The following is a 57,671-nucleotide window of genomic DNA, read 5'->3' as shown; positions in this document are numbered from 1 at the left end:
AATTGTCTTCCGATCCGGCTCCGTAAATACGAGGCCATTATCTCCGTCGACAACCAGCATATCTCCGGTCTCCACCGGCATGCCAAGACTCGCTTCCAAACCGGAAACGAGAGGAATGCCAAGAGCACGAGCCATAATTGCCGAATGTGATGTTTTGCCTCCGATAAGTGTCACAATGCCCAGCACGTGGCTTGGATTCAAATGCGCCAATTGAGAGGGAGACAGCTCTTTGGCCACGAGTATATAAGGCTGGGTATCCGATGGAAGCGTAATTTCCGGTGCACCCAGCAGATGCTTTAATAGACGGTTCCCCACGTCCTTGATGTCAATGGCCCGCTCCTTCATATACTCGTCTTCGAGCAGATCAAACATGGTGACAAAATGATCAATAGCCTCTTTGACGGCTACTTCTGCCGCTTTGTACTGCCGTTCAATAATGCCTCGAATTTCGTTCATGAATACCGGATCTTCCAGAATGGCCAGATGCGCATCAAAGATGCTGGACTCTTCAGGACCGACCACTTCCTTGAACTCGTTCTTGATATATTCAATCTCATCCTTGGATGTCCGTATGCCCTCGTACAGCCGTTCGAACTCTTGGGCGAGATCCACCGAATCCATCTTCTGATCCGGCAGATCCCATTCCCAACTGGGCAGGACAAATGCTTTGCCGATGGCTATGCCTGCAGCGCCGTTGATGCCTTGTATCTTCATTCTACCCCTCCAACGTTCCTGTCATAGAGCACCACGGACATAACGGATGCCTGACCTTTCTTAACTTGCTTAAATGGAGCAAAGCTCCATGATTTGACACGATCGGGATTCGTGATAACCATCGGTGTCGTCAGCGATGCCGCCTCGGCTCGCAATACAGCCAGGTCAAACTTGATTAACAACTGACCCGGCTCCACCGTATCCCCTTCCTGAACAAAGGCTTCAAAGTGGCCTTTCAATTGGGATGTGTCAATACCGATATGCAACAGAACCTCAAGTCCCTCCCGGGTTGATATGCCCAGTGCGTGCATCGTCGGATACATGTGCATAATCGTTCCATATACGGGTGAGACTAGCTCTCCTTTTTCCGGAACAAAGGCTACTCCATCACCCACAAGCTTGGCTGCAAATATCTGATCCGGCACCTCTTCAATTGGCAGCATTTTGCCCTGCACAGGAGCACAGAACAGAACTTGTTGCAGATCCCGTTCGAGCAGCTTCGCAATCTCTTCCCGGATTAATTCCGAATAGGTGCCGAATACCACTTGTACGTTACCGCCACCCAGCTTAATGAGCCCTGCCGACCCCATACTCTTCATTGCACCTGTATCGATTAACCGATCATTATGCACGGTGAGTCGAAGTCGTGTAATACAGGCCTCTACCTGTACAATGTTTTCTTTCCCGCCCAATGCTTCCAAAATGAGAGGAGCTTGATAAGGAATGTTACCTACCCAATCTTCCAGCATGGACCCTTCTTCGCGTCCTGGAGTTGGAATCTTGAACGTACGAATCGCCCACCTAAACAGGAAATAATAGACCAACCCATATAGTATGCCAATCGGTATGAGCTTCCAAGCATTTTCCGATAGATGGAAATTGAGTATGTAGTCAATAATGCCAGCCGAGTAGGAGAATCCATGACGTATATCAAGCCAATAACTGATCCACATCGCAAGTCCTGACATGACTGCATGCACGATGAACAGATAAGGTGCCGCAAACAAAAAGGCAAACTCAATCTGCTCCGATACCCCTGTCAGAAAACAAACAAGTGCGGAAGTGAGAAATGTTTTTTTGATTTTTGGCTTCAGGTCTTCCCTTGCCTCCTGAATAATCGCAAAGGCAATCGCTGGAATCGCAAACATCATGATCGGGAATAACCCGGCCATAAAATACCCTGCTGTCGGATCACCCGCAAAAAATCGCGGCAAATCCCCTTGCACAATATTGCCGTCTGCTGTTTCATACGTCCCCAGTTGGAACCAGAACACATTGTTAAGCAGATGATGCAGGCCGAATGCCACCAGCACCCTGTACAAGACCCCATATATAAACAGCCCAAAACCGCCGAGACTGTATTCCCAGGTGGCGATGGCGTTCAATGCATGTTGTAGAATGGGTGCGATCCATAACATAAAGAAAGAGAACAGTGCCGAGCACAGCCCTACGATGAGCAAAACAAACCTTGAACCACCGAAAAATTGTAAGATTTCGGGCAGTTTAATACTTTTGAAGCGATTATGCGTCACCCCGGCAAGTGCACCGAGAATAATTCCGATTAAGGAAGCAGGTTGAACGGTGCCATCCCCGAAATTGCGAGTCACCTGATCATATATCACAATACCAGCCAGAGCAGCGAGTCCCGCTTGTCCGGCCTGGTTGGAGAGTCCCAGCGCTACACCGACAGCGAACAAATACGGCAAAAAATAAAAAATACCGTGTCCGGCCACGGTAGACACTTCACCAACAACTTTCAATCCCCAGGCGTCCCAGGGCAAACTGCCAACACTCAGCAAAATTGCGGCGGCGGGCAGGACCATTGTAGGCAGCATTACCGCTCGTCCGAGCTGCTGCAAGGATCCGAGCCAATTCATGGCGACCTCTCCTTTCTATCCTAGATGGTAAGCTTTACGCAACGTTTTGTCAAAGCAAAACAGTAACCTGTTGGTAATTTATTCTATATTCCAAGTATGTAACAGAAAAATCCCGTCAACTCGAGGTTAACGGGATTTTTAGTGATTGAAATTTAACCGCGTCCAGCACCGCGCAAAACGATGGAATCCTCTACCTTGATACAACGATTCGTTACCGCTGTCATGCCGTTCTCAGCAGCAATCTGTACGGCTTCATCACTATGGATACCAAGCTGAAGCCACAATACATTCGCTTTGATCGCCGCAGCTTCACGAGCCACATCGGCACAATATTCATCACGGCGGAATACATTCACGATATCTACCGGCTCAGGGATATCTGCAAGAGTCGCATATACCGTCTCCCCGAGAATCTCACCTTGTACCTGCGGATTTACCGGGATGATGCGATAACCTCTGCTTTGCATGGCTTCCGCTACCATATAGGAAGTGCGATCTGATTTGTCCGATAAGCCGACGACTGCGATGTTGCCTGCCTTGCGCAAAAGTTGTCCAATTTCTTCACGAGTAGGATTGTTAAATTCCATGTTCAAGCACCATCCTTTTCTGCTTAACGTGTTATTTTACTCTTTTACCCATTGAACCGAGGCGCCAAGCGCCTGCAAATGATCGAAATATTGCGGATAAGACTTGGCTACATGGTGTGCATCCCGAATACGAAGCGGTTCTTTGGAACGCAGACCGACAACGGTCAGTGCCATAATTACGCGATGATCGTAGTGAGCGTTAATCTCAACGCCGCCTTCAACGCCTTCCGGACGACCATGTACGATAATCTCGGCCTGACGTTCTTCTACGTTGGCTCCTGCCTTCCGCAGTTCGTTCAAATAATCCGTAATTCGGTCACATTCCTTGTAACGTAAGTTCTCTACATTATAGAACCGTGAGGTGCCTTCCGCAAACACTGCTGCCGCTACCATGGCCAAAACCGCGTCTGTCGCGGCATCTCCATCGAATTCCACAGCTTTCAAAGTACCGTTACCTTGCACGTGAACCACATCGTTCTCATGCGTCAACGGCACTTCCATCATGCGCAGAACGTCAACAATAGCACGCTCACCTTGTTTGCTCTGTTCCATCAATCGCAAAATTTTAACATCTGATTGAGTGACCGCCGCAGCCGCGAGGACAGCTGCTGAACCCGGATAGTCTCCTTGAACCGTATATGTTTGCGGTTTATAGGCTTGGCCGCCAGGTACGCGGAAGGACATGTAATCATCACTCGCATGAATGACGATACCCGCTTGTTCCAGTACTTCCAGCGTCTGACCAATAACCACTTTGGATTTCAAGTCATTCAATACTTCAATTGTGCTGTCTTCGGCCAGAAGTGGAGTTACAAACAGCAACGCGCTCAAATACTGGGAGCTGACAGAACCGGATACACGGATATGTCCCCCCTTAGCCTGACCACCTTTGATCGTGATTGGCAAGCGTCCTTGTTCGTGCTGTACCTCAACACCGAGCTGACCAAGCGCATCGATCAGGTCATCATGTGGGCGTTTGCCAAGAGAATCCGGGTACGTATTTACAAACGTCACCTCAGGACAAAGTGCTGTTACCCCCATTAGGAAACGCAGCACTGCACCCGCATTTCCTACATTTAATTCACGCACATCATGTGGATGGCTGCCAAAGCCCTGGATAACAATTTTGCTGTCATCTTCTTCAAGCACTGCTCCAAGATCGCGAATACATCTGCGCATAGCGTCACTATCTTCACTGTGAGCCGGGTAATGGATCGTACTCGTGCCTTCTGCCAGAGCAGCAGCTAGCAAGTAGCGTGTGGTGTAGTTTTTGGAAGACAAAGCTCCAATTTCCCCTTTCAGGGATGGGGTCGGTTTAACGATAACGTCCATGGATGAAATTCTCCTTCATTGATTATAATGTGCTTCGTTAGATGATCCTGTTACGTATTTGGCTCAGGATACATGCGGTAATGCTGTACTGCCAAATTGACATTCCATACATCGCTTGGGTATCATTATAGGCGTTAAGTCCATACAGAAAAGAGGACCTGAATATGACACAAATTGCAGAAATTGAAACTTCTGAGCTACGCCGCCGTTTACTGGCGGGAGAGAAGCTGCAGATGATAGACGTCCGTGAGGACGATGAAGTCGCACAAGGCATGATCGAGGGAGCGAAACACATCCCGCTTGGACAGATTCCGGACAGACTGTCCGAAATTCAAAAGTCCGGTGAAATTGTTTTGATCTGCCGCAGTGGATACCGTAGCGAACGTGCCTGTGAGTACTTACAGCAGCTCGGATATGATGGCTGCACCAATATGGTTGGCGGCATGCTGCAATGGCAAGAGGAAAACTAAGTAACATCAGGATCGAGGTTATATGGTCAGGATAGCTAGCTGCAATCAGCAGTTCTCCATAACCACCATGCATCATGCACCCTGATTCTTACCATCAGTCAAACGGGCCAATCGGCCCGTTTTTCACATCGATCTCTCACGATCATACATCCCCATTCACCACTTTAAATCCTTCAACATATCTTCTTCCACATACGGAATGTATCCCTCTCCAGGCATCGACCCTACACTCATTTGTACGTTCTATCCCTACTCTCACTGACGAGAAAATGAAATAATTACAAGCTTAGACGCGGTAATGCGCTAAAATTAAACGAGTCACTTCAGAAGCGGATAACTCGGTTGTATCCACCGTGTAATGCGCAAACCGATATGCGTCCTTCCGTTCCTGCATAATGGTCTGAATGCGTTCCTCCGCATTGCCTGCCAAGAGCGGACGGTTATCACAGCCGCTGACGCGTTCTACTATCACTGCAGGATCAGCTGTCAGGGCAACCACCCAGCCGTTCTTCGACATGACATCACAGTTGTCCGAACGTAGTACCACACCGCCTCCGGTCGCAATCACCTGCGCCTTTTTCTCTAACACCGAGCACAACATGCGACTCTCGGCATCGCGGAAATACGCTTCTCCCTTGCCTGTGAACAACTCAGGAATCGTACAGCCTTCCTCTTTTTCCACCGCGGCGTCCACATCAATCAGTCGGTAACCTAACTCGCGCGCGAGCATGTCAGCGACGGTTGATTTGCCAGTTCCCATCATGCCGATGAGAATAATATTGTTAGACTTGCTCAAGGTGTACACTCCTTTAATTCAAGCAATTCGTGAGCACTTTTGTCCTATCATAACACAGCCCTGCGGACGGGGGAAGGCCATAGTATGACTGGCTTCCCTCCAAACATCCGCAAACACTTCCAGATCATATCGAAGCACGTCCATGTACTTCAAACGATTTTAAAGAACTCAAATCAGCCTATTTTGGAAATATAGGCGATTTTAAAATTCTAACGAATCTCGATGTAGGACCAGCTTAAGTATACGTAAAAAAAAGAGACCTGGAGCTCATCGGTATATGTACCGACTCTCCAAGTCCCCTTTCCAAGCTTCTGTTCCAGCCAAAGTCCTTGATTCAGGACAATTTAGCCTAATCTCACGGACTTGCGTTATACACTACTATTCCATCCAGTTGTGGTGGAAGCTGCCTTCTTTGTCTAGACGTTTGAACGTATGAGCACCGAAGTAGTCACGTTGTGCTTGCAGCAGGTTCGCAGGCAAACGCTCTGTACGGTAGCTATCGTAGTAGGACAAGGCACTGGAGAACCCAGGAACCGGAACGCCTTGAGTTACCGCAGCAGCTACCACTTCACGCCACGCACCTTGGTAGGATTCTACAATGTTTTGGAAGTATGGATCCAGAAGCAGGTTTTTCAGTGCTGCATCTTTGTCATACGCTTCTTTAATGTTTTGCAGGAACTGCGAACGGATGATGCAGCCACCACGGAAGATCATAGCGATGTTGCCGTATTTCAGATCCCAACCGTACTCATCGGAAGCTGCACGCATTTGGGCAAAACCTTGTGCGTAGGATACGATTTTACTTGCAAACAGTGCTTTGCGAACATTTTCGATGAACGCTTTTTTGTCGCCGGAGAATGCTTCAACCGCAGGTCCGTTCAAAATTTTACTCGCTGCCACACGCTCGTCTTTCATCGCAGACAGGAAGCGGGAGAATACGGATTCCGTAATCATGGACAATGGTACGCCGAGATCCAGCGCGCTTTGGCTTGTCCATTTTCCAGTTCCTTTTTGTCCAGCTGCATCCAGAATGACATCAACCATTGGTTTGCCCGTTTCTGGATCGTATTTGGAGAAGATGTCTGCTGTGATTTCGATCAAGTAGCTGTCCAGCTCTCCTTGATTCCATTCTGTAAAGATAGCGTGAAGCTCTTCAACGGACACATTCAACACGGATTTGAGCAGGTGGTAAGCTTCACCAATCAGCTGCATATCTCCGTATTCGATACCGTTATGCACCATTTTTACATAGTGTCCGGCACCATCTGGTCCGATATATGTACAACAAGGATCGTCACCGACTTTGGCCGAAATGGCTGTCAGGATCGGTTCAACCAGCTTGTACGCACTCTCTTGTCCACCTGGCATAATTGCAGGGCCTTTCAGAGCGCCTTCTTCCCCACCGGATACACCTGTACCGATGAAGCGAATGCCTTTGTCTTCCAGCTCTTTGCTGCGACGTTGTGTGTCAGGGAAGTATGCGTTACCGCCATCAATGATGATGTCGCCCTCATCCAAATGAGGAAGCAGTTGTTCAATGGTAGCGTCGGTTGCATAACCAGCTTGTACCATGATCAGGATTTTGCGCGGGGATTCCAGGGATGCCACAAACTCTTCAATAGAGAATGTGCCTGTCAGGTTTTTACCTTCGGCTTCTTTCAGAAGATCGTTGGTTTTCTCCGGGGAACGGTTAAATACCGATACCGTGAAACCTCTGCTTTCAATGTTAAGGGCCAAATTTTTGCCCATTACTGCAAGTCCAATGACACCGATCTGTTGTTTCGCCATCTGGTCCTCCATCCTTTGCTCCAATTAATTTTATTGAATGAATTCTCAACAATACCCCCATTTTAACGGTTTTACGCATAGAAGTGAACCCCGGACCATGGTCGCACAGCGAGAAAACACCCCAATTACCTGAGGTGTTCATCGTATTTTCATAAATACAGCGTTATATTTCAGCCTTCCAGCATCAACATGTACCCTGACAACTGCTTTAGGACTTTACGACAGGCATCTGCTTTTTCGATATTATCCGTCTGAATGGCGGCATGCAGACGCTCCAGTTCATCATCTACTTCCATGCGCAGCAGCATGAGTCGCTCCTCACCTTCGCGCGAGAGGAACATTTCTTCCATCTCTTCCGCCGTCGGCGCAGGTTCCTTTTGAAAAATAACACGCTGTTTGAACCCGGATACTTCAACGAGACGAATGACTTCACCGAACAAAATATTTTCCACGGTCATCTGCTGATCCTTAAAGCGTTTCACAACGGCATGCCCACGTGTATCCCCAATCAGCTTCTCTAACCATTCCGCAAGTTTTGCATCCTTAATAATATAATCTCCCGTCATTTTGTAATTCCCACTGCGCGTCTGTTGAAAACGGAGCTTTACCAGCTTGCGTCCGGTACGGACTGACAGAATAAAAAAGGATTCGTCCTCGCTCCAATATAGTGAATACCCCTCACGAATAAGGTCTTTGATCAAATTTTGGATATGCCGACGGTTGAACCGCAGCTCCAGATTGCAATATTCAACTTCATAACTCTTATTCACGGCACTCCCTCCATCTGTACCGGAGATGCTCCGGCCATCTTCTTCAATCGCTTCTACTCAATCGGCTTACCCTATTTTATACTTCATTTTATGTAAGGGTACTTGGTTATTTGACTATTTTTCACCGATTGATCCGGAGGATCGCAGCTTTCCGCAGATGCACAGGGGCAAGCCCCCGTTTTTTCATGATATAACGGACGCGAAATGGAGGTATGCAGAGGTCATGTGCGGACTGCGAGTTGATCGGAATGATCCGCTGGCTGCAGATCGGGACAAGTTCCTGGAAACAGTTCGTTCAAGGTTCAAAACACTGCTGCCGCTCTACAAGATGTCTATGTCTTAAGCAGACATGGAGTACCGTGAACAGTTAGCTCCCGAAGTTGACTACTACGGCGGTCAGAATAATCTTCACGTCGTTAGCTAAATAGATGGACTATGCTACATAAAAAGGGAGTTCCACAACCTGTACGGTTGTTGGAACTCCCTTTTCTTATTAGATCAACCTTACCAGGCTTCATCGCATCATTTAGCAGGAGCTGTACGATACGGTTTACGGGATAAGACATAATGCACAACGGCAAGTCCAGCCATAACGACAGCACTTCCGATAAATGGAGCCGGATGACTAATGTGATCCCACAGCAGTCCGGATACAATCGGTCCTACGACCATGCCTGATCCCTGAAGGGTCAGGAAGAAACCCCAGATCGCTCCGCGTTCTCCTTTGGGAATCAATGTGGCTACAAATGCATTCCAGGCCGGGAGAATCATCGCATAGCTGACACCAACCAGCATGACGATGCCGAACACAACAGGAATAGACGTAATGGAAGAAAAAGCAAACAGACTTGCTGCTGCCATTAAAAAACCGATGTTCAGGAACGGTGCCGTGCCAAACCGGTCTACCATTTTCCCTACAGGCAGCAGTGCAATGACCGTGATGCCACCACCGGCTATTAGCAACAAGCTATACAGGTTGGGCGAGATGTGCAGGTCTGTGCGAGTGTATAACGTAATCACGGGACTGAGCAGACCAATAACAAAGGACTGCATGAACAGTGCAGGATATACGAGCGGATTCACGTTAAGTGTACTGCGTACCCGTTGCAATGTGCCCTGGACACTGTTTTTGAGTCGGATGAAAGGCGTAAGAATATTCGGTTTAGCCGGATATTTCATGTCTGCCCGCTTAGTCTCACTTTCCGCATGCTCACCCTCAACAACGACACGTCCGGGTAGAATCAAAGCGACCAGAATGACCAGAATTGCAACACCCATCAACACCAGGAAAATGGTGCGATAATCGTGATGCGTCCGTTCCAATAGCCAGTTCATTCCGATCGGCCCAAGTCCAGTTCCTCCAAGTGCCGCCATCTCCAGCGCACCCATGGCTGTACCGTTCTTGTTCTGCGGCCCCGACATCGCGGTCACGCCCGTCATGGCGCAAGGCCAAAGGGGTGACGTACCAACTCCAAGAATGAGACAAGCCATGGCAAGGCCAAATGCACTTTTGAAAAAGATAATCATGATTACAGCTACTAATGTACAAATTAGGGCCGTCACCATTGTAGCGCGGAACCCGATCCGTTCTGCTGCCCAGCCAGAGGGAGCCCTGAACAGATTATCTCCCAAATATTGAAGGGCAAAGGCCACACCTATTACGCCAGCGGACAAGCCTAGAATATTGTCCATATACACGGGCAAAATAGCGACCAGCAGAGCACCCTTGATGATTTCAACTAGAAAAAGCGTTAGCCACATGGCTATAAAGAAAGGTGATCGCAGGATTTTGGCTGGTTTTGTATTGGTTTGCATTCTTTTTCCCCTTTCGATGCTTGCTTGCCCATCTCCTATCCTTACTGTAACCCTCGGGGATGTGTCCAAATCTCAGCAATTCGAAAAATTGTCAAGCAATACTGCTTGCATTCGGTTCTTAATTTGCTATACTCAAATTTGTTTGAGATTACAAAATGATAAGTTATCAGCAAAGCTGAACTAAATCCGTGATCGCAAGAAAAACATCCGCTACATGCGGTCTGTCTTCATAGAATTTACGTCGAAAGACGTTTTTCTTACAAATTATAATTAGGAAAGGTTGTGACAGCACTGATGGATCACCGCCGTACGCCGCTGTTTACCGCTTTAAAAAATCACGCGGCACTCAATCCGGTGCAATTTCATATTCCGGGACATAAAAAAGGATTGGGAACGGACACCGAATTTCGTGAATTTATCGGCGATAATGCCCTCTCCATAGATTTGATTAACATCGCACCGCTAGATGATTTGCATCAGCCCACCGGTGTCATTGAGGAAGCGCAGATTCTGGCAGCCGATGCCTTCGGAGCCGATTATACCTATTTTAGTGTACAAGGCACAAGCAGTGCCATCATGACCATGATTCTGTCCGTATGTGAACCGGGTGACAAGATTATTGTGCCCCGTAATGTGCATAAATCGGTCATGTCTGCCATCATTTTCTCAGGAGCGAAACCCGTGTTCGTCTCTCCAGCGCAGGATGCCAATCTAGGAATCGATCACGGTGTCACTACAGGCGCGATCCGACGTGCCCTTGAGCGTCATCCCGATGCCAAGGCATTGCTCGTCATTAACCCAACGTACTTCGGTGTATGTACCGATCTAAAAGAAATTGTTGAACTGGCGCATAGCTATCAGGTCCCAGTACTTGTGGATGAAGCGCATGGCGTACTCATTCATTTCCATGAAGATCTGCCGCTCTCAGCCATGGCCGCCGGGGCTGATATGGCTGCGACGAGTGTACACAAGCTGGGTGGTTCGATGACTCAGAGTTCTGTACTCAATCTGAACACGAAGAATGGTTATGTGAATCCGCAACGTGTACAAACTATTCTGAGTATGTTGACTTCAACGTCGACTTCCTACATCCTTCTGGCTTCGCTCGACACGTCGAGACGAAATCTGGCTCTAAATGGCCATCAGATGGCACAGAAGGCCATTGATTTGGCTGAGTTTGCAAGACGCTCCATTAATGATATGGACGGATTGTATTGCTTCGGCAGAGAGCTGCTGGGCACAGAGGCTACTTTTAATTACGACCCAACCAAAGTAACCATTCATGTTCGTCACCTTGGAATTACAGGTTACGAAACAGAGAACTGGCTACGTGAGCATTACAAAATCGAGGTAGAGCTCAGTGATATGTATAATATTCTGTGCCTCATCACGCCGGGAGATACGGATGACTCCGTAGAAATCTTGCTGAACGCCCTGCAAGATCTATCCCGTACGTATTATCAAGTGAATCCAGCCCACGAGCTGGTGGTTAAGGTTCCAGATGTACCACAGCTGATGCTGACTCCACGTGATGCGTTCTATGGTGATACCGAAGTCATTCCTTTCAAGGAATCCGCTGGCCGGATTATTTCGGAATTCATCTACGTATATCCACCAGGAATTCCGATTCTGCTGCCAGGTGAGGTTATCACTCAGGAGAACATCGACTACATCATTGATCATGTTGAAGTTGGACTGCCTGTAAAAGGACCTGAAGACCGTAGCGTAACCAATGTAAAAGTCATCGTGGAAGCAGATGCGATTTTCTAGAACAGCCACCTCTTCATGAGGTTGATCGATCTCTAAGGACCAAGCGGGATGCTTGGTCCTTTTTATTTTTTTCTCCACACAGACTTGTCCTGTCTTGTGTTATGATCGCTGTCTTATTTGCATTTTCCCACCTATTCCACTGTCCCTATGGCAAGAAAAAACAGCATTTACACCTAATAAAAAGCAAACAAAAGGCCCCCTGTAATCAAGGAGCCTTCTTGCTTTATTCCAAAAGGATGACTATTCTTGGCTTGCAACGAGTTCGTTGTACGCCGCTTCAACACGGGTCCACTCTTCTTCGTCTTCAATATTGTAGAGCACCATTTCCTCGTCTTCTTCTTCCATACGCAGAATGATGCCGTCAGCTTCAGGATTGTTACGTTCCAGCAGGAGCGCATAAACATGCTTCTCCACGTCAAACGTCTCCACCAGAACCATTTCCACGTCATTTCCGTTCTCGTCTGTCAGTGTCAGAAGAACTTCTTCATGCTCGTGGTCGTGGTCGTGGTCTTGACCGCATCCGCAGGCATCGCCGTGTTCATGTGTGTGATCGCTCATTGATATACCTCGCTTTATAAATAGAAATTGTGTAACCTTGCATATCGTAACATGTTCAATGGTCCAGGTCAATTTAACCGCCAAGGTTATTTTTGCTTCAATCGTTCAGCGCGGTAATGATTTTCTCGGCTGCCAGCACATAATTACTATTTGCATTTTCTTTAATATAAAAACCGACTTGGTACTTGCCAGCCCGGCTGAAATCATACGTAAAATCGTACGTTCGGAACCAGAAGTTATCCTTCTGAGTCTTGAGCTCTTGAGACTGAATATCCTTAACCTCACCACTTGGATTGGTAATCGTCACCTTCACGGCAGCTATATCCGTCGTCAAACTGTCGACTTGTGAGAACACATTAAATTTCAACTTACCCACGTTTACGTTGCCAAACACGGTATCTCCCTTGAAGAGAAAAATATGTACATTCGGTTTGATAACCGTTACTCTCTTGTTTGTGCTATCCCATCTGGCGATTCCGCCCGCTTCCCTTACAGGTACATAGGTCGTTCCGTCAATCAGATAACCACCGTCAGCTGCTTCCTTGCCGTTAATGAGAACCCGAATCTTCTCGTTCACTGAATCTGCAAACAATAAAGACCCGCCGAGCAAGGAGAATACTGTGACACACAGCAAAATTCTTTTCCATTTCATTCCGTCAATATTCCCTCCCCTGCTGCTAGCTGTTGTACATTTATACTGCAGGTTCATCCACAAAGTTGCGCTGTTTTTCATCATTTTTCATTTTTTATCCAGAATATTTTCCACCCCTTGGAACGATCAAAAAGAGGCGTTCCTTGTTAAAGGACGCCCCTATAGTATAGTTGTTGGCAATACGTAATTATACGAACTTCTTCTGGGTCAATTTTATTATGCTGCTAACTACGAAGTATGACGAGTTAATATACAAGGTACGCCCTTGCCCACAGCTCCATCGGTTCGCATCCGTGCTGCATAATCCATTCCTCGTGTACAGGGGGTCTTGCAACGCTCACATACATCCGAAGTAACCAATTTCATGGATACACGAAGTTTGTCACTCTTTAACGCGGGAGATTTTTTTCCCTTTGCTTTTGCCATCCCGGATTCCCCATTTCCCCAATTGCTTGCTGATGTAATGCATCATATGGGGATTCGCCCGGTTGTGTGTCAAAAGGGGTAAACTTCGTGCATGATATCCTTAAATGAAACCGCCGTTTGCACGCAGCGTCTGTCCTGTAACCCATTGCGATTCTTCACTGACGAGGAATGAGATCACATTTGCAATGTCTTCCGGTTCACCCAGACGACCAAATGCATTCATTTTACGCATTCCTTCGAGCTGCTGCTCCGTCTTCCCAACAGAAAACAATTCGGTATTCACAGGACCTGGTGCAACAGCATTAATAGTGATTTGTCTGGAGCCAAATTCTTTCGCAAGCTGACGAGTAATCTGTTCAACTGCTCCTTTGGTACCTGCGTACACGCTGTATCCCGGAAACATCTGTCCAGTTACAGAAGTGGAGAAGTTAACGATTCGGCCCTGGTCCTCCATGTGTTTCAACGCTTGCTGACAAGCAAAAAATGTACCTTTTACATTAATCGCAAACTGCTGATCGAATTCTTCCTCAGTCACATCTGCCAAAGGAGTTGTCTTCATGATGCCTGCATTGTTGATCAGAATATCGATTCTTCCAAGCTGGTTAATCGTTTCGGAAAATAAACGCTCCACATCTTCCTTCCGGGCAAGGTCAGCCTGAACGGTAATGGCACGAACTCCTTTTTGGCGAGCAATATCTGCAACCTGCTCTGCTTTGTCGGGGCTACTCGTGTAGTTAATGACGACATCCGCGCCCATTTCAGCGAGTTGCTCAGCTATAGCACGTCCGATCCCCCGGGATGAGCCTGTTACAACGGCCACTTTACCTGTTAGCTTTTTCATTTACAATTACTCCCTCTCTTGTTCCAAATGTAATAATCCCTTTTCGATCAACAACCACACCTGTGCAAATTCCGCATCAATTGTAGGGCTTTGCCATTCATAGGCATGTGCCGGATGATGAAAACGAGCTGTAGCTTGAAGGATAGCAGTTGCAACCACATCTGGTTTGTTAAATTGGAAATGATTCTCCTGCTGGATAATCTCACTCAGATGACGTACAAGATGTTGCACATGTTTAGCGATAATATCTGCGGATTCCTGGGTTACCCGTGCGTACATTTCAAACAACTCTGCATCGGATTCGGCATAATGACGTTTACGAGCGATTAACACTTCTATATATACTTTCAAATGACGTGTTCCCTCACCGTTGTAACTCTGATCCTTAGCTATTGCCGTCAAAGGCGCGATAATCTCATCTTCGAGCCATTGTGCGGTCACGCCTTCAAGTAATTCTTTCTTGCTTTTATAGTGCCTGTAAATCGTACCGTGACTAACTCCAAGCAATTTAGCGACATCCGTAACAGATGTTTTGGCAACACCGAAGCGCCGGAGAGTTTCCTGCGTTGCTGCGATAATTTGTTCCTTGGTTAAAAATTCAGAAGTTTTGTCTTTATCCATATGATTAAGATGGTTGCACCATCCCCTAGTCACCTCCGTTGAAATTAGATTAACATACCGAATAACAAATGACAAATAATAATTTTTGTCATTTGTTATTCTTGATAATTTTATATGTACGAGCGTAAAAAAAAGAGCCCATTTAATATGGCCCTTATCCAAAGTTTTAATGTTTCTCTTTTTCTAGAACACGAATTTAAACAATACGAAGATCACCGCAAGTATCCCACCGAGAATTAGCCAATTGCTGATTTCCCACCAAATGCTTTTCCCTCCGGCTAATAGCTGTTGTTCATTTTCTTCATGACGCTGTTTGTGTGTATGTGATTCGGAGGCATGGGGCGGCTTGCTGAAGTCCATCATATACATTCCCCTTTCCAGCAACTTTAATCTTATTGTTCCAGTATAACCCATAATTGAGTGAGAATTTGATTATTCTTTGAAAAGTATTATTGAATAGACAATTCTTCTTCTGTGACCCATTTATGATTCTTCACCGGATCTCCGCCTGTGGTCGGGGTGTAATCAACCATATATACCGTCGTTTGCTCAACGGAGTCAATCGTTGCCTTAGCCCCTTTCATTCCTGGCATGTGGTCAGCGTTCAGCACAACCTCTGTTCCTGCTGCATACGGTTGATCCATATGGTCCTGAATTTCCTCTTGGATGACCCATTTATGGTTTTTCACAGTATCTCCTCCTGTGGTTGGTGTATACGAGACTGTATACGCTATTGTCTCATAGGCTCCCACAATGGTCGCTTCTGCACCCTTCATTCCAGCCATATGGTCCGTACTCATCACGGCCTGGCTGCCCACAGGATATGTTGGATTTTTCTTTTCCTGAAGCCCTTCCGGTAATTCTCCCGAATCCGAGTGGTGCATCTCTCCTGTGCTCGCTGTATGACTGTTACTACTGCTATTATGCTGCTCAGCATTCTTGCCACATCCACTTAACATCAGACTGCCCGTGATCAACGTAGTCAGCAATATCATTGCATACTTTTTCATGAGTTGCACTCCTTTGAACTTTCGATTTCTACTCTTATAATATACCCCATATGGGTATATTTCAATCGTGATCGATTTCTTTATCTATTTTTGTATATCGCAAAAAGAATTAAAAACATATCAAAAAACCTCCGATTTCTCGGAGGCCTTCAGTATGTTGAACATTATTTTAGAAAGATGCTTCAGACTTCAATAGTGAGGTCCAGAACAAAACCGTTTTATTCGCTCTGGCAAAGATTAGGCTAGTCCCACGGTAACATTAACGTTCCCTTTGATGCCTTTGGAATATGGGCAGTAGTCATGAGCAAGTTTGACAAATTTCTGTGCTGTCTCTTCATCCAGACCCTCAATTTTAACTTCAAGTTCAACTTCCAGCTTCACACCATTATCCGTAGGGTCCGTTACTAGCATAACTGTAGCCGATACGGTGCTTCTCTCAATTTCGACTTTGTGTTTCTTCAACTGAAACTCCAGCGCTGAATTAAAGCAAGCACTGTAACCTGCTGCAAACAATTGCTCGGGATTCGTAGCTGTCGTTACTTTGCCTCCCAGTTCAGGCGGGGCAGCGACATCAAGCATAAATACGTTATCCGGCGATTGCACAATCCCTTGACGTCCACCTGTATTGATAACTGTAGTTTCGTATAATGTTTTCATGAGTATTGTCTCCTCTGTATGTTTAAATTTTATTTTGTAAAGATGATATCTCTTTTTATTTTGCTAACAATTAGATTGTACACAATTTAATTGTGTTTGTAAATCGTTATTATTAAATAAAAAAAACAACCATTCCCTCATGTAAAAGCAGGAAATGGTTGCTCCGGAATTAATAAATATCTATTAATGATCCGAAAGTTGAATCTATCTAATTTAGTTTAACTTTTACATCTTCTTCTCAAAACCCTCCATCGGTGCAAGCGAATTCTGGTAGTCAGTCCCTTTCTGACTGTCGGTAGTAAAGTGCATGACCTCCCGAAACGAACCTTCCAGATAAGTCTGCATTGCCAAAGGGATACGCAGTTCGTCCATATCAGACGGAGAAATTTGGTAACGAATGCTACCAAGGTCACCTGCTTTTACCTTCTGTACCCATTTCGGCTCGCGAATCAATTCCCGTCCGAGTGCAGCCAAAGTTGCCCCGGCGTTGATAACTTCTTCTGCGTCTTCCGGCCGCTCAATCGATCCAATACCGATCAGAGGTTTTTTGTGATCCAAAACACGAACGAATTTAGTTAAGATCGGCTCCTTGTCATCGGGGTGATTTAAAGATGTTCGTTTGTAACTTCCCATCGACAGATGAATGTAATCAACTCGCGTGTCTGTCAGAGCCTGGGCAAAGGCCAAGGAGTCCTTGAGCTGGATGCCCGGCATATGAATTTCTTCCGGTGAAATCCGATAACCGAGGATGAAAGGTTTATCCGCATGGGCATCGATAACCGATGCAACCTCCTGAATGACTGCCAGCGGAAATCGCATACGATTTTCAAAGCTGCCACCCCACTGATCGGATCGTTGATTGGAATTGACGGAGAAAAATTGCTGCAACAGATACGTATTGGCCCCGTGAAGCTCTACTCCGTCAAAACCAGCTTGTATGGCCCGCAAGGTTGCCCTGCCGAAGTCCTTAATAATGCTTTCGATTTCCTCAGGTGTTAATTCACGCGGCGTCTCCGAGCCGATTGGATGTGCGGCAGCGATTGCACTCGCACTGGTGGGTTGAACACCTCTTAGCGTTTTGGAGTTCGTTTTGCGCCCTGCATGAAAGATTTGCACAATGGCTTTCGTTCCGTCTTTCTGAATGGCCCTTGCAATTTTGGACAGTCCTTTGATTGTAGAATCACTTGCGATGGATAGCTCACCTTCGAAGCCTTTTCCCCCTTCAGTTACGTATGCAACACCCGTAATGATCATACCAGGGCCACCAGCCCGTTCGGCATAATAATCGACTTCATCATTGGTAATTGAACCGTCGAAGAAACTGGACATCGTTGTCATCGGCGCCATGACCACTCTATTTTTTAGCGTAAAACCATTCGCAAATGTATAAGGCTGCAAGAAATTACGATTACTATTTTCCATATATATTCTCTCCCTTTATTAGGCTTGTTCGCCCTTGTCTCTGTTTCATGAGTTATTGTATAGTAGGGTGAAAAAAGAGTATAGTATGCACTTAAAAGGTAGATACTATCTAAAAGGAGAGTGGAATATGGAAACTGCTGAGGAAGTAAACGTTAAACCATTTTCACATGCCATGTCCTTGATCGGCGGAAAATGGAAAATGCATATCTTGTTTTGGTTATGGAAAAAAGAAACATTGCGATATGGAGAATTGAAAAGAGCCTTGGAAGGCATTACGCATAAAATGCTAAGCTCTCAGCTGAAAGAATTAGAGGCCGACCAATTAATTATCCGTACAGAGTATCCACAATTACCGCCAAAAGTAGAATACTCTTTGTCTCGTGAAGGATTAACGCTGATGCCTGTGCTGGAAATTCTCTGCGATTGGGGTAAACAGAATCTTGCTGATTTGCAGAAGAGTTAGTGAACATAGCGCAGCGAAGGATATAGCTTATTTCTTCTAATTTTCGTCCCCCAATTGTCCCCCAAGGCTTCATCATGTCATCTCAAAAAACTAGACAAAAGAAAAAAGCCCTTGCTGCGCAAGGACTTTTTGTTATGATCTGTAGTGGGCTCGAACCACTGACCCCTACCCTGTCAAGATAGTGCTCTCCCAGCTGAGCTAACAGATCATGATATCTAATTGTTTTCCAATCAAGTAACAGTATCATACCAAGTAACCGTGTTCATTGTCAATCGTTATATTGGTAATATTTTATTCGAATTGGTGCACAATAAAGGAAAGATTACCATTTTGATGACGAGGTGACTTCCATATGAGGAACATGAAAGAACGTAAACTGCGTTTATTTATCATAGCCAAAAACTTAGCCTGTCTGATTGCGCTTGTTGCATTAATATACGTTTCTGTCGGTTGTAGTTTGGAACGGGATGAACACACTGTACAATTCCAACAGTTGAAAGTACCCAATGAGGTTAATGATGACCTGCCCGTTTGGCTGGATGTGTATTCCAAGTCTGTTGTGCATGACGTTTACTCCCCACAAGGCAATGTTGAAGTCTTACCCTGAGGAGCATTAAGTCGCATTTCACTCATCTTCGTCCCACTTTTTGGAATATGCCTTCTTGGTCACATAATATAACAAAGCAATCATTCCGGCCGACATCAAAAGTGTGATTGCCATCACTCCCGCCATACCCATGGTTCGCACCTCCTCTCCCAGTATGTTCCAGACTTAACTATACAGGAAAAGCATTTTTTTGTATAATTCAGTCTGATAGCGTAGAGCAGAAAGAAGGTATGGAATTGGCAGCTGAGATTAGTTATGTAACAACTGAAGAACAACTCCAGAAAGCACTGGATATTCGTAATAATGTTTTTGTAATCGAGCAGCAGGTGCCTGCTGACATTGAGATCGATCAATATGATATTATCAGTCCTGATGTGCATCACGTATTGTTGAGTAAAGATGGACAGGCTGTAGCCACGGGGCGCCTGATCTATTACACCAAGGATACCGCCAAGATGCAGCGCATCGCTGTACTCAAATCTCATCGTGCGTTCGGTTATGGACGTGTGTTGCTGTTAGCCATGGAAGAACGGGCACGTGAATTGGGATTAGCCTACTCTGTTTTGGACGCGCAATGCCAGGCGCAGAAGTTCTATGAAAAGCTCGGATATGAAGTGATTTCGGAAGAGCCTTTTTATGATGCAGACATTCTGCATGTTCGTATGCAAAAGAGCTTGTAGATATCCTCTGCGTGCGATATGAAGTTATGTTATGCATACTTTTTTTTGATCCGGACAGGCTAAAGAGGTAACCAGATTCCTATTTGGTCAGATAAGGAGAGTGTGACATCATGGATCAAACGACACGCGAAAGCTTCACAGCAGTTCAAAAAAATGGTGACGGCGATCTGACTGCGTTCCAAACTTCATCTGGACGTGTGCTGGATTACCAACAGGCACTGGCAGAAGTAAAAGCAGGAGCAATTGCAGGTGTGAACGTCTTTAAAGGCAAAGACGGCGAAATGTACATTCGCGGCGACGCAGACGGCGACCCAACCAATAACCTTGATCAACTTCCTATCTTCTAATAGATGTTACGATGCCTAACAAGGCGCCAATCCGGCATTCCGGGTTGGCGTTTTTTACGTTTTAATATTCGGTAAAATATTTCACGGCATCGCCAGCAGGCTGGCTTTTGCGAATGGGTTGTGGTGCCTGCTCCCATGCTTGCAAAATGAGTATACCTTCGAGCGTAGACTTGTTCTCCCATACAATATGCTGCCTGCGCTCAAGCTCCAGCAGTGACTCATGAATGAACGCCTTGCTTCTTCCCGTCTTATTCTCCAGCTCATCCATTCGTGGCACTCTGCGCCGTTGGCCTGCATAATTCACAATTATACGCAAAATTTTGCGTTCAAAATCATTCAGCATATTTCTTCCTTCCCTTCCTTATGGAGTACGGGACGCCATGCCAGAATACCTTGTTCCAGAAATGTTCGGGGTGACCCCTCTTTTCCTGCGGATGCTCTAATCTTCCCTTCCCGTACACTGTTGATTCGAATCTGCCGCTGTGTAATATGCCCTGCACGATCCATGTAGACGAGCTCCACCATCTGACCAATATATTTCCCTAGCATAATCATCCCTCCAATAAGAACATGTGTTTGTTTTATTATTATATGCGAACATAAGTTCTTTATTCAATAACTAAAAAAAGGATTTTTTGAAATAAAAAAACCAGACTCACTCCCTTTCATAGGGAAGTCTGGTTCCTATCCTGCCTTGCTATGCAGATCATCTTCAGTTTAACGTCGATCCGATTCCGTGAATTGTACTTTTTTCAGCTGCTGGGTAGACGGGTTAAAATCAACATTCACAAATACAGCAAATTGTTTACCGTCTTTATTACGTACCCATAACTTGAACTGTTCACGGGACTGGTCTGCTGTTAACGAAGTGCGGCCAATATGTTTGTAATCCAAAATGTCCACGTTGTACTTGGTTTGTGTTTCTTTCACTGCAATGATTCCCCACTTCGCATAATCCGGAATCGCAGTTGCTGAACTGGTTGTTAGTCCACTTAAACTTAGTACCACTGTCATTAGGGCTACGATGAGCATTCTCATTTCATTCACTCCTTGGGGCAATGTTTACGTTAGCCTGCCCTGTAGAAGTTTATTTTACACCAGTAGACGAATGATAAACGTAATCGGTTGCTGGATCGATTGAATCGTACTGATCGCCATCTTATACCGTTCTATTGGTGATTTGAAGCTTATCCCCCAGTCACCATCCAATAAAAGATTTCGCGGTGGTGGATCTTCCGGCTTTTCCAAACCGTACTTTTCTATCAGCTTGTCTTTTCTTTGTTGATCCAACTCACTCGAATAATTTGCATATGCTGCCGTCACATCGCTACATCCAAAAACGACAAGCAGGAGGACACCCCATCCCACCATAATCCAACTTTTGCGCACTCTCAGTTTCTCCTTCATTAATTCAGATAATGACTACCATACTTAACTTCATTCGTCCTGATTGTACATAAATAACACGGGATTGGAAATAACAAATGTAGACTCAATTACATACGCCTTAAGCCTCATTTGCAAAATTATGGGTTTAGCGTATTCGATAAACGTGTAATAGGCCATGACAGCATCACTTCATTATTCTGAGCAATCATTTCGAGGAGGTTACACCCGAATGTTCAAACGTATGGATGAAATCGCAATTGAAATCCCCAATGTCGAGAGACCGGACCCGAATGCAGCGGCAGCGATACAAGAATTGCTGGGTGGTAAATTCGGAGAGATGTCAACGTTGAACAATTACCTCTATCAATCGTTTAATTTTCGTTCCAAAGAAAAATTGAAACCCTTCTACGATCTGGTGATGAGTATCACCGCCGAAGAATTGGGTCATGTAGAGCTTGTGTCTCATGGCATTAACAAATGCCTCAGAGGTTCCACTGAGTACAAAGAGCCTGACGATACACCACTTGGTTCCGTGAAGGATGCGCGTCTCTCCTATCATTTCCTGGCTGGCGCACAGGGAGCAATGCCTTTCGACTCCATGGGCAATCCCTGGACAGGAGCCAATGTCTTCAACAGCGGTAATCTGGTTGAAGATCTATTGCATAACTTTTTCCTCGAATGCGGAGCACGTACACATAAAATGAAAGTTTATGAAATGACCGATCACCCTGCAGCCCGGGCAGTTGTTGGCTATTTGCTGGTACGTGGTGGTGTGCATGTGGTCGCTTATGCTAAAGCGCTTGAAATCGCAACCGGAGTGAATGTAACCAAATTGGTGCCGATTCCATCCCTGAGCAACAAATCCTTTAACGAAGCGTGGAAATACGAAGAAAAAGGCCTACACACCAAGCTGTATACCTATAGTGATAAAGACTTTACTGCGATCAGTCAGATCTGGAAAGGGACACACCCTGAAGATGGACAACCGCTGGAAGTCATTCAAGGCGTCCCTGAAGGATACCCGATTCCGGAAGCTCCTGCAGTGGAAGAAGAATTCGCACCAGGTATTTCGCAGGAAGACTTTCAGGAAATTGCACGTCGTCTGAAGATGGCAGGAAATATTGCGGATTAAGGAAGCTTTATTGTAGTGGATGTATTAGTTGTTGTTGATATGGCATGAAAATGGATTAAGCCCTCGGATCTTGCTGCTTCAGTGGCAGGATCGAGGGCTATTATTGATATATTAAAACATGGATTTAATGCTGTTGATGAACTTTTGCCCTGTGTTTGACTCTGTCAGTGTAATGTCCCACATCACTATATTGGTCACCGGATTTGAACCATCGGATATTACTTTTATAGTCAGTTCATTAACTCCCTTTAACGGAGTTTGAAAAGAGTCAGGATGGTTCTCCCCACTGTTTGCTGATACAACCAAAGAATAAATTTCTGTGCCATCGGCGATAAAGCTTATTGTTATAGTCTCATGGCTTGCTCTTCGGACAACATCGTCCGGTATAGCGAAATAACCTTTCATATTTTTGTATTTTTGATTTAAGAGATATGAAAACTCATTCGTTTTTTGTTTTTCTCTACTGTACAGATTGATTTGAGGCTCGACATTGGTTTGGCCTACTGTAAAACTGGAGAGTTCTTCATCCCATACTACAGCCCCATCGCTCGAAACAATTTCATTCAGTGCAACACTTTTTCCGTCAACGTTATCTAAATAATGATTGAGGCCGCCAACAACAGTGATCGTACCTATTGAAAAAATAATCGCTGTCAGGAAGATTCGAATAAGTCCTTTTAATGTATTCCGATGATGCTTTACTATCCGCTGTGCTCCATATCCAACGGCAGCCCCTATAGTATTAATCAGGATATCGTCTATATCAAACGCACCTAAACGAGAAATCATTTGCAATGTCTCTAACATCGTAATACAGAGAATGAATATGCTGATAAAGCGAATAAACCCACAGCGAAAGAGGAGCGGAATGACCATCCCGAAGGGGATGAATGCTACAAAGTTCCCCATTTCAAAAAACCATATCTTAAAATCTCTCCCCATTGGAAAATGTAAAGGAATTCCTTCAGGGGTTAAGCTGTATCGCCAGCCCTGATCAGGACTGGCCGAGCTTCTATCGAAGCCCAGGAATAAGAAATACAATGTTAAACAAGTATACAAAGATAAAAATGTGATGATGAATTTTCTTGACTTTCCTTGATACAAAATAAAAATCACACCTTCTTTTTTTCAATAAACTTCCACATCATCAAATCATTCCACGCTACAATCTGCAGGACTCACGTTGCTCCTTGATTTCTTGGTAACCCTGAGAGGTTGTGCCGTTCAAGGTTGTTTGCACTGCTGCTTCGTATGAACTTTTCTGAATCACAAAATTACATTGCTTGTTATTGTATTTTATTCAGTAGTGGTATTATAACCTCATCCAATTCTTCAAGCATCTCACTTTTTGTAGGATTTTTCAAAATTCTTTCCAAATCATCCTTTATTACTATTAGATATCGCGAAGGCAATCTTCTGATTAAACCAGTAAGCATAAAATATTCCCACTGTGGATCTTTGGTTTTAAATACATTTTGAATATGAGGAATAAGTTCTTCTCCAAATCTTAAAAGTAAATCTTCTACGGATCTGGCAATGGGCCAATTCCCATCTTGCAACCACTCCATAAGCTCAGGAATGATATCTCTCAACTCTTCATTACTTAATTCACTTAACTTACGCACCGCTTCATAATCATGTTTGTCGCGGGGAAGCCATTCTCTAACATTCAGACCTATCTCCTCTTTTCATCCAACATTGAATTCCTAGATCCTTACTCCTGCTCCGATACTGGCTCAATGTCTTCTACTTTTACTTCAATCTGATCCTGAGTATCCGTCGTTGACATTGCATCTCGCATACGAATGGTCCATGTTCCTATATGCTTATCGAAATCAACATTCTCAATTACAGGAATACGTACTTGCTCTCCGTCTGATGAGTACAATCCAGCCCGGATGGCATCCTCCTCACTCATATGAGCTCCATCTGGATTGGCCGGGCAAGATACAGCAATCGTTTCCGCTCTGGCCTGCCCGGGATAGGGCTGATTTTCCGGGCTGCCATCCGTCCAAATCTCAACATAGGAGCCGATCTGCGGATTAGGCGCATTGGAGAACCATTTTGCCGGATAATACCGACTTTCTCCTTTGTTCGCACCGAAGTCTTCATATGCAGGATCAACCACTAGAATAGAATTGCCATCGCGGGCAACCACATAACCAGTGAATCCATCTTCACTTGGTGTATTCGCTTGAGTTTGCACTGAATTACAATCGATATGTCTTGAACATCCAGTAAGGCATACGATTAGGATTGAGAGCGATATCAGTACTTGACGAAGATGGGACATATGTAAATCCCCCTTATTTAAACCTATTTCTAATTTCAACGTTCAATATATGCTTATAGTTGCATGCAAACTTACGTTTATCATAAACATGAGGGCAACAAAATCACTTCTTTCTGTACTGCTTATACCCATACCTTCCCCAGATCACTAATGCAACGCATAACAAGAGAGCACAGTATCCCCATGTCAAAAACAAAGCCAGTCCCAATCCAATGTTGGCTCCTATATATCCCCCTCGTAACTCCGTATATAATGCATACCCCAATGGGACGCTACCTAAAATAAAAAGTCCGATTAACCATCCGCCCCAACGTTTAACAGATCCCTCTCTATCCTTGGAATTCTTTTGGATGCCTTTAGCCAGTATAATCAACATTAAAATCAATATTAGCCAGGTTATGAAAATGTACAACATAGCTTTTGTCTCCTCTCCTTCAAATTCCCCTTATTTTTGTACAAAGGTTTTCCGCCTGTTTGTCCATTGTACTGCCATCCCGCTTTCGATAAACTGATCACATTCGAACTAAATTGATAATGATTATCATTATCCAATAAGTAACCAGTTACGGGAGGAACCCAAACGATGAAAGCAACACGTAAGCTCGGTACCCTTACACTCATGATTACCCTGATTGGAGCACTGTTATCAGCCTGTGGTAGCCAAGCAGAACCATCCACTACAACCGCTGAAGCAAAATCAGGTGAGTCTACCACCTCTACTCAAGCGGAGTCCGGACAAAGTGAAACCAAAAGTTACACCGACTCCCTGGGCCACACGGTAGAGATTCCGGTTAACGCCAAACGCATTATTTTCACAGGCAGTGATCTTGGAGACTTGCTCGCCCTGGATGTTAAACCTGTAGGAGCGGCCCTGGGGATCATTGGTGACCAGATCGCGTATCCCGAATTACTGGATGGCATTGAAGATGTAGGCGACTTGCAAGGTGATTTGGAGAAAATCACTTCACTAAGTCCTGATTTGATCCTGTTGGATGCTGGCGGCAGTTATTATGAAGAGAACCAATATACCTTGTTGTCGAAGATTGCTCCGACAGTAACCTATGACCGTCTGTCAACCAATGAACGTGTGAAAGTCTTCGGTGACATTCTGGGGAAAGAGCAGGCCGCCGAGGACTGGATCGAAACCTATGCAGAGCAATTCGAGCAAGTACGCAATCAGCTTGATTTGCCCACAGGTGTTACCGCATCCGTCTTTCTCCAGCTTGGCAAAGACATGTACGTAATGGGCAACAGCGCACTTGCCGAAACGGTGTATGATACATTGCAGTTTACCCCTGCTCCCAAAGTAAAAGAATCCCTGATTGATAAAAATGAACCATTTGCCAATATCTCCAGCGAGCTGCTGCCGGAATTTGCAGGAGAATACTTGTTTGTGCTCACGGATCTGTCAGAGGAAGAGCGGAATAACAGTGACTCCATCATGACGACCGATATCTGGAAGTCCATCCCGGCTGTCAAAAATAATAAAGTCTACTATCTTAATACCAAATGGAACTTTGATGATCCAATTACCAAAGAACGACTGATGGACGAGCTGCCTTCAATACTAGGTAAATAACACAACCATTCCCGAAGCGTGATGTTCCTCTGGATAAATCATTTTCCACAGCAGCATGAACTGCAGAAATACTATTGCCCTCCACTTATGACCGGAGCATTCCCTGGACACAGGAGCCCTCCGGTTATTTGCCATTGAAAAAAAACGATTCTTTATATACAATCAACTATAATTGATAACTATTCTCAATAAATACGCCATGAAAAGAGGATTCCGTGTTGAGACGACCGGCCCAGAATACTTCGGAACTTCTGTCTCTATCCTATGCCAACTCTCGATCCCATTTGCTCAGCAATCTGCCGACATCAAACAACTCCTCCGTTTTTGAAAAGCATTCTCTGCTCTCGTTTACATCGGGAAAAGGAACTTTATATATACAGGACATCCCTGTGCCCGTCAAAAAGGGAACCACCTTGCTCCTGCATCCCCGGACTCGGATTCAATTAACCGGCGACGAACAGTTAGACGGAATCCATATCTCTTTTGACGTATTTGCCAGAGGCTGCAATCAACCAGCAACTGCTTTGAACAGTCTTTTTCCTTACGGGCAACCGATTCCTATTCGGCCGTTCGCTCAATATGTTCATTTGCTTGAACAACATGCTGGATTGGAAGAGTACACATCAGATGAGCTGCAACAGTTCAGACAACAGATTATTGTACAGGAATTGATCGTGCTTTTGCTGGAAAACGCCCAGACCGTTCGCAAAAATCCCCATCCGGATGAATCGGTGCGTGCCACCATTCAATATATCGGGCAACATTATACCGAATCACTTACAGTTGAACAACTTGCAACACAAGCCGGTATGGCACGTTCACAATATAGTTCACGCTTCCAGAGCATAACGGGGTATAAACCGCTGGACTATATTACCCGGTTACGAATCGAACAGGCCAAAACCCTGTTGATGCGTACAGATGATCCTTTACGAGAGATCGCTCGCAGTGTAGGGTTCAGCGATGAGTACTATTTCAATCGGCGATTCAGCCAGATGACGGGATGTTCACCCAAACAATATGTTCGTCAGCATCGCAGCGACAGAAGTTTTATATCCACCTGGAACGCATCTATAACTTCTCCTGACACTCGCTCGGAAAACCTATGGCCTGCTCCTCCCGTACAGGCACCATCTGACTCAGAGCATGCAGCTGTTCCATCCTTTCCATCGACTCAACCCGTTGCTGATCACCTTGTGCTTGTGCCATCCAAATCGACATCACACTCTCCCAAAATTGTCACAATGGGCAGTATGGTCGGACACATACTGACACTGGGCATTCGACCTGTTGGCGCAGAGCTCACCATTATCCGTCATCAAGTCGTGTACCGGAATCAATTACAGCTGATTGAAGATGTCGGTGTGATCAACAGTGCTTCGGTTATTGCAGGTCTGGAGCCTGACCTTATTATCTATGAGCATCGATCAGATGCGATGAAAGAATTGCTTGAACAGGTGGCGCCAACACTAACGATTAATCCTGCAAGTAATACCGCCGAGCAGCTGCGCTGTATTGCGAAGCACGTGGGTGAAGAGCAGAGAGCGGAACAATGGATTGCTCATTATGAAGAGAAACACGAACAGATGTGGAGACGGCTGGGCAGAAAAACCGGAACGGAAGAATCAGCCACTGTACTGCTTGATTTGGAAGGAGAATGGTATGTCATGGGGATTCAGGGATTTCCACTAACACTCTATCATCCTCTTGGGTTCACCCCTCCCGAGAGAGTGGCCTCACTGATGAAGAACCAGGTTCGGTTTCTCCAAATTCAGAAGCATGAACTTGCTGATTATGCAGGTGACCGCCTTTTCGTATTAACCTCCAGCCCCCGTCGTCATGACGCCCATCTGCGACAACTTCTCGAACAGACCAGCTGGGCTGATTTACCTGCCTCAGTCCGTGCACACACGTATACGACAAACGCAAAATGGAACTTCGATGACCCAATCACCAGAGATCGTTTGCTCAAAGTCATGCCACGTATTTTAAAGCATCCACTAACTTAGATACGTAAACGTAATTTGCTGCTCCCGCCAACAGGCATAACGTGATATAAAAAAATACAAAAAAAAAACGCCTTCGCTTACTCAGGATAATGAGTAGATGAAGGCGTTAATTTTTAATTTATATACAGCTTTCTTATATTGCTTCCACAAACGCTCAGTTACGTTCAGGCACCAAACTGTGCATAATGCAGACGGCTGTATACTCCACCCGCTTGAAGCAACTCCTCATGTCTGCCCTGCTCCGTGATTCCCTGTTCGGCAACAACAATAATGCGATCCGCATTTTTGATCGTAGCCAATCTGTGGGCAATAACCAGGGTAGTCCGTCCTTCGGACAATTCCGCAAGGGATTGCTGGATCGCCGCTTCTGTCTCCGTATCCAATGCAGATGTAGCTTCGTCCAAAATTAGAATCGGAGGATTTTTCAGGAACATACGCGCAATGGACAAACGCTGTTTCTGTCCGCCGGACAGTTTCACACCGCGTTCACCAATTAACGTATCCATTCCTTCCGGCATGGAAGTGATCAGTGTTTCCATCTGTGCACGACGAGCTGCCATCCAGATTTCTTCTTCTGTTGCATCCAGCTTGCCATACGCAATATTCTCACGAACTGTTCCATCGAACAGGAACACGTCCTGCTGAACAATTCCGATCTGACTGCGCAATGAATCCAGCGTCATGTCTTGAATCTCCTGACCATCGATCGTGATGCGACCTTCCAGCACATCATAGAAACGAGGCAGCAGACTGCACAGCGTTGTTTTCCCTGCACCGGATGGTCCTACAAGGGCCACTGTTTCGCCGGCTTGAATATTCAGATCAATCCCTTTAAGAACAGGCTCCTGGTCCGAATAGCCAAAGGTCACCTGCTCATATCGGATATCTCCACGCAGATGAGATACTGTAGTGGCACCTGGTCGATCTTCAACGTCCGGCGCCATATCGAGCAATTCCGTATAACGTTTGAAACCTGCAATCCCTTTTGGATACGTCTCAATAACGGAGTTGATCTTCTGAATAGGTGTCAGAAACACATTGGACAGCATAATAAATGCAATAAATTGACCGTAGCTCATACTGCCATTAATGACAAACCATGTGCCACATACCAGCACAAAGAGGGATACCAGCTTCATCAGCATATAACTGATGGAAGAGTTCCAGGCCATGATTTTGTACGCGATCAGTTTGGTCTGACGGAAACGGCTGTTGTTTACAGCGAATTGTGCTTTTTCATGCTCTTCATTAGCAAAAGCCTGAACCACGCGAATACCACTTACATTGTTTTCTACACGTGCATTGAAATCTGCTATATCCCCGAACATTCGGCTAAATGCCTTGGACATCTTGCTGCCAAAATACAAGGATAGATAAATAATGAGCGGCACGATGATAAATGTTAACACGGCCAGATTTCCGTTAATGCTCATCATGATGCTGAATGCACCGATCAGCGTCATTACTGCGATAAATACATCCTCCGGACCATGATGGGCAATCTCGCCAATATCCATGAGGTCATTGGTCATACGAGAGACTAAGTGTCCGGTTTTGGTATTGTCAAAGAAACGGAATGATAACTTCTGTACGTGATTAAAGAGCGCTTTACGCATATCGGTCTCGATGTTAATACCAAGTTTATGTCCCCAGTATGTAACAACAAAGTTGAGGAACGAGTTTAATAGATAGATCGCGAGCAGGGCAAGACATGCCCATAATATCCAGTCCCAGCGTCCCCCTGGCAAAAGGTCATCCACGACTCTATTAACTGCCAGCGGAAAGGCTAGTTCCAGCAGAGCTACGAAAATCGCGCAGCTAAAGTCCAGAATGAACAGCTTTTTGTAAGGCCTGTAATAGGCAAAGAAACGGCGAAGCATGGACTGAAGCCCTCCTTATAGCAACCATACCACATGATTGCTTTCTATTTCGTTTTGCTCAAGAGATACAGGAAGTACGGGGCACCAATGATGGCAACCAGAATACCTGCTGGAATCTCTGAAGGCTGCAAAATTACGCGTCCCAGCGTATCTGCAACAAGCACGAGCAATGATCCGACTAATGCAGATGCAGGCAAAAGGAACTGATGTTTTGGTCCCACGAGACGACGTGCCAGGTGTGGGCCGATTAGACCCACAAAACCAATGCCGCCACTGACGGATACGCATGATCCGGCCAGTCCCACGGCAGCAGCCAGCAGGATCAGTCTTTCACGCTCCACCGGTGCGCCGAGACCACTCGCTGTTTGATCACCCAGGTTCAGTACATTGAGCACACGGGCTTTATACAGAACAAGCGGCACAAGGACAATGAGAAACGGCAACAACGCCGTTACGAATTTCCAGTTGGAACCCCAGATGCTACCTGCCATCCAGGTGGCCACAAATTGATACTTCTCCGGACTGAGCCGAAGTGTTAGTACGATCATGGCTGAGCTGATTCCTGCCGCTACACCAATCCCTGTAAGCAACATGCGCGTAGGCATGAGACCTTCTCCCTTTTTGTAAGAGAGCACATAAATCAAAAATGCAGCAAACGTTGCACCGATCAGAGCCAGGATTGGCAGCAAAAATACGGGAGCCGCCGTTGTTGTCGGGAAGAAGGAAACAAACAACATAACAACCAATCCGGCTCCAGCGTTGATACCGAGAATTCCTGGATCAGCCAGAGGATTTCGGGATACCCCCTGTAGAATACAACCGGATAGCGCAAGTCCCGCACCAACCAGAACTGAAATGACGATACGCGGCAAACGGAATTCAAACAAGATCAGTTCCTGCTTAGCAGTCCCACCGCCAAACAAGGTCCGCATAACCTCAAGCGGAGAAAGCCGAGTGAACCCTGTATTCATACTGATAATAAAAGCCGTAATAATCAACGCACCAAGCACAATCATGACAATGGTGCTTTTTGTTCTCTTTTTGCGTTCTGCTCCAACCAGAGTTGAGGATTCCATCGTTACAGAGTCCTCCTTTCTTTACGCGCCAGATAGAGGAAGAAAGGTACCCCAATTAGGGCAACCAAGGCGCCAATTGGCGTCTCATATGGCGGGTTAATCATACGTGCAGCCAGATCCGCGAATACGAGCAGCAGACTGCCCATCACTGCGGAACATGGAATAATCCAGCGATAATCGACCCCAACCAATTTACGTGTGAGATGGGGAATGATAAGACCTACAAAACCAACAGCACCCACCACGGACACGGCTGTACCCGCGAGGATCAGTACAACAATCAGACCAACCAGCTTGATCAAGCCAGTACGTTGACCCAATCCAACGGCGATATCTTCTCCCAAGCTAAGCAGCGTAATGGAACGAGAGATAATAATCCCTGCAATAAGCGCCGCCAAAACCCAAGGGAACATGACCTCTAACTGGGACCACTTCGTCCCGGCTACACCGCCAGCTGTCCAGAAAGCGAGGTCTTGTCCAATTTTGAAATACAGTGCAATCCCTTCACTGAGTGCTGATAACATCGCAGACACTGCCGCCCCCGCCAGAACGAGCCGGAGAGGTGTAAGTCCGGATTTAGAAGCTGCACCGAAACCGTAGACCAACAGAACCCCAAGTCCTGCACCAACGAAGGAGTACAGAATGATATACATATATGGCATGCCTGGGAAAAAGGCAAAGCAGACAGCAAGCGCAAATCCCGCGCCAGCATTCAGTCCGAGCAAACCGGAATCTGCCAGCGGGTTTCGGGTCATCCCCTGCATAATCGCACCGGCTACAGCGAAGCAGGCACCGACCATCGCTCCGCCAAGAATACGTGGTAACCGAATCTCCCATATGATCTGATGCGGAGTCAGTTCAGGATTAAAGTTGAAAATGGCCTCCCATACAACGCCCAGCTTAATATCTGCGGCCCCAAACGAAATGGATAACGCCATACCCAGCGCGAGCAGCAGAATCCCCCCGGTCAGGATCAATGTGGCAGCCCAGGGACGAGTGTGGATTTTGGCTGTCGGTGATTCCGTAGGTTGACTTGCCGGTGAAACTTTCGAACTCATATGCCCCCACCCTTGTTATGAGTGGTGTAGACAAATCCTATGTACATAACATTCACCTCTCTATTAATACAAAACTGATATTGATATTGATTCTCATTCCCATAGACCATTGTATGTCAACTAACTGTCGCTGGCAATGGACAAATGGGACATGTTTATTGCATAAATGAATTTTTGTACTAAAAAAAGCTGCATGGAGTATAAGAACTCCAATGCAGCACCTTGGTTATTAAAATGAATTAACGACTATGCACCGCAATCAATGCTGCCAAGACATCAGGCACATCCGTAATGATTCCCATTACACCCATGTCGATCAGTTCCTGCATCTGGGCAGGATCATTCACCGTGAACGGATGTGTTGCAATTTCCTGAGCCAGTGCAGCAGCAACTTCTTCTTGTGTTACAGCCAGCTTATAGGGATGCAGAGCAGAAGCTTCCAGTTTGGCCGCATAATCATATGGGCGGTACAGCTTTTCCATATATAGAATTGCTGTGCGAATTTCCGGGGCAAGACGTTTGCATCTCACTAACGAAGCATGATTGAAGCTGGACAGAATAACCTGTTGTTCCATGTCCCAATCCCGAATCGCTTGTATCAACTTTTCTTCCATTCCTTTATAACTAACAATACCATTTTTCAATTCCAGGTTAAGTAAAATGTCTTTTCCCCGAACCAGATCAAATAATTCTTCCAAAGATGGAATGCGTTCTCCAGCAAAATCGGCACGGAACCAAGCTCCTGCGTCAAGAGTACGCAATTCTTCAATTGATTTATCCTTGACCCAGCCTTCTGCTCCAGCAGTGCGACTTAACGTCTCATCATGTATCAGTACAAGTCTACCATCACTGGAAAGCTGGACATCTGTTTCAATGCCTGTTGCTCCAAGCTGCAAGCTGCGTTCAAAGGCCACCATCGTATTCTCGGGACATACGGCGGATGCTCCCCTATGGGCAATATTTTCAAATCTTTTCATTCCAGCGCCTCCTGAGTTCAACATTAACTCTATGATTATCACTATAAACGCAGTTTGTCATACCTGTATTAACAGAGCGTTTAATTGTATGCTCTGTCCGTGTATAGGGCAACATCTTGGGGGCTGGGGATTCACTCATTTTGTGAACTCAATCTGTAACGCAGACATAATATAGTATCAGTCATAGACAACTGCACTCCGCTGTAAGGAGGTCGTTCATTGAAACCCCTAACGAAGAATAGATCTGTATCTTCCCAATCTTCCTCCAAAAAAGCTCCCTTACCCAGAATTTCTGCCAAAAGCAGATCCGGCAAACCCAGCAGCAAAACAAGAACGCCCCCCGGACCACGCCAATACATGAAAAAGGCATCCGTTCGAGGGCTGTCTGTTCCCGACAAAACAAGTAATCAATCATCTGTTATTAATGAACAGAGTCAACTGGATAAGTTGGCTTTTATCGCTGCCATCCTTGCTCTTATTGCGGCTGCTATTGGACTATACATTGCCTGGAGAACACTCAGTTTGCCGGGTGATACTGTGGTAACGGTCTAACCTCTCTTGCCCTGCTCTGTCTCTCTTTTCCCTAGAGGCGGAGTTCTTTTTTTGCAGACAAAAAAACCGTTCCCCTGAGACGCCGACCGTACCGACGTCTCTTTGGAAAGGCCATTTCTTCACCGGGCATTGCTTCAGCAACTATGTCACTGTCCCGGAATGGCTGACCGAATTACAGTACGAATGTACGAGAGATGATAACGAGCAGGATGAACAACACCAGAATCGCGCCTGTTGATGTCCATGCTCCACCGCCAAAGCCGCCGTATCCGTAACCGTAACCTGTGCCTTTGATTTCGCTCATGAGTGACACTCCCCTCTTTTAAGAAAGTACACTATAGACTATGTTTGGAGAGGGAACTTGCTTGGGCACATCGGAAAGTTTTCCGTTGGAGCGGGTAGTTACTTATCCTGAAGCTGAGACCACTTCTGGGTCAATTGTGCCGGAATATAGGAGGACATCCGGTTCAACAGTTCAGCCGGATCAGATTCAAGACTCCATAGACTGAGATGTGAAGTATTGGAGAATCCTTCATGCACGCTGTGCTCAACCATTTTCATCAACGGCTCATAATATCCGTTTACATTTAACAAACCGACGGGTTTACGATGAATGCCAATTTGTGCCCAGCAAAGAACCTCAAATAGTTCTTCAAATGTACCCATACCACCAGGAAGAGCCACAAATCCGTCGGATAGTTCAGCCATCGTTGCCTTGCGTTCATGCATCGTTCCCACTTCAATCAGCTGCGTAAGACCTCCATGTACGACCTCTCCTCGGAACAATCCAGTTGGCATGACACCAATTACTTCTCCACCTTGCTCCAGAGCAGCATCCGCGACTGCACCCATTAATCCCATACATGAACCGCCATAGACGAGTGCGTACCCATTATCGGCGATCTGTTTACCCAATTTAATAGCCTGCTGTGTATAATCGGGGTGATTTCCCGGGTTGGAGCCTGCAAAAACACATATACGTTTCAATGGGTTTCACTCCTTCTCATGATCTTTTAGATTGAACTTAAGAATATTTACACTTGCCACTTCGATGACACTCTCTACGTTCTCGTATAAATATTTAGTTCAATTTATCTATTTTAATAATATATAACATGAATGTTATGGGTATGTACAACAGGTTAACAGAACCAATAGACAAAAAAACACCCGACCGTTTGCAGCCGGCCGGGCTCCCATAATTAGTACACATCATTTAGAAGGGGTTGTTACTGTTTACTATAAAGGTCGAACATTAAATCCATATGATCTTTGCATGAAATGAATATTAAATATCAATGGACTTATCGTATTCCACGCCGTGAGCGTACCACAAACATATGCTTGTCCTTGCGAAGTATCCGGCCGTCTGCAAGCTCAACCTGATCATCATCATGACGTATAATCGTGGTGGATAATGCTACAATTTTGGCACGACGCCAAATCATAACCTGTGATTTGAAATAGATGGCATTTTCAAATTGCACGGCCTTTTTCATCACATATCCAACCTTATGCACCTCGGATCGCGCTTTTTTCAAGGGAAGGCTCTCTTCAGGCAGAGGCCGGATCATTGCGATATTGTCGAACGATACCTTGATCCGCTTGGGTCCGATTCGTACACAATCCGCTTCTTCATCCCACTCGACCAGCGTTCCTTTCAGTGGCTCTCGTATGCCGGTTGCACGATATACGGCTACTTTCCGTCCTACCCAATGTCGCAATGCCATCGCCCCCCGTTTGTCTAGTTTTCCGGTATCGTCCAATCAATCGGTTCAATACCTTTGGAGGTCAAAAATTCATTGGCTTTGGAAAAAGGACGACTGCCCAGGAAACCACGATGTGCTGCAAGCGGACTTGGATGCGTAGACTCCAACACCAGGTGTTTATCCCGGTTAATGAATGCCCCTTTCTTCTGGGCATGACTGCCCCAAAGCATAAATACCATCGGTTCTGAACGTTCATTCAATGCCCGGATAACAGCGTCTGTAAACGTCTGCCATCCCAGTCCCTGATGGGAGTTTGGCTGTCCTTCCCTTACCGTCAGAACCGCATTAAGCAGCAGCACGCCCTGCTCTGCCCAATGAACCAACGATCCGTGATTCGGAATCGGCAGACCCAGATCCGCGTGAAGCTCCTTATATATATTTTTCAAAGAAGGAGGAATGCGCACCCCCGGTCTGACCGAGAAACTTAATCCTTGAGCTTGACCTGCTCCGTGATAAGGGTCCTGACCGATTATAACGGCCTTGACCTTATGATACGGGGTCAGTTTAAGAGCCGAGAACAAATCTTCCTTGGGTGGAAAGATGGTCTGTGTTTTGTACTCGGCGGCGAGTGCATAACGAATGTTGTTGAAATACTCGGCTTCAGTCTCTTCCTGAAGTACCGTGTCCCAATCATTTTCAAACATATGTAAAGGCTCCTTTCCCTGATGAATACATATCCGTGCAGTCCACATAACGAACTGCCACCTGCGTGAGCCGCATCCTACGACTCATAGACTATCCACCATTTTAACATAACCGGGGACAGCAGACCAGAAGTGTACATCAGGGGATAGGTTACCTGTATAACTAACGTTACTTCAGAGTGACAATGGAATACCTAACGCTGCAAATTGATGCGCATTGATTCTGTACTATTCAGACTTGAACGGGTACGCCTTCATCTTTATTGACCAATAGAGTGCTTATTCTTCTAAGTCCCTCTTCAAGAACCGAACGCGGACATGCCAAGTTTAGACGGATACACCCGCCTCCATTAGCTACAAACATATGCCCATCTTCAAGTAATACCCCCGCTTGTTCAGCGAAAAATAAAGGCAGGTTTACATTTGAGGGGATGTATGCCGTAATATCAATCCATGCCAGATACGTAGCCTCCGGAACACGAAAGACTGCCTGTGGCAGATAACGCTTCACATATTGATCCACAAAGGCAAAATTGCCATCGAGATACGTTTTCAGCTGTTTCAGCCATTCGTCGCCATGTTCGTAAGCCGCTTGTGTTGCAGCAATGCTCAGCGGATTTTTGAATCCATAATGCCGTTTCTGCCAGATCGTTCGAAGTCCTTCATTTGCAATAATCACGTTGGAGAACATTAGGCCCGCCATGTTGAACGTTTTGCTTGGAGACATACAGGTAATGATTCGATCCGTATCCGGGAACAGCTTGGCAAGAGGTGTATGCTTCTTACCTGTACGCAGCAAATCACAGTGAATTTCATCCGATATTACCCACACGTTATGGTTCAGACAGATCTCACCCACACGTTGTAACTCTTCTGTTGACCATACGCGTCCAGACGGATTATGGGGATTGCAAAAAATACATAACGTGACTTGTTCATCACTGGCTTTGGCTTCAAAATCTGCAAAGTCTATTGAATAATGTCCCTGCTCGTTGATCAAATCTGAGCAAACTAGTTCAAGATGATTATGCTCTGCAGCCGATTTAAAATAACCATAGGAGGGTGTCACAATCAACACCTTTTCATTCGGTTTGCAAATATATTCAACTAATTCATATAGAGCAGGAATGATCCCATGTGATGTCTCCAGATACTCCTTGGGAAAAGACCAGTCGTAGTATCTGTTCATCCAGTTGGAGACAGCTTCGTAGTATGCCGGATCGAACACCTGGGAGTACCCCATAATTTTCCGGTCCAAACGTTCTTTAACTGCTTCCCGTATTTCGGGAGGTGTGGCAAACTCCATATCTGCAATCCACATGCGAATAAACTCTTCATCCTTAAAGGGAAATTTCATATCTTCTGTTGCATTAAAAATATATTGACGGAAACCATCCGTATTCATGGCATTGGTTCCTGTGCGATCAATAATCTCATCAAAATCATATTTCATAGCCTTCTGCGCCTCTTTCTCTCTGTTCTCCATCCTGGGATGAGGTTCTATAGATACATTATTTCATGGCTCAGAAGTTCCATCAAACGCAATACAATCTATTCAGAAGAAACAAATTGATTTTAATGTTTCTTCTGAATAGGTATTTTCATGAAAAAAGTGTTATATTTTTCGTATAGATTGATTTTACCAAGGGGTTTCACCTTTTCTCATATTCTTAAGAAACTTAAAAGAAGGAGATCCGATATGAACACCATCAACAAAGAAGTCGGCAAAAAAATCCGTAATTTTCGCAAATGGAAAGGGTTAACGGTCCAGCAGCTGGCGGATCAGATTCACAAAAGTAAAGCTACTCTGTCCAAATATGAGAGCGGTGATATTACACTTGATGTGGTTACGCTGCATCAAATTGCTGATTCATTGAACATTCAGGTGGAGCAGCTGCTGTATATCGAGCCCAAGCAAGCCTCTCCTCTTATGAATACGGTACCGTCCAGCTTTTTCAAAAATTCCACGCGGTTTTATTCGTATTTTTATGACGGGCGCAATAACAGCCTCATTCGTTGTGTCATTGACATGATGGCACAGTCGGACGCGAATCGTTATCGAACCGTGATGTATATGAACGTCAAGAATTTTGAAAATTACCAAGAATGCGAAAATATGTATTGGGGCCACACCGAGCATTACGACACACTCACCACGCTGATTCTGAAAAATCAGGCTACACCGCTGGAGAATCTGTATATTAACATCCTGGCATCTTTTCAGGAATCCGAGAAAAAGTGGGGGTTGATGGCAGGCGTTTCCTTCCGTCCCTTTATGCCCATCGCTTTGAAAATGCTATTCTCTCGAACACCCTTGCCTGAGAACCATGAGTTATATAACGAACTGAAAATGTCTAAGGAAGATCTGCGCACGTTAAAGATCTATAATATGCTCGCCGTTACCTAAACCTCAACAGAAGCTGATTCATCAGAGTGGATTGGACAGAACCCCCTGTATAACAAGAAAAGGGCGGCAGTTACAAGCTATTACAGCTCATAAAAGCGCCCTTTGGGATCAGATGTTTATTACTTCACACTTCGACTTAGATGCATTATTCGATTAGTTCTTGATCAAATCAAGAGTTTCGTCAAATAATTGCTTCTGGTCTTCAATCTTGTTTTCATTACCGATAACACAGCGCTGCTGCTGTTCCAATATGGCGGATACCACTTCCGCAAAACCTACAATGTCACTTTCTGTTGTGCTTAGCACTTCATCCCGTTCTTTCTGAAGATCGACTTCGGTGACATTAGACAGGTAACATTCCAGAGAGAATGATCCTTCGCCATAAGGCGTTCTTGGTGTATCGAGGTCCTGGATGGCGCCAATGATATATCTCGTCATTTCCCGTGTATCTGCTTTGAAATCCTTCAGGTATTGCGGCATCTCTTCATATACTTTGTATGTTTTTTCGAGATTCGGGTCGCGGTACGATGCTACATAACTGTCTCCGTTACGTCTGAAACCTGACATGCAGCCGTATGCTCCACCCTTGGCCCTGATATTGTTCCACAAGTAATCCAGAGATAGAATCCCCTGCAAGACACGCAGCGAGCCTGTGTACGAATACCCTTTATCGATAAAATTACCTGTTTGAACGACATATTGGACTTCAGATGGAGATCTGAATCCTTCTTTGTGATGCACAGGTGTAAATGCCTCTTTTTCTTTGGCAACGTCCTGGGTGAACAGCTTCGCTTTCAAATCGGATACCTGTTTCTCCAAGCCCGCATACCCCTGATCATCTGCAGTGTAACTTACAAGCAAGTTTTCCGGTCTAAAAATAAAGCTAGTCAACGATTGAAGGCTGGTCGACAGTTCTTCTTTTCTTGCCTCAAAGTTCGCTTGAAGCTCCTCAAGCCACTGGTAAAAAGCGATGCCGCTAACTGCTTCCCTGAAGTTTGCGACAGCCGAATGTTTAGAGGTAGAACGGCCAATTCCCGCTGAATGCCCTCCGCTGATCAGATTACGCTGCAAGTTGCCTTTCAACTGGGCAATAATTTCATATAAACGCTTCGAATCATCAAATTTGGACGTAAGCACAATTTCTTTGATCATGTCAAAAGCAAATCCAAGTTTGTCATACAGTACTTTGGCGTTGAATTCATACGTAGCCTTGAAATCACGGTGCTCATGCGCGTTTGCATACGTACCGATGCCACTATGAATGCCCCCCGAATGAATGTGAATTTCATTCGACAATTCATTAAATGAGAAATTCTGAGTGTCGACGTAACCGAGCACACTTTTCAGCAATCCAACATACGGCAGCAAACGCCGTGGGACTTCCTTAATATCGAACAACAGTCTCAGATAACCGATTCCATTCGTATAGATGTTATGGTGCAGTACCGTTGTACCTTCGACCTGATTTACCGTCTGATACAGCGTGGATGCTTTCGGTTCAATATCCTCTATCGACAACGTCGGAATCACCTGCTGTTGTTCCTTGGTTGACGGTGCATTCTGGTACTCGGCGAGAGCCTCGGTTCTCTGAATGAGCTGCTGAATCTCTTCCTGACTCAGTCCCGCCTGAACTGATTTCAGATGTGCTTTCAGTGCTTCCTCTTTGCGTGCGTTCAATCCTTTATCCGGCGTGACAGCAACGAAAGAAGTATGTGTATTTTTCAATAAATACGTATCAATCAACTTCTCAAAGTAACCCTCGGTCATCTTCGTTCTGAGCTCGGCGAATACGTCATTTGCTTCCAAATGAGTAAATGGCGCATCGACATCATACAGCCAGCTTTGCAATGAGGAGAAACCGTAGATTAATCCTTTGGGCATTCTTCCATAATCCGCTTCGCGGTGGTTGAACTCATAGGAATTGATACCTGCGAGCAGCGCTTTTGGATCAAAACCTTCCTTCACCACACGCTCAAGCACCTCTTTTACCGTCCCCAGAAAATCTTCTTTGCTTGCCAGATTACTCTTCTTCAATCCAACGGTAAACACGGGCTGATACAGGCTGTCATCATACGTACCATACACATCTTTTGCAATGCCCTTATCCAGCAAAGCCTGCTTTAAAACCGCTCCTGGAGCGTTAAGCAGTGCATACAGCAAAATTTGAAACGAGATGTTTAATTCCTTGTCCAGACTTGTTCCAATAACCGCATTATAGGTCAAAAAGCTGTTATCCACTTCTGATTCGGTACTTCCGGCAGAATATGTCTTAATTGCGTCCACTCTTTGTCCGAATGCAGGCTGGAGCTGAATGGCAGAATCAATCTCAATTCGATCATACTCACTCAGATAGTTTTCATCTAACCACTGCAATTTCTCTTCCATATCCATATCCCCATACAAATAAATGAAGCTATTGGACGGATGATAGTATCTGGAGTGGAAATCCAGCAAGCCTTGATACGTCAGATCGGGAATGGCATCGGGAAATCCGCCTGATTCACAGGAATATGTAGTATCCGGGAAAAGTGAATTCAGGACTTCTCTGCGCACAATCCGTTCCGGGGAAGAAAACGCACCCTTCATCTCGTTATATACAACGCCGTTATAGGTTAGCTCATCTTCAGCTGAGGTCAGGTTGTAATTCCAACCCTCCTGCAAAAATATTTTTTCATTATCATAAATATTTGTGTGGAGTACCGCATCCAGATAAATATCCATCAGGTTATGGAAGTCATGATCATTCCGGCTTGCAATCGGATAAATCGTTTTATCTGGATATGTCATCGCATTCAGAAATGTATTAAGAGAACCCTTTAGCAATTCAACAAAGGAATCCTTAGCCGGAAATTTCTTGGAGCCACAAAGTACGGAATGCTCTAGAATGTGAGCTACACCTGTATTGTCTTCCGGAGGAGTACGGAAACCGATACTGAACACTTTATTATCATCCTGATTGGATAAGAGTACAATTTTGGCTCCGGATTTCTGATGTTCCAGGAGATACGCATCTGACTTCAACTCTTCGATTCTGCGTTCCTGTAGCACCTTATAGGGCTTAAGCTGTTTCAACATGGGTCGAGTCCTCCGTCCATTAAATTGTTTAGTTTGTTATGCAACCTTGAGTTATTCAAGTTCAAAGTTAAAGGTAATTTATGCCTACGGATAGTATACACCATCGATCCTGGGTATTCATAATGGGCAGCCCCATAGGTGTCATCTGATATGTATTATCGTTTTTTAATGTTTATGAACTGAATGGTACAGCAGAAAGTCATAAACATTAAAATTTTCAAACAAAAAAAGATCGCATGAACAACTTGTTTAACAAGTGTCATGCGATCTTTTTTTAGGATGCCGAGGACCGGGATCGAACCGGTACGGTAGTCACCTACCGCAGGATTTTAAGACATGAGTTTTGAATGGTCTGAAATGGAACGACAGGCTAAAACACAGTAATAACAAGGCTTCAAGCTGTTCGTGTGTCGTTCTCATTTGGACTGGTTTCTATGGGTTGACCTACAGTCTGTCCCCAATTCGTCCCCAGCCCGTCCCCTGATTTATTCAAGCAAAACTGTGTGATCTAAAGACGGCGAGACCACTTTTACTAGAACAGGAGTTTTTATCCCTTGCGCAGAAACTAAAACCTGCGCAAGGGTTTTAGCTGCTTCTTGAGTAAGCGTCTGATGAACATCAATTTGGTGTGATCGCATGGTGAACGCCCCTTAGTTTCAGTTTACCCCCAGAGCTTTCCAGTGTTATAATCGTGGGAATACTGGCTACTGGAGGTCAATAAGTGGAAATCTCCCGAGGGAGATGTAGGCTTCTTGAACTCATTAACGCAAAGGGTTTAACTCAGACCGAGTATGCTAATCGATCTGGACGATCCCAGCGAATGATATCCCATTTTTGTAACAATACCCGTGTGATGCTGCCTGAAGATATGTATACTGCCGTGCTGTTATTGGGTTGTAAATGGGAAGATCTATATGAGTACAAAGTAAAGCGTGCATGAGGCGGTGTTACCGCACTCCCCTGGAAAAATTAGAACAATTTGTTCTAAACCAGATATGTAAATAATACCTTTTTCCTATGACATATGGTGTCGTAACATGTCGAACGTCCCGAAGGTAAAAGTTTACATCTCAGCACTTCACAAAACTACGAATTGAATTTATAAGAAAGATATACCTAACATTATAACGAGAACGTACGTTCCTGTACATATCAAACACATTGTCGAATACAAGCACAGTATAATATGAATCCAGCCGGATCAGCGTCGATAATTCGGATGTTTTTAGGTTGTTTCTGGTCATAAAAAAAACCGCCAAGTACTTTACCTGACGGATTTAATCTCATATAGAAGCTGCAGTAATAATCTCTTCAATCCTGATCCAGCTGTAATCCTCTTCGCCTCTTACAAGCTTGATTCTTCTGCTTGACTTATCAATAGCTGTGATAACGCCCCGCAACTCCTCGTCATCAAACGGATTAAATACAGTCAGCGTGATAGACCTGCATTCCTGATACGATTCAAAAATCGCCCGCTCTATAAGCTCTATTTCCTGATCGTCTAGGACGGGCTTTCCACGTTTCTCCTGCTTATCCATCTCATTAAGGTAAGCCTGCCGGTGTTCAGGAAGGATTATGCGAGATCCTTCAATGATCCCGTTACCCGCTAATTTGCTTGCCACAGTTCATCCCTCCTTAATATTGGGTCCAGTAATCAAGATTACCAGGTGGTGGTGTGTGATCGACCTTAGGTCGTTCACCCTCACGTTCCCAACCTTCCAAAATCACTATGTTAGACGTATCCGATTTGTCATCCCAATGTATGTATTCGGCGGCTATAAGAGCGTCCAAAGCAGCCATGACATCTGGCTTACGCTTCCCTGTTTAACCGTTAGCTCGTGAATTGTGGGAAACCTACGCCGTCCACCTTTGTAGTTGTATAATATCCGAAGGACTTTCCTGTGATAATCCGTTAACATGTAAATCACCTCTTCATTATTATATGCGAACATATGTTCTTTTATCAACAACAAAAATACCCAGTCATTTGGACCAGGTACATTTATAGTAGCACTCATGGGAGAGAGTAATAATAGATTACACCATTTTATGTAATTTTATTCTTAGTCGGTACACATATTACATACTTATCCTTACAATTTTCATGGAGTTCTGAAGCTTCTCCAAACAATGTGTTGATAAGTAATAAGCATAACCCCGAATCTATCCAATTAATATGAATAAAGGCGTTTGACAAGTATGGGTTCTTCCCTGGTGACCGCTGTACAGGATGGGTTACCACTCCTGCTGTCATTAAGTGAAGGAGTATTTTATTGAGTTATCGAAGTATTATAAAGTTCAAAAAAAATAGGTTAAGATTGGAGTTACAATAACAATGACTGAAGTTTATATGCGAACAAAAAAAGGTATTCCTGTTTATTTTGATCCCAATCATGAATATACTGCTTCGATACTTCCGAATCCTACACAGATTATCGTTGGTCCTAATTTCAAAACACTATCCTGTGATGAGCAAACGTTTATCATACACCATGAGGAAGGTCATTTAATCCATGGATTTACCCATCTCGCACCGCCTGAAAAGATGTTCGAAATAGAACATAATTGTGATCGTCATGCTTGCGAAAATACTAGTCTTAAAGCTGCATTAGGAGCTTTGGATAATATGATAGAACGCAATAAAAGGTTAAATTTTTCAACAGACCACTTGGATCAAAGAAGAGCTGAGCTTGAAAAGTTTTATTTGAAATGATTTAGAAATAATTTCAAAATTTCTCTCCATAACTTACTGCCTCAATCCTTGTAGCAAACAGCTATAATTGGGTTGAAGTGTTTTTATGTTTATCAGCCCTATGTTATTAGAAACGTCACCGGGACCCTTCTCACATTCAAATTATATATTTGAGCCTAAAATTGATGGTCACCGACTTATTTATTCTCAACAGTCCGGAGTGATCCGGTTATACACACGTCACAATAATGAATGTACTCGCCAGTATCCTGAGTTAGTCCTGCCGTTTGACTCAGACATTATCCTGGACGGCGAGGTTGCTTGCACCGATTCAGAGATAGGGCTTAACGACTTTGAAGCAGTTATGAGTAGGTTCAGCACGCGACAGCATTCTAAGGTTCAGCAGTTCACTAAGACGATTCCTGCCACATTCGCCATATTTGATATCCTGCATTACAGAGGCCAGGATCTGCGCAAGCTTCCACTCATGGAACGTAAAGTGATCCTACACAGCCTCTCCCTTCCTTCCTCTAACTTTGGAGTTGTGCCCCATATAGAAGGTGCCGGAGAGGATCTATTCGCTCAGATTGAAGCCATGGGTATGGAAGGTGTGGTCGGCAAGCGTAAGGATAGTCAGTACGTCAGCAGGCGTTCCAAAGACTGGCAGAAGGTCATCAACTGGTCTTATGCTGATGTTTATATTACTGGATACAAAAAGGCGGAATTCGGCTGGCTTGCTGCTGTGCCCGATCTGTCCGGCAAGCTGCGACCAGCAGGAATAATTGAGCACGGCCCGAATCAAAAGCACAAACAGGCATTTCGCGGTGTATGCCAGCAGCTCGTAACAGGCCAGGATAAGGATTTTGTGTATCTGCAACCAAAGATACAAGCTAGAGTGAAGATGAGGAACTGGACAAAATCCGGTTTGCTGCGTATTCCTGTGTTTGATCAATTTATTGTGTGATTATATATTGTAAGGACAATACAGGAGGTGCTTTGTATGTGCGGTAGATTTACAATCACTGACCCCATAGACGCTATCATGGACAGGTACTATACTTCCATTGCTGAAGGATTTCAGTACAAACCTAATTACAACGCCGCACCTATGCAATACATCCCGACGATTATCGGGAGCAAAGACGGTAATCGATTGGGTTCGCTCCGATGGGGTTTGGTACCCGTTTGGGCCAAGGATGACAAGATTGGGAATAAGATGATCAATGCCCGGGCTGAAACTCTTTCCGAAAAGCCAGCCTTTAAACGTCTGATCAGTTCCAAACGCTGCATCATTCCTACAAACGGTTTTTATGAGTGGCGTAAAGAAGGATCGGCTAAACAGCCAATGCGCATTTTAATGAAGGATGACAGCATCTTTTCACTGGCTGGCTTATATGATACCTGGACAGATCAGGACGGCAATAAACTGAGTACATGCACCATCATTACAACTGAACCGAATAGTCTAATGGAAGACATTCATAATCGAATGCCGGTTATACTGAGACCTGAGAATGAAGCTGAATGGCTCGGAAGGGATAATCAAGATCTTCAGTCGCTGCTTAGTTTACTGAAGCCATATCAAGCGTCTGAAATGCGAGCTTACGATGTGCCAAAGGAAATTGGCAATGTGCGTAATAATAACGAAGAATTATTAAAAATAGGTTAAAGAGTTATTAGCTTTATCGACTTATAAGGTCGGTAGAGCTTTTTTATTACATCTAACACTTAATTGAATATATAGTTATTATTGTTTAGACTACCCTTGTTAAATTTTGTATTATTAAATTTGAATAAAAATTAGGAGGACTTGTTTAAATGAAAAGAAAGATTAATTTATTTTTAATTCTAACACTGATTGTATCAGTATTTATCCCCTTATCATCTGTAAGTGCCTATACTGGTGGGTATGCTAATGGAAAAGATTCCATAATTATGATCCCTGATAACTACTTTATTACAAAACCGCATGATTCGAAAGTTGTAACGACATTAATTACTGATAACAACGAAACAACAGGAACCTTACTTCCCAAAAATAGAATGTTGATGATTGATTTAGGCACAGATAGAACAATTGATTCCTTTAAAATAAATAGTGATTTAAAAAGTATGAGAATTAGCTTTCAGGATAGATCTGTTGGTTACTTGCATGAGTTTACCCTTAATGGTGGTAGTGGGACACTTGAATCAATCCCTAACGGGAAGGTACTAAGTAAAGTAAGATACATCACTTTGTACACCATGTCTGGAGAAGAGATCAATATTAATGAACTCGACTTTTTTTATAGTAAAGATCCGGATTCTGTACCCGATCCTACAAATCCCACTGACCCAACAAATCCTACAGACCCAACAGACCCAAATGAACCTGTAGCAAATCGCGCAATTTTAGTTGTAACAATGACAATTGGACTAGAAAAAGAATATGATCTTCCAATGAGTGATGTAAATGCATTCCTCAACTGGTACGATACTCGTGATGCAGGAAATGGACCAGCTAAATTTGCCATCAATAAATACAGCAACAACAAAGGTCCATTCAGCAAGCGTACAGATTACGTGATATTCGATAAGATTTTGACGTTTGAAGTAAGTGAATATATGACCAATTAATGAGACGACTCTGTGCTAATGCACGGAGTCTTTTTCTACTCAGAAATATATGGAAATAGCCGCATAGGTCTGATAGACTAATTGAGTCAAATAGATCTAGATTTATTACATAGTTTTTGGAGGAGTAAATGGATAACTTAAGTGATATTTTCGGAAATGCGATCGGTTTTATAATGATTTTTTTGTTGTTTTACTTATCTTATTTGAGTTTTAAAACAATGGTCATTAATATCAAAGAAAAATTTAAACCAACTAGCAAATTAATGAGATGTGAATCGTGTAGACGAGAAATATCTACAACAGCTTATGTATGCCCACATTGTGGTCAACATTATGGTAGTTCAAGTGCTTTTAACTCTATACTAGCTTGCTTCTTCAGTGGCTTTTTTCTTTTACTCGGTGGTCTATATTGCCTAAGCCTATTTTTGGAGGAATACGGTTATGATATTTTTATTCTAAAGATGTTTAACTAAGGAGCCGAATAAGGCTCCTATTTTTGTACCCTAAACTCAAACGTATCACGAAAGTATCTCTTTCCCATGATCTTAATGGATACTGGGCTATACTCTTCTACTGATCCGCCATAGTCAATGATATGTTCTCGATCACCCAGGACATGCCAGACGGATATATGCCCCTGAGTCAAAGCTGCTGCGAGGAAATCCATATCTGTTTGTAATACTCTATATGTATTCATTCTCCACATCAATACATTTTTATAGAAAATTATACCTAGGTCTGATAGACTATGTTTTGTTGTTAATTATTACTATATCAGGAGGAATTCCATTGCGTAAAGTTACTTCTTTGTTATGTACACTATCAATTTTATTTTGTCTCATTGCACCTACAACGGATGCCGCTGAAACTAATCCAGTGAAACTTCTAGAAAAGAAATACCCCAGAGAACACGTAACTGTAAGTAAATCCATCGATTTAAATGGAGACAACAAAAAAGAACACTTATTGATTACCGACTCAAATAACTTTTATTTCATTAATTCTAAAGGTGTAATAGTACTTATAGATACAAACTACTATAACGAAGAAGATCCTACATTCCATATAATTAATATCTCCTCAAAAGAGAAGCATGTTGCTATAACGCTAGACTATCCGCCTTCAAACACTGAACTATTTGTTTTTAATTACCAGGATGGGACGCTTAAAAAGAAACTCTCCATTATTGGTGATGTAAGTATCAGGATATCTAAATCAGGTGAGATCAGACAAGCATGGAAGAATTATTTCCCTGAAGGTGGATGGGACACCGCTGTGGCCTTCTATAAGTGGAATAGTAAGAAGGATAAATATGTTGGTTCAGGAAAATTGTCACACTAAAGAATCTTCTTCAATTAAACAGTAAATCTTACTAGATGAAATGGAGTTTAAATTATGAAAAAAACTATAGCGTTAGTATTTCTGCTTGTATTAGTACTACCGGTTCAAGCATTCGCTTTTAATATGTCTAAGTCAGAAGTGGAAAAGTCCTATTTCGAAGACTACAATTCACAAGTGAGAGAAGTCAAAGCAGCTCTGAAAAAACTCGCTCCAACAGCATGTGCCAACGTAAAGGTCGCAGCAGAAAAATATAAAGTTTCTATTAACAAATATAAAGCAGTTGTGAAAAGTAAGGCATCGAAAGAAGTGATCGCAAAAGCCAAAGGACAAAGAGATTCAGACAAGAAGCTACTTGCATCCGCAAAAAAAGAATGCTCTCTGAATATTAAGGAAATTAAACAAGGGACAAATGCTCAACTAAAAGAGCTGAACACATATAAAGGCGAGCTAATACAACAGATTATTGATCACTACAATGGCAAAGATAAACTGAAAGAAAGTGATTTTAAGAATCAAGTTTACACTGGATTAAATTATATAGAAAAATCTTTTTCATCTATTCTCGAATCACTGAATACATTTGAGTAAACAAAGGTGGCAGGTTATTCCTGTCGCCTTTGTTTTATTCTTAATATATTCCTTAATTGCTTATAAATTTCCAATATAGTATTTTCAACACTAATATTTTACATGTAAATCATTTACAACAATAAAGTATATATGGTATATTTAACCATGGTTGGCCAACCGTCACATGTAAGAGGTTATTCGACATCTTTAAGTTCAAATAAATCACACAAACAGAATCTCTATTTTATTGGTTCTAGTATATTTGGGAGGTTTGAATATGAAAAGATTAAGAAAATTCTCTATTTCTGTTATGGCAACCGCTTGTTTATTGGCATTTGGTTCAAGTTCTGCATTCGCTAAAACCGGTTGGGCTGATACCTTTGAGACAGCAGAAGTGATGTACTCAAGTGTTAATCAGAATTCTGGATTTAGCGCAACACAGTATTTAGATAGCATGAGTGATAATGATTATTATGTCATCGACAACACAAATGGCTCATCTGAAATCACATATAGCGTTATTGCGACTCCACCGGCTAATTTCGATATCGTTATGGGTGTTATTAAAATGGATGCAAGCGGTGCGATCCTATCCATTCAAATGGATAACTGGAATGGACCTGGATACGCTGAGGCAATTGGTTGGAATGCTAAGCCAGGTGAGAAAGTTTACTTCAGAATCATGGATAACGGCATTAACAACTACAACGAACCTTATACAATTCAATTCACAAAAACTAGCTAAATAATAGTATAGTAGTTTTTCAAATGGCTCCCCCGCTTAATTTGCAGGAGGGCCATTTTTATATGTAGTATTTTGTCGGCGAGATGAGAACAGCGATAAATTCAATTTGCGGATACCCCGGAGTCTGCACCAGCAATTGGTGGAACGGGCCGCAGCAAAAAGGGTTTCGCTAAATCAGTACTGTCTATACAAATTGAGTAGATAAGAAAACGATCCAGTCCTCATTTTTAGGATTGGATCGTTTTCTTATGAAAAAAATTATTATCTCCTCGAATTCCTTTTAGGAATGTCGAAATTTTTAACGATAATGTCTGTAATGAGTTTTACTGAGTAAAAAGAGCCTAATGACATATACCAAAAGAAGTAAAACCAAATCGTTACACCTATGGAAGCTAATATCTTAAAAGGTGCTGGCGGCAAAGCCGTAATAACAATAGACAGGATAACAACTATCAAACCATACGAAATTTGACTTTTCAGACTTGTATACAAACTTTTCTGAAACGATGGGAAAAATTCTCTTAGTCGGGAGAACGCCGGGCTTTCTTGAAGAGTTATTATAAGAGTCAGGAACACTCCGGTCACGCCAATAACTATAGAAGCAAAACTTACTACGTTGCTCGCTACAGTTCTTGCATTTGTGAGCAGGCCGAAGTAATGCAAAATACCCGATAACATACCAAGTCCGACACAAATCAAAATCGAATGTTTGATCCAAGTGTCTTCCAGTTTCTCGAATAATTTTCCTGACATTTTTTTGTCTTCGGCCAAATTCTTCACCTCGTATTATTAGACTATTCCCAGGACTCTCCTGATATCCGATCTACGTGTAATATATTTTTCAAGCATTTTTCCGTGGAGAAACTCATGTCCAATAGTCTTTCTTGGTTCAATCTCAACAGAAAATCTATCTGTCATTCTGGGCTCTATAAGGTTAATTACCTCAATCGGAGCTTCTTCATCCTCTTTCATTGTTAACTCAATTTTTGGTCTTTGATCAGAAGGAATATTCTGAAACTCCTTTAGAACTTCTCTTACAGCCTCTTCGTCTAAGCTAGCTGTTTTCTCAGCGACTCCAAGTGATACAGTAATATCAATGTTAATGCCTTGCATCTTAAACAGTGTACGTCTTGCATCACTAATCAGGCTATCGCCGTTAAGGGCAGCATCGAGGGAAATATCAGAACCTTTGATTCGTAGTTTCCTATAATAATCTGCTTGGAGAGCCGATTTTAGCTTGGTATGATCGAGGATTGGAGTTAGCCTAACTGCCAAAATTTCATCATCATCATCATAACCCTTCTCGTCCAAGAATTTTAAACGCATCTCTGTAAGATACTGCTCAATTTGAATAGTGCTTAATCCATATAGGTTTGATTGTACCATTACAACATTGTGTACATCATCATATATTATCGTTACAAAGTGACCTATAAATTCATCATCTTCTAGCATTATTTCTTCTTTAATCTTCCCGATCTTCTTCTTGGATGGGATATTCGTATCGACCAGTTTGGAAAGTTGAAAACCATAGGTCTTATATTTCTCGGTGTAAATGATGGAACCCGGTTCAAGTTCTCCGCGTTCGTCTCCAAGTAGAACAGATGTATCAAAATTTTCTTTATTGGAATCAAGAAAATTTAAAAACTCCGTCATATCCCAAAGATCTGCTGAGGAGAAAGTAATATCCTCTTGATCAGCCTCAGCAATCTGTTTTTTAAATGCTTCTTTTGCCGGAACCAATTTAACCTCAAAGTAATTAAATCTAACATATTTTCTCGCCATCAAAAAACCTCCTTTTATTAACCTACAATATTCAACAAAAAGAGGCATTTTCCTGCAAACCTATATCTTTTTACCTAAGATAAAAGTACTATCTCAACAAAATATAGGAACATATGTTCTATTATATAAGAAACGGCTGCATCTGTAAATAGAATTAAAATCAAGAGGGCTTCACCAGCAATATGCCAGTGAAGCCCTCTTTACCGATGCTTTCGGATTTGATTCCATATTACTCTAATCTCCATTATGCTTCAATCTTTTTTAACAACCGACTTAGAACAATCGCCGTTTCTTCCCTCGTAATTTGCGCACCTGGACGTGTCCCATCAAAATACCCATTAGCTGTCACCTCTGCCCATGCTGCTTCTGCCCACTTGCTCGGGACGTTAATATCTCTTTCTTGTGCCACTGTCGTTCCCTCCTTCACGGTTTTATCTGACGTGTTAAATAGGTCAAGCTCAGCCTGCCTGCGGCGCACCAGTCCAGTCAGTACTGTTCCGCTGGACTTTATTGTACTTGGTGATGTTGGACGCAATCTGAGCGACAGTACGGCCGTTACACAACGTCTTGAGATTGCCAACACCACAGTTGTAACAGAAGCTCACCAATGCGTCGAATTGGTTCTGTGTAAGCTGATCGAGTACGGGTACGTAAGCCTTGTTGTTAACGTAATTTAAACTATAAAAAAAAAAGAAAACCCCTTATGTATCAAGGAGTTTCCTTTTTCTTAGGATGCCGAGGACCGGGATCGAACCGGTACGGTAGTCACCTACCGCAGGATTTTAAGTCCTGTGCGTCTGCCAATTCCGCCACCCCGGCATGGGTATGTATTTCTTGGCGACAAGAAATATCTTACCATGAAATTTATAGCTTTGCAATACCTTAACATAAAATAATCCAAAAAAAATGAAACAGGCACTGCCAGCGTTAGCGAGCAGTGCCTAGAAAGTTCGAGTTGCGGTCCCGAACTTTCTTTAAACCATCTATATTAAGGGAGGTGTGAAATAAGAATACCCCCCTAACATTAAAGAAACCTAAAATCAGGCTTAAATTAAACTAAAAAAGAAGAATAGGTGCAATTCGGGCCGCCTCTTCCTCGCTGCATTCCACAACTACCAGGATATGCCCCTGTACCAGCCAATCTTCATAGTAATTAGCATCCTCTTCGGAGACACCTGCTTCGGTTAAGGTAAGCACCAGATCATCCGTCTCACTTCCAATCTCGTTGCCTGCAAGTTTGCGTACCGCTTTTCCAATAGACATCGTCTGATCCATCCGCTTGCCCAGACCAGCCAGTACCCCTTTAAGCACGCCTAAAGCTCCATCTGTTCCTGCACCCTTCAGAGGCAGCGGCAAACTAGTTTTCTCACTTACCATTTCGAGATTGACCTGTTCTTTGGCTACTGCGCCCAAATATTTATCTGCTATGCCTTCCTCTTTCAATTTATTCAGCATGATAATGGCTTCGTGCTCCGTGCGTACAAGTCCGATCAGCAATTGTGTCATTATGCGTCCCCTCCTTTTACCCTTATATAACCCCTGGCTGCTTCTTCAAAAACGGAAAACATGTAATAAGTCCTTACACCTATGTAAATATAATTTCTGATCTGGAAATCTATACCTAGTTCTGATAGACTATATAAAGAAGACAAATTAACCATTGAAATTATTGACATATCGAATTACTATTCCATAACCAGGAGCAATGACATATGAAAAAAGAGGTAGAAATTGCCATTCGGCGCAAACAACAAATTATCGTCCGTAATACAAGTGGGCAAACGGTAACTGGATTTCCGGAACGTACAGCCGATACTTCCATTCTTTCCTTACGGACCGTCCACGGAAGCCTGTGGATTCCATTCGACGAAGTGGAACAAGTCACTCGTTTGTTAACTATCCGCTCTCATCATTTAAGTGGAATGCAGTTGTGTACAGCTGATCTGTAAACAGGGAACAAGCACTTCATGTATGTATACGTGAACTAGACGTGTTTATTTCGTCATTCATAAAATAAAACCAGACGCATCAACGTCTGGTTTTATTTTGCCTTTTACGGTATGCCACACTCTTTCAAAGCCCCAGGGCATATCTGTATCGATTACTTTCACATTCACAGCGTGTCGTTATTTCACCACAAACTTTACTCGAGTTCCATCCGGATATGTACTTAGTTGGTTTCCCACCCATGAGCCTGCACCACGATTATCTTTGGGACTAATATATTGGATATCCGCACCCGCTCCGCCTTCTGCACACATCGCCATAGGCCATTCATCCCGATCTTTCCCCTTCTTGACCGGAACACCTTTGAGAGATAAATCCCGATTACCTTCAGCTCCACTGCGATCAATGGTGCATACATCCGAATGTCCTGCCTTGATTGCTGTCTTGATATGATTGGCCGTTTCGGGATAGCGCTCTGCCGGGAATGTGATAGTATGATCTACACTCCCCTTGCTTCCCCCAAATTGGGACGGTATGTCCAGAGACCATTCTCCCCCAACCCATGCATAGAGAGCTACCATTAACATGGCCACCAGCGTCAATATCTGTTTTTTAAATCGTTGCCTGCCCTTGCTCTTTCTGCTTCTGCGTCTTTTACTCATGCTGTTTCTCCCCCATTCAACACTTGCATTATACCAGAACGCCAGTTCGCTAAACAATATAAAAAACATAAAAAAAACAGCCGACACTTCACGGCTGTTCTGCATAGACTATCCCACGTTAGGAATCGCCTGTTGTCGAAGTAAAGGCAAGGTTACCTCAAACTTCGTTCCTTTTCCCTCGATACTCTCCACCGAAATTTGACCGTCCATCAATTCGAGCAACTCTTTGCAGATGGTGAGTCCAAGTCCGCTGCCGCCAAATTTGCGTGCATGAGAGATGTCTGTCTGCGTGAATGCTTCAAACAATTGATTGATTTTATTGTCCGCAATACCAATTCCGGTGTCTTGTATAGTGAATACCAGAATAACGGTATCTCCTCGCCGCTCCTCAACATCCATCTGTAATTGCACTTCACCTTGTTCCGTGAATTTAATGGCGTTACTGAGCAGGTTATCCAACACTTGTCGGAGACGCAGAGGATCACCCGTGAGTACATCAGGAGTAGTCAGATCCGCATGACAGAGCAAACGAATTTGTTTATTCTGCGCCGCAGGTTCATGCGTTTTAATAATCTGTTGAATCAGCTTCAGCGGCTGAAATTCAATTTGTTCCACTCTCATTTTCCCTCTGCCCAGCTTGGCCATATCAAGACTATTGTTGACAATGTTCAGAAGAGCCTCCCCTGACTGACGCGCAAGCTCCAGGTACTCTTTCTGCTCCTCACTGTTGTCACCCATGCCGACAAGTTCGATCATGCCCATAATCCCGTTAAGTGGTGTGCGAAGTTCATGGTTTAACTTCCCAATGAACTCCAGCTGTCCCCTACTGTTCATTTCTGTCAGCGAAGCTGCCATCCGCAACTGCTGCTCAGCATATTTCCGCTCTGAAATATCGTATTGAATCCCTACAAAAAACAAACATTCCCCTGAATCATCGAAAATAGGATCAATATTCAGTTCATTCCAGAATTTCTGTCCATGCTTCGTATAGTTCAGAATCTCCGTCTTGATTGACTGCTGCTTATTCAACGCTTCGCGGATATGCTGTACGGTTTCCGGGTCCGTATCCGGCCCTTGCAGGAACCGACAATTCTGTCCAATCGACTCTTCTGCACTATATCCGGTTAATTCACTAAAATATTCATTTACATACATTAGCGGAAAATCAGGCAAGGTGGCATCGACTACGGTCACGGAAGATTTAATTTTAGAGATAATAAATTCCCATTGTATAGCGAGTTGATTGTATTTAGTCATGCTTCCTCCTTCATCTCACCAAACTTTGTTGTATTCATACTCCTTATTCAGCTATCGATAACCCGATGGTATGTGATTATATAAAAACAATATAATTAATTGTAACATAGTTATTCAAGTCATGTGTTCCTTGGGTAATATCTGATAAATACATTCACAAATACTTATCATGTCATCAGGAGGGTCACTTATGAAATTTTTATTAATCGTCATTATTATTATTTTGCTTGTTTTCTTTTTCACAAGACGTAAACGTTAATTTTAATCCGGTCATGTAAATGAGGAAGGAAGATCGGGTATGCGAACCCTCTTTTTTATATTCATGACACTTTGTATCATTAATCTGTGCTTCCCGAAATTTGGCTGGTACTTGCGTTATGGCTGGATTTCCCGGGGAGAAGCTGAGCCCAGCAGACCATATATGGCGATGACCAGAATGACCAGTCTGTTGATGCTGCTTATCGCTTTTACGCTCGTTGTGGCTTGAATTATAGAAATCAGAATGGCAGCTGTCTCTTGGGACAGCTGCTTTTTGCTGCTTCAATGACGGGAAAATGACAACTTTGTTTGTGGTGCGTTTGCAACGATCCCCGTAATATATAATTATCGTTGTGGAAAGGACACCTTAGCATGAACATCGCATTTTATCCATATTGGGCTGCCAAAACGCTGCTTTCTCTCATTAATGTTATATATATCATGGTTATCACGACGTTTATTTACGGTCAGACCGGGTCTGTCCTTTACGCTGCGTTGTTTCCGTTCATTCAAATGTCAGCGCGTATCGTCGCAGGGTTTACTGCACCACTGCTTGTGAACCGTTTCGCATTCTCCAAGCTGATTATTAGCATTCCTTTAGCCAAAACTTTGATGATTACCGGAATCGCCATTGCATTTACCGATCTCACTGCACACATTCCTCTCCTGCTTGTGGGAACAGCGATCCTCTCGTTCCTGGATGGATGGGAATCTCCATTAATAAACACATTAACTCCACGATTGGTTCAAGGAGAAGATCTGGTGAAGGCGAATAGTTTTCTCTCGTTCTCTACTCAGACCGTGACGATCATTGGATATGCGATGACAGGATTCATCGTTATGCACTGGGGCGCTTCACAAACATTCTGGGCGGCTACAAGCTTATCCTGGGCTGTCCTGCTGCTAATGATTACGATCAGTTCACTTACCCACGATATTCAGGAGAAAGTCGAGAAATCCACTTCCAGATGGGATGTATTAAGGGAAGGTTGGCTTATTCTTTGGAAAAATCGGTCGTTGCGCCTGATAACGTTCATGGACCTGGTTGAAGGACTTGCTGGCTCCATCTGGATCGGCGCTATCACGCTTGCTTTTGTGAAAGAAGCTTTGGGCCAAGAGGAAGGTTGGTGGGGACTTATCAACTCCAGCTATTCTGCCGGCACCATTCTCGGGGGGATTTTGGCCATTGCCCTGGCCTCTCGTATACAGAAGCACCTGATCTCCAGTATGGCCATAGGTTCTCTTCTCTTCAGCTTGCTGACCATCGCATACGGTTTAAACAGTCTTCCTTGGCTTGCTCTGGTATTGTGTGTGCTTATGGGTCCTGTTTATCAGATCCGCGATATTGCACAGCAAACTGCTTTTCAGAGTAGTGTGCCCGTCGAATTTTTGTCCAAGGTATACGCAGCGCATGGGATTGTTCTATCCACTGCCATGAGCATATCTACGGTAGTCTTCGGTCTGATCGCTGACCAAATGGGGGTTCGGCTGGTGTATTTGATTGGCGGTGCCTTATTCATCATTTCCTCCCTTTGCTCTTTCCGGTTAAATCGAATAAAAGAGTAAATGATTGAATCAAAAAAAGACGAGCACACATCTGCTCGTCTCCGCTGCTTCCGAATATCATCGGAGCAGCCATTTTATTCTCAATCCAATCGGTAATCTGTCAACGGTTTGCCCTGTTTATAATACAACGCTGGTGACAGTATATTGAAGAAAATATGCACATCAGGCAAATCCGCTTCTTCCAAAATA

The 57,671-nt window shown here is 44.0% G+C and carries 63 protein-coding genes, 2 tRNA genes and 1 pseudogene (2 of these 66 running past the window's edge); 22 read left to right on the top strand and 44 right to left on the bottom strand.

The window, feature by feature from the left end:
- The 4 genes from ptsP to aroA all read right to left on the bottom strand — a co-directional run.
- Window positions 1-714, bottom strand: the start of a protein-coding gene (ptsP, locus tag MHB84_RS22555) for a phosphoenolpyruvate--protein phosphotransferase (RefSeq protein WP_076288206.1). Its footprint begins 1,047 nt before the window's first position; 714 of the gene's 1,761 nt are visible here — the first part of the coding sequence; it begins with the start codon at window positions 712-714; its stop codon lies off the left edge, out of view.
- Window positions 711-2,591, bottom strand: a complete 1,881-nt coding sequence (locus MHB84_RS22550; RefSeq protein ID WP_063565571.1) for a glucose PTS transporter subunit IIA — start codon at window positions 2,589-2,591, stop codon at window positions 711-713. The genes ptsP and MHB84_RS22550 overlap by 4 nt, the downstream gene beginning before the upstream one ends.
- Window positions 2,592-2,743: 152 nt before the next feature.
- The gene (locus MHB84_RS22545) at window positions 2,744-3,178 is read right to left on the bottom strand and encodes a CoA-binding protein (protein ID WP_053784277.1); all 435 of its coding nucleotides are present in this window, start codon (window positions 3,176-3,178) and stop codon (window positions 2,744-2,746) included.
- Between the two features lie 36 nt (window positions 3,179-3,214).
- Window positions 3,215-4,510: a 3-phosphoshikimate 1-carboxyvinyltransferase gene (gene aroA / locus MHB84_RS22540; protein ID WP_076288205.1), complete on the bottom strand. Its 1,296-nt coding sequence runs from the start codon at window positions 4,508-4,510 to the stop codon at window positions 3,215-3,217.
- Between the two features lie 164 nt (window positions 4,511-4,674).
- On the opposite strand from aroA, the gene MHB84_RS22535 reads away from it, so the two are divergent.
- Window positions 4,675-4,980, top strand: a complete 306-nt coding sequence (locus tag MHB84_RS22535; protein WP_076288204.1) for a rhodanese-like domain-containing protein — start codon at window positions 4,675-4,677, stop codon at window positions 4,978-4,980.
- A 286-nt stretch (window positions 4,981-5,266) separates the two neighbouring features.
- Here MHB84_RS22535 and MHB84_RS22530 read toward each other — a convergent pair whose 3' ends face one another.
- The 4 genes from MHB84_RS22530 to MHB84_RS22515 all read right to left on the bottom strand — a co-directional run bounded on the left by MHB84_RS22530 (window position 5,267) and on the right by MHB84_RS22515 (window position 10,149).
- On the bottom strand, window positions 5,267-5,776 hold the full coding sequence (locus tag MHB84_RS22530) for a shikimate kinase (RefSeq protein WP_246318202.1): 510 nt from the start codon (window positions 5,774-5,776) through the stop codon (window positions 5,267-5,269).
- Between the two features lie 378 nt (window positions 5,777-6,154).
- The gene (gndA, locus tag MHB84_RS22525) at window positions 6,155-7,564 is read right to left on the bottom strand and encodes an NADP-dependent phosphogluconate dehydrogenase (RefSeq protein WP_064636561.1); all 1,410 of its coding nucleotides are present in this window, start codon (window positions 7,562-7,564) and stop codon (window positions 6,155-6,157) included.
- Between the two features lie 170 nt (window positions 7,565-7,734).
- Window positions 7,735-8,334 (bottom strand): hypothetical protein, encoded by a 600-nt coding sequence (locus MHB84_RS22520; protein WP_076288203.1) that lies wholly within the window; start codon window positions 8,332-8,334, stop codon window positions 7,735-7,737.
- A 522-nt stretch (window positions 8,335-8,856) separates the two neighbouring features.
- Window positions 8,857-10,149: an MFS transporter gene (locus tag MHB84_RS22515; protein WP_076288202.1), complete on the bottom strand. Its 1,293-nt coding sequence runs from the start codon at window positions 10,147-10,149 to the stop codon at window positions 8,857-8,859.
- Between the two features lie 294 nt (window positions 10,150-10,443).
- Here MHB84_RS22515 and MHB84_RS22510 point away from each other — a divergent pair, with 294 nt between their 5' ends.
- Window positions 10,444-11,919, top strand: coding sequence for an aminotransferase class I/II-fold pyridoxal phosphate-dependent enzyme (locus MHB84_RS22510; protein WP_063565751.1), 1,476 nt, complete (start codon window positions 10,444-10,446; stop codon window positions 11,917-11,919).
- A gap of 240 nt (window positions 11,920-12,159) precedes the next feature.
- Here the strand turns inward: MHB84_RS22510 and MHB84_RS22505 are convergent, their stop codons facing one another.
- From MHB84_RS22505 to MHB84_RS22470, 8 genes are all read right to left on the bottom strand, one after another.
- A complete protein-coding gene (locus MHB84_RS22505; RefSeq protein ID WP_063565566.1) occupies window positions 12,160-12,477 on the bottom strand; it encodes a DUF1292 domain-containing protein in 318 nt (105 codons plus the stop codon).
- A gap of 97 nt (window positions 12,478-12,574) precedes the next feature.
- Entirely contained in the window at window positions 12,575-13,129 is a 555-nt protein-coding gene (locus tag MHB84_RS22500; RefSeq protein WP_076288201.1) for a copper amine oxidase, read from the bottom strand.
- A gap of 526 nt (window positions 13,130-13,655) precedes the next feature.
- Window positions 13,656-14,396 carry an SDR family oxidoreductase gene (locus MHB84_RS22495; RefSeq protein WP_076288199.1) on the bottom strand — a complete coding sequence of 247 codons (741 nt, stop codon included), beginning with the start codon at window positions 14,394-14,396 and terminating at the stop codon, window positions 13,656-13,658.
- A gap of 6 nt (window positions 14,397-14,402) precedes the next feature.
- Entirely contained in the window at window positions 14,403-15,017 is a 615-nt protein-coding gene (locus tag MHB84_RS22490; protein ID WP_076288198.1) for a TetR/AcrR family transcriptional regulator, read from the bottom strand.
- A 183-nt stretch (window positions 15,018-15,200) separates the two neighbouring features.
- Complete coding sequence (locus tag MHB84_RS22485) at window positions 15,201-15,377, bottom strand: hypothetical protein (protein WP_175383128.1); 177 nt, start codon at window positions 15,375-15,377, stop codon at window positions 15,201-15,203.
- An 89-nt stretch (window positions 15,378-15,466) separates the two neighbouring features.
- On the bottom strand, window positions 15,467-16,027 hold the full coding sequence (locus MHB84_RS22480) for a YdhK family protein (protein WP_076288197.1): 561 nt from the start codon (window positions 16,025-16,027) through the stop codon (window positions 15,467-15,469).
- 237 nt (window positions 16,028-16,264) lie between these two features.
- Window positions 16,265-16,684 carry an organic hydroperoxide resistance protein gene (locus MHB84_RS22475; protein ID WP_064636540.1) on the bottom strand — a complete coding sequence of 140 codons (420 nt, stop codon included), beginning with the start codon at window positions 16,682-16,684 and terminating at the stop codon, window positions 16,265-16,267.
- Window positions 16,685-16,909: 225 nt separating this feature from the next.
- The gene (locus MHB84_RS22470) at window positions 16,910-18,106 is read right to left on the bottom strand and encodes an NADH-dependent flavin oxidoreductase (protein ID WP_076288196.1); all 1,197 of its coding nucleotides are present in this window, start codon (window positions 18,104-18,106) and stop codon (window positions 16,910-16,912) included.
- A 127-nt stretch (window positions 18,107-18,233) separates the two neighbouring features.
- Here MHB84_RS22470 and MHB84_RS22465 point away from each other — a divergent pair, with 127 nt between their 5' ends.
- Window positions 18,234-18,569, top strand: a complete 336-nt coding sequence (locus tag MHB84_RS22465) for a winged helix-turn-helix transcriptional regulator (RefSeq protein ID WP_076288195.1) — start codon at window positions 18,234-18,236, stop codon at window positions 18,567-18,569.
- 135 nt (window positions 18,570-18,704) lie between these two features.
- Here the strand turns inward: MHB84_RS22465 and MHB84_RS22460 are convergent.
- Window positions 18,705-18,777 (bottom strand) — tRNA-Val (locus tag MHB84_RS22460).
- 144 nt (window positions 18,778-18,921) lie between these two features.
- On the opposite strand from MHB84_RS22460, the gene MHB84_RS22455 reads away from it, so the two are divergent.
- The 3 genes from MHB84_RS22455 to MHB84_RS22445 all read left to right on the top strand — a co-directional run bounded on the left by MHB84_RS22455 (window position 18,922) and on the right by MHB84_RS22445 (window position 20,203).
- Window positions 18,922-19,176, top strand: a complete 255-nt coding sequence (locus MHB84_RS22455; RefSeq protein ID WP_076288194.1) for a hypothetical protein — start codon at window positions 18,922-18,924, stop codon at window positions 19,174-19,176.
- A gap of 236 nt (window positions 19,177-19,412) precedes the next feature.
- On the top strand, window positions 19,413-19,856 hold the full coding sequence (locus tag MHB84_RS22450) for a GNAT family N-acetyltransferase (RefSeq protein WP_076288307.1): 444 nt from the start codon (window positions 19,413-19,415) through the stop codon (window positions 19,854-19,856).
- 110 nt (window positions 19,857-19,966) lie between these two features.
- Complete coding sequence (locus tag MHB84_RS22445; protein WP_076288193.1) at window positions 19,967-20,203, top strand: DUF3892 domain-containing protein; 237 nt, start codon at window positions 19,967-19,969, stop codon at window positions 20,201-20,203.
- Window positions 20,204-20,264: 61 nt separating this feature from the next.
- Here the strand turns inward: MHB84_RS22445 and MHB84_RS22440 are convergent, their stop codons facing one another.
- From MHB84_RS22440 to MHB84_RS22425, 4 genes are all read right to left on the bottom strand, one after another.
- Window positions 20,265-20,546 carry a hypothetical protein gene (locus MHB84_RS22440; protein ID WP_076288192.1) on the bottom strand — a complete coding sequence of 94 codons (282 nt, stop codon included), beginning with the start codon at window positions 20,544-20,546 and terminating at the stop codon, window positions 20,265-20,267.
- Complete coding sequence (locus tag MHB84_RS22435; RefSeq protein WP_076288191.1) at window positions 20,540-20,752, bottom strand: hypothetical protein; 213 nt, start codon at window positions 20,750-20,752, stop codon at window positions 20,540-20,542. The genes MHB84_RS22440 and MHB84_RS22435 overlap by 7 nt, the downstream gene beginning before the upstream one ends.
- 168 nt (window positions 20,753-20,920) lie before the next feature.
- Entirely contained in the window at window positions 20,921-21,241 is a 321-nt protein-coding gene (locus MHB84_RS22430) for a DUF3889 domain-containing protein (RefSeq protein WP_076288190.1), read from the bottom strand.
- 54 nt (window positions 21,242-21,295) lie between these two features.
- The gene (locus tag MHB84_RS22425) at window positions 21,296-21,592 is read right to left on the bottom strand and encodes a hypothetical protein (RefSeq protein ID WP_076288189.1); all 297 of its coding nucleotides are present in this window, start codon (window positions 21,590-21,592) and stop codon (window positions 21,296-21,298) included.
- 229 nt (window positions 21,593-21,821) lie between these two features.
- On the opposite strand from MHB84_RS22425, the gene MHB84_RS22420 reads away from it, so the two are divergent.
- Entirely contained in the window at window positions 21,822-22,724 is a 903-nt protein-coding gene (locus tag MHB84_RS22420; RefSeq protein ID WP_076288188.1) for a manganese catalase family protein, read from the top strand.
- 111 nt (window positions 22,725-22,835) lie between these two features.
- Here the strand turns inward: MHB84_RS22420 and MHB84_RS22415 are convergent, their stop codons facing one another.
- The 3 genes from MHB84_RS22415 to MHB84_RS22405 all read right to left on the bottom strand — a co-directional run bounded on the left by MHB84_RS22415 (window position 22,836) and on the right by MHB84_RS22405 (window position 24,930).
- A complete protein-coding gene (locus MHB84_RS22415; protein ID WP_341143064.1) occupies window positions 22,836-23,840 on the bottom strand; it encodes a VanZ family protein in 1,005 nt (334 codons plus the stop codon).
- A 170-nt stretch (window positions 23,841-24,010) separates the two neighbouring features.
- Window positions 24,011-24,397 (bottom strand): DUF5071 domain-containing protein, encoded by a 387-nt coding sequence (locus MHB84_RS22410; protein WP_076288186.1) that lies wholly within the window; start codon window positions 24,395-24,397, stop codon window positions 24,011-24,013.
- Between the two features lie 41 nt (window positions 24,398-24,438).
- The gene (locus tag MHB84_RS22405; protein WP_341143063.1) at window positions 24,439-24,930 is read right to left on the bottom strand and encodes a DUF3221 domain-containing protein; all 492 of its coding nucleotides are present in this window, start codon (window positions 24,928-24,930) and stop codon (window positions 24,439-24,441) included.
- A gap of 670 nt (window positions 24,931-25,600) precedes the next feature.
- On the opposite strand from MHB84_RS22405, the gene MHB84_RS22400 reads away from it, so the two are divergent.
- Complete coding sequence (locus MHB84_RS22400; RefSeq protein ID WP_076288183.1) at window positions 25,601-26,596, top strand: ABC transporter substrate-binding protein; 996 nt, start codon at window positions 25,601-25,603, stop codon at window positions 26,594-26,596.
- A 215-nt stretch (window positions 26,597-26,811) separates the two neighbouring features.
- The gene (locus tag MHB84_RS22395; protein ID WP_083678796.1) at window positions 26,812-28,605 is read left to right on the top strand and encodes a helix-turn-helix domain-containing protein; all 1,794 of its coding nucleotides are present in this window, start codon (window positions 26,812-26,814) and stop codon (window positions 28,603-28,605) included.
- A 164-nt stretch (window positions 28,606-28,769) separates the two neighbouring features.
- On the opposite strand, the gene MHB84_RS22390 is transcribed toward MHB84_RS22395, so the two are convergent.
- From MHB84_RS22390 to MHB84_RS22375, 4 genes are all read right to left on the bottom strand, one after another.
- Window positions 28,770-30,485, bottom strand: coding sequence for an ABC transporter ATP-binding protein (locus MHB84_RS22390; protein ID WP_076288181.1), 1,716 nt, complete (start codon window positions 30,483-30,485; stop codon window positions 28,770-28,772).
- Between the two features lie 44 nt (window positions 30,486-30,529).
- Window positions 30,530-31,561: a FecCD family ABC transporter permease gene (locus MHB84_RS22385; protein ID WP_024631187.1), complete on the bottom strand. Its 1,032-nt coding sequence runs from the start codon at window positions 31,559-31,561 to the stop codon at window positions 30,530-30,532.
- Between the two features lie 2 nt (window positions 31,562-31,563).
- The gene (locus MHB84_RS22380) at window positions 31,564-32,619 is read right to left on the bottom strand and encodes a FecCD family ABC transporter permease (protein ID WP_063565538.1); all 1,056 of its coding nucleotides are present in this window, start codon (window positions 32,617-32,619) and stop codon (window positions 31,564-31,566) included.
- A 239-nt stretch (window positions 32,620-32,858) separates the two neighbouring features.
- On the bottom strand, window positions 32,859-33,596 hold the full coding sequence (locus tag MHB84_RS22375; protein ID WP_076288180.1) for a glycerophosphodiester phosphodiesterase: 738 nt from the start codon (window positions 33,594-33,596) through the stop codon (window positions 32,859-32,861).
- A gap of 219 nt (window positions 33,597-33,815) precedes the next feature.
- Between MHB84_RS22375 and MHB84_RS22370 the strand changes: the two genes are divergently transcribed.
- Window positions 33,816-34,148 carry a hypothetical protein gene (locus MHB84_RS22370; RefSeq protein WP_076288179.1) on the top strand — a complete coding sequence of 111 codons (333 nt, stop codon included), beginning with the start codon at window positions 33,816-33,818 and terminating at the stop codon, window positions 34,146-34,148.
- A gap of 172 nt (window positions 34,149-34,320) precedes the next feature.
- Here the strand turns inward: MHB84_RS22370 and MHB84_RS22365 are convergent, their stop codons facing one another.
- The 5 genes from MHB84_RS22365 to MHB84_RS22345 form a co-directional block, all read right to left on the bottom strand.
- Window positions 34,321-34,452: a YjcZ family sporulation protein gene (locus MHB84_RS22365; RefSeq protein ID WP_211754062.1), complete on the bottom strand. Its 132-nt coding sequence runs from the start codon at window positions 34,450-34,452 to the stop codon at window positions 34,321-34,323.
- Window positions 34,453-34,550: 98 nt separating this feature from the next.
- A complete protein-coding gene (locus MHB84_RS22360) occupies window positions 34,551-35,135 on the bottom strand; it encodes an LOG family protein (protein ID WP_076288178.1) in 585 nt (194 codons plus the stop codon).
- A gap of 317 nt (window positions 35,136-35,452) precedes the next feature.
- Entirely contained in the window at window positions 35,453-35,878 is a 426-nt protein-coding gene (locus MHB84_RS22355; RefSeq protein WP_125477324.1) for a hypothetical protein, read from the bottom strand.
- Between the two features lie 14 nt (window positions 35,879-35,892).
- The gene (gene ung, locus MHB84_RS22350) at window positions 35,893-36,561 is read right to left on the bottom strand and encodes a uracil-DNA glycosylase (RefSeq protein ID WP_076288306.1); all 669 of its coding nucleotides are present in this window, start codon (window positions 36,559-36,561) and stop codon (window positions 35,893-35,895) included.
- Window positions 36,562-36,793: 232 nt separating this feature from the next.
- The gene (locus MHB84_RS22345; protein ID WP_076288177.1) at window positions 36,794-38,014 is read right to left on the bottom strand and encodes a MalY/PatB family protein; all 1,221 of its coding nucleotides are present in this window, start codon (window positions 38,012-38,014) and stop codon (window positions 36,794-36,796) included.
- A gap of 246 nt (window positions 38,015-38,260) precedes the next feature.
- Between MHB84_RS22345 and MHB84_RS22340 the strand changes: the two genes are divergently transcribed.
- Complete coding sequence (locus tag MHB84_RS22340; RefSeq protein ID WP_076288176.1) at window positions 38,261-38,968, top strand: helix-turn-helix domain-containing protein; 708 nt, start codon at window positions 38,261-38,263, stop codon at window positions 38,966-38,968.
- Window positions 38,969-39,121: 153 nt separating this feature from the next.
- On the opposite strand, the gene MHB84_RS22335 is transcribed toward MHB84_RS22340, so the two are convergent.
- Complete coding sequence (locus MHB84_RS22335) at window positions 39,122-42,043, bottom strand: insulinase family protein (protein WP_076288175.1); 2,922 nt, start codon at window positions 42,041-42,043, stop codon at window positions 39,122-39,124.
- 1,283 nt (window positions 42,044-43,326) lie between these two features.
- A complete protein-coding gene (locus tag MHB84_RS22330; RefSeq protein WP_076288173.1) occupies window positions 43,327-43,665 on the bottom strand; it encodes a YolD-like family protein in 339 nt (112 codons plus the stop codon).
- 713 nt (window positions 43,666-44,378) lie between these two features.
- Between MHB84_RS22330 and MHB84_RS22325 the strand changes: the two genes are divergently transcribed.
- The 8 genes and pseudogenes from MHB84_RS22325 to MHB84_RS22290 form a co-directional block, all read left to right on the top strand.
- The gene (locus tag MHB84_RS22325) at window positions 44,379-44,756 is read left to right on the top strand and encodes a hypothetical protein (RefSeq protein WP_076288172.1); all 378 of its coding nucleotides are present in this window, start codon (window positions 44,379-44,381) and stop codon (window positions 44,754-44,756) included.
- A gap of 85 nt (window positions 44,757-44,841) precedes the next feature.
- Window positions 44,842-45,699: an ATP-dependent DNA ligase gene (locus MHB84_RS22320; RefSeq protein ID WP_076288171.1), complete on the top strand. Its 858-nt coding sequence runs from the start codon at window positions 44,842-44,844 to the stop codon at window positions 45,697-45,699.
- A 36-nt stretch (window positions 45,700-45,735) separates the two neighbouring features.
- Window positions 45,736-46,404: an SOS response-associated peptidase gene (locus MHB84_RS22315; protein ID WP_076288170.1), complete on the top strand. Its 669-nt coding sequence runs from the start codon at window positions 45,736-45,738 to the stop codon at window positions 46,402-46,404.
- Between the two features lie 149 nt (window positions 46,405-46,553).
- Complete coding sequence (locus tag MHB84_RS22310; RefSeq protein ID WP_076288169.1) at window positions 46,554-47,351, top strand: hypothetical protein; 798 nt, start codon at window positions 46,554-46,556, stop codon at window positions 47,349-47,351.
- Between the two features lie 789 nt (window positions 47,352-48,140).
- Window positions 48,141-48,692, top strand: a complete 552-nt coding sequence (locus MHB84_RS22305) for a hypothetical protein (RefSeq protein ID WP_076288166.1) — start codon at window positions 48,141-48,143, stop codon at window positions 48,690-48,692.
- 54 nt (window positions 48,693-48,746) lie between these two features.
- Window positions 48,747-49,280 carry a hypothetical protein gene (locus tag MHB84_RS22300; protein WP_076288165.1) on the top strand — a complete coding sequence of 178 codons (534 nt, stop codon included), beginning with the start codon at window positions 48,747-48,749 and terminating at the stop codon, window positions 49,278-49,280.
- Window positions 49,281-49,539: 259 nt separating this feature from the next.
- On the top strand, window positions 49,540-50,007 hold the full coding sequence (locus MHB84_RS22295) for a hypothetical protein (RefSeq protein WP_076288164.1): 468 nt from the start codon (window positions 49,540-49,542) through the stop codon (window positions 50,005-50,007).
- Window positions 50,008-50,110: 103 nt separating this feature from the next.
- A pseudogene (locus MHB84_RS22290) lies at window positions 50,111-50,212 on the top strand (toxin-antitoxin system HicB family antitoxin); the annotation flags it as partial.
- A gap of 56 nt (window positions 50,213-50,268) precedes the next feature.
- Here MHB84_RS22290 and MHB84_RS22285 read toward each other — a convergent pair.
- From MHB84_RS22285 to MHB84_RS22260, 6 genes are all read right to left on the bottom strand, one after another.
- Window positions 50,269-50,778: a hypothetical protein gene (locus MHB84_RS22285; RefSeq protein ID WP_256716756.1), complete on the bottom strand. Its 510-nt coding sequence runs from the start codon at window positions 50,776-50,778 to the stop codon at window positions 50,269-50,271.
- Between the two features lie 18 nt (window positions 50,779-50,796).
- Entirely contained in the window at window positions 50,797-51,792 is a 996-nt protein-coding gene (locus MHB84_RS22280; protein ID WP_076288162.1) for a DUF6731 family protein, read from the bottom strand.
- A 244-nt stretch (window positions 51,793-52,036) separates the two neighbouring features.
- Entirely contained in the window at window positions 52,037-52,201 is a 165-nt protein-coding gene (locus MHB84_RS22275; RefSeq protein ID WP_179087132.1) for a hypothetical protein, read from the bottom strand.
- A 49-nt stretch (window positions 52,202-52,250) separates the two neighbouring features.
- Window positions 52,251-52,397 (bottom strand): hypothetical protein, encoded by a 147-nt coding sequence (locus MHB84_RS31435; RefSeq protein WP_445322137.1) that lies wholly within the window; start codon window positions 52,395-52,397, stop codon window positions 52,251-52,253.
- A gap of 128 nt (window positions 52,398-52,525) precedes the next feature.
- Window positions 52,526-52,611, bottom strand: a tRNA-Leu gene (locus tag MHB84_RS22265).
- 237 nt (window positions 52,612-52,848) lie between these two features.
- Window positions 52,849-53,298, bottom strand: coding sequence for a general stress protein (locus tag MHB84_RS22260; protein WP_076288161.1), 450 nt, complete (start codon window positions 53,296-53,298; stop codon window positions 52,849-52,851).
- Between the two features lie 206 nt (window positions 53,299-53,504).
- Here MHB84_RS22260 and MHB84_RS22255 point away from each other — a divergent pair, with 206 nt between their 5' ends.
- Window positions 53,505-53,741, top strand: a complete 237-nt coding sequence (locus MHB84_RS22255) for a hypothetical protein (protein ID WP_076288160.1) — start codon at window positions 53,505-53,507, stop codon at window positions 53,739-53,741.
- Between the two features lie 177 nt (window positions 53,742-53,918).
- On the opposite strand, the gene MHB84_RS22250 is transcribed toward MHB84_RS22255, so the two are convergent.
- Entirely contained in the window at window positions 53,919-54,401 is a 483-nt protein-coding gene (locus MHB84_RS22250) for a NucA/NucB deoxyribonuclease domain-containing protein (RefSeq protein WP_083678812.1), read from the bottom strand.
- 108 nt (window positions 54,402-54,509) lie between these two features.
- Window positions 54,510-55,658, bottom strand: coding sequence for a sensor histidine kinase (locus MHB84_RS22245; RefSeq protein WP_076288159.1), 1,149 nt, complete (start codon window positions 55,656-55,658; stop codon window positions 54,510-54,512).
- A gap of 298 nt (window positions 55,659-55,956) precedes the next feature.
- Here MHB84_RS22245 and MHB84_RS22240 point away from each other — a divergent pair, with 298 nt between their 5' ends.
- Both MHB84_RS22240 and MHB84_RS22235 read left to right on the top strand, forming a co-directional pair.
- Window positions 55,957-56,145: a DUF6199 family natural product biosynthesis protein gene (locus MHB84_RS22240; protein WP_053784205.1), complete on the top strand. Its 189-nt coding sequence runs from the start codon at window positions 55,957-55,959 to the stop codon at window positions 56,143-56,145.
- Window positions 56,146-56,288: 143 nt separating this feature from the next.
- Window positions 56,289-57,482 carry an MFS transporter gene (locus MHB84_RS22235; protein ID WP_076288158.1) on the top strand — a complete coding sequence of 398 codons (1,194 nt, stop codon included), beginning with the start codon at window positions 56,289-56,291 and terminating at the stop codon, window positions 57,480-57,482.
- Window positions 57,483-57,562: 80 nt separating this feature from the next.
- On the opposite strand, the gene MHB84_RS22230 is transcribed toward MHB84_RS22235, so the two are convergent.
- A protein-coding gene (locus MHB84_RS22230; RefSeq protein ID WP_063567881.1) for a DUF1904 family protein crosses the window boundary here: on the bottom strand, window positions 57,563-57,671 show its end. It continues 221 nt past the right edge of the window; only the last 109 of its 330 coding nucleotides appear in the window; the start codon falls outside the window, past its right edge; it ends in the stop codon at window positions 57,563-57,565.

This window comes from Paenibacillus sp. FSL F4-0087, from assembly GCF_038020215.1.
Taxonomy (GTDB): domain Bacteria; phylum Bacillota; class Bacilli; order Paenibacillales; family Paenibacillaceae; genus Paenibacillus; species Paenibacillus taichungensis.
This window is presented reverse-complemented; position numbering and strand designations above follow the sequence as displayed.

Bases quoted from the DNA above. Each gene is read 5' to 3' on its own strand.
- MHB84_RS22550 (WP_063565571.1), bottom strand. From the start codon at position 2,591: ATGAATTGGCTCGGATCCTTGCAGCAGCTCGGACGAGCGGTAATGCTG.
- MHB84_RS22545 (WP_053784277.1), bottom strand. From the start codon at position 3,178: ATGGAATTTAACAATCCTACTCGTGAAGAAATTGGACAACTTTTGCGC.
- aroA (WP_076288205.1), bottom strand. From the start codon at position 4,510: ATGGACGTTATCGTTAAACCGACCCCATCCCTGAAAGGGGAAATTGGA.
- MHB84_RS22535 (WP_076288204.1), top strand. From the start codon at position 4,675: ATGACACAAATTGCAGAAATTGAAACTTCTGAGCTACGCCGCCGTTTA.
- gndA (WP_064636561.1), bottom strand. From the start codon at position 7,564: ATGGCGAAACAACAGATCGGTGTCATTGGACTTGCAGTAATGGGCAAA.
- MHB84_RS22515 (WP_076288202.1), bottom strand. From the start codon at position 10,149: ATGCAAACCAATACAAAACCAGCCAAAATCCTGCGATCACCTTTCTTT.
- MHB84_RS22510 (WP_063565751.1), top strand. From the start codon at position 10,444: ATGGATCACCGCCGTACGCCGCTGTTTACCGCTTTAAAAAATCACGCG.
- MHB84_RS22505 (WP_063565566.1), bottom strand. From the start codon at position 12,477: ATGAGCGATCACACACATGAACACGGCGATGCCTGCGGATGCGGTCAA.
- MHB84_RS22500 (WP_076288201.1), bottom strand. From the start codon at position 13,129: ATGAAATGGAAAAGAATTTTGCTGTGTGTCACAGTATTCTCCTTGCTC.
- MHB84_RS22495 (WP_076288199.1), bottom strand. From the start codon at position 14,396: ATGAAAAAGCTAACAGGTAAAGTGGCCGTTGTAACAGGCTCATCCCGG.
- MHB84_RS22490 (WP_076288198.1), bottom strand. From the start codon at position 15,017: ATGGATAAAGACAAAACTTCTGAATTTTTAACCAAGGAACAAATTATC.
- MHB84_RS22485 (WP_175383128.1), bottom strand. From the start codon at position 15,377: ATGGACTTCAGCAAGCCGCCCCATGCCTCCGAATCACATACACACAAA.
- MHB84_RS22480 (WP_076288197.1), bottom strand. From the start codon at position 16,027: ATGAAAAAGTATGCAATGATATTGCTGACTACGTTGATCACGGGCAGT.
- MHB84_RS22475 (WP_064636540.1), bottom strand. From the start codon at position 16,684: ATGAAAACATTATACGAAACTACAGTTATCAATACAGGTGGACGTCAA.
- MHB84_RS22470 (WP_076288196.1), bottom strand. From the start codon at position 18,106: ATGGAAAATAGTAATCGTAATTTCTTGCAGCCTTATACATTTGCGAAT.
- MHB84_RS22465 (WP_076288195.1), top strand. From the start codon at position 18,234: ATGGAAACTGCTGAGGAAGTAAACGTTAAACCATTTTCACATGCCATG.
- MHB84_RS22455 (WP_076288194.1), top strand. From the start codon at position 18,922: ATGAGGAACATGAAAGAACGTAAACTGCGTTTATTTATCATAGCCAAA.
- MHB84_RS22445 (WP_076288193.1), top strand. From the start codon at position 19,967: ATGGATCAAACGACACGCGAAAGCTTCACAGCAGTTCAAAAAAATGGT.
- MHB84_RS22440 (WP_076288192.1), bottom strand. From the start codon at position 20,546: ATGCTGAATGATTTTGAACGCAAAATTTTGCGTATAATTGTGAATTAT.
- MHB84_RS22435 (WP_076288191.1), bottom strand. From the start codon at position 20,752: ATGCTAGGGAAATATATTGGTCAGATGGTGGAGCTCGTCTACATGGAT.
- MHB84_RS22430 (WP_076288190.1), bottom strand. From the start codon at position 21,241: ATGAGAATGCTCATCGTAGCCCTAATGACAGTGGTACTAAGTTTAAGT.
- MHB84_RS22420 (WP_076288188.1), top strand. From the start codon at position 21,822: ATGTTCAAACGTATGGATGAAATCGCAATTGAAATCCCCAATGTCGAG.
- MHB84_RS22400 (WP_076288183.1), top strand. From the start codon at position 25,601: ATGAAAGCAACACGTAAGCTCGGTACCCTTACACTCATGATTACCCTG.
- MHB84_RS22390 (WP_076288181.1), bottom strand. From the start codon at position 30,485: ATGCTTCGCCGTTTCTTTGCCTATTACAGGCCTTACAAAAAGCTGTTC.
- MHB84_RS22385 (WP_024631187.1), bottom strand. From the start codon at position 31,561: ATGGAATCCTCAACTCTGGTTGGAGCAGAACGCAAAAAGAGAACAAAA.
- MHB84_RS22380 (WP_063565538.1), bottom strand. From the start codon at position 32,619: ATGAGTTCGAAAGTTTCACCGGCAAGTCAACCTACGGAATCACCGACA.
- MHB84_RS22375 (WP_076288180.1), bottom strand. From the start codon at position 33,596: ATGAAAAGATTTGAAAATATTGCCCATAGGGGAGCATCCGCCGTATGT.
- MHB84_RS22365 (WP_211754062.1), bottom strand. From the start codon at position 34,452: ATGAGCGAAATCAAAGGCACAGGTTACGGTTACGGATACGGCGGCTTT.
- MHB84_RS22355 (WP_125477324.1), bottom strand. From the start codon at position 35,878: ATGGCATTGCGACATTGGGTAGGACGGAAAGTAGCCGTATATCGTGCA.
- ung (WP_076288306.1), bottom strand. From the start codon at position 36,561: ATGTTTGAAAATGATTGGGACACGGTACTTCAGGAAGAGACTGAAGCC.
- MHB84_RS22345 (WP_076288177.1), bottom strand. From the start codon at position 38,014: ATGAAATATGATTTTGATGAGATTATTGATCGCACAGGAACCAATGCC.
- MHB84_RS22340 (WP_076288176.1), top strand. From the start codon at position 38,261: ATGAACACCATCAACAAAGAAGTCGGCAAAAAAATCCGTAATTTTCGC.
- MHB84_RS22335 (WP_076288175.1), bottom strand. From the start codon at position 42,043: ATGTTGAAACAGCTTAAGCCCTATAAGGTGCTACAGGAACGCAGAATC.
- MHB84_RS22325 (WP_076288172.1), top strand. From the start codon at position 44,379: ATGACTGAAGTTTATATGCGAACAAAAAAAGGTATTCCTGTTTATTTT.
- MHB84_RS22320 (WP_076288171.1), top strand. From the start codon at position 44,842: ATGTTTATCAGCCCTATGTTATTAGAAACGTCACCGGGACCCTTCTCA.
- MHB84_RS22315 (WP_076288170.1), top strand. From the start codon at position 45,736: ATGTGCGGTAGATTTACAATCACTGACCCCATAGACGCTATCATGGAC.
- MHB84_RS22310 (WP_076288169.1), top strand. From the start codon at position 46,554: ATGAAAAGAAAGATTAATTTATTTTTAATTCTAACACTGATTGTATCA.
- MHB84_RS22300 (WP_076288165.1), top strand. From the start codon at position 48,747: ATGAAAAAAACTATAGCGTTAGTATTTCTGCTTGTATTAGTACTACCG.
- MHB84_RS22295 (WP_076288164.1), top strand. From the start codon at position 49,540: ATGAAAAGATTAAGAAAATTCTCTATTTCTGTTATGGCAACCGCTTGT.
- MHB84_RS22280 (WP_076288162.1), bottom strand. From the start codon at position 51,792: ATGGCGAGAAAATATGTTAGATTTAATTACTTTGAGGTTAAATTGGTT.
- MHB84_RS22260 (WP_076288161.1), bottom strand. From the start codon at position 53,298: ATGACACAATTGCTGATCGGACTTGTACGCACGGAGCACGAAGCCATT.
- MHB84_RS22255 (WP_076288160.1), top strand. From the start codon at position 53,505: ATGAAAAAAGAGGTAGAAATTGCCATTCGGCGCAAACAACAAATTATC.
- MHB84_RS22250 (WP_083678812.1), bottom strand. From the start codon at position 54,401: ATGAGTAAAAGACGCAGAAGCAGAAAGAGCAAGGGCAGGCAACGATTT.
- MHB84_RS22245 (WP_076288159.1), bottom strand. From the start codon at position 55,658: ATGACTAAATACAATCAACTCGCTATACAATGGGAATTTATTATCTCT.
- MHB84_RS22240 (WP_053784205.1), top strand. From the start codon at position 55,957: ATGCGAACCCTCTTTTTTATATTCATGACACTTTGTATCATTAATCTG.
- MHB84_RS22235 (WP_076288158.1), top strand. From the start codon at position 56,289: ATGAACATCGCATTTTATCCATATTGGGCTGCCAAAACGCTGCTTTCT.